Source organism: Micromonospora sp. NPDC049275 (genome assembly GCF_043197115.1).
Classification (GTDB): Bacteria; Actinomycetota; Actinomycetes; order Mycobacteriales; family Micromonosporaceae; genus Micromonospora.
The window spans coordinates 227700-285171 of sequence record NZ_JBICSN010000007.1; the positions used below are offsets into that span (position 1 = coordinate 227700).

Sequence of the window (57472 nt, forward strand, 5' to 3'; positions counted from 1 at the left end):
GTGTGCCCGAAGGCCAGGCCCTCGCCGCCGTCGCCGACCACCCGCACGCTCACCGGCGCGCCCACCACGACGTCGCTCGCCACCGAGAGCAGCAGCGCCTGCCCGGCGCCGCCGTACGCGAGCGCGCTGACCCGGTCGACGGGGGTGAGCACGCTGCCCACCCGCGGGTCGTCGGTGCCGATGCGCTCGATGGCCACGCCCTCGGGCAGATCGCCGTACTCGTGCCGGACCGTGCCGGTGCCGGCCTGCGGCTCGCCCGCGAGACCGCGCAGCCGCTTGAGCGGGGTGAAACGCCACTCCTCCTCCAGGCCGGTGAGGGCCGGGAAGTTGGCGACGTCGTACGAGCGCAGCGCCTGCGACTTGGTGCTGGGCGGCGCGGAAGCCTGGGTAGTCATGTCTTCCTTGGTCTGTCTGTTCCGTGACGACGGGGTTGGGGCGGGGTGCGGGCGGGCCGAGGTTCCGGCCCGCCCCGCGGGAGCGGCGGCGTCAGCCGACCGCGCCCTCCATCTGAAGCTCGATCAGGCGGTTCAGCTCCAGGGCGTACTCCATCGGGAGCTCCTTGGCGATCGGCTCGATGAAGCCACGCACGATCATGGCCATCGCCTCGTCCTCGCTCAGGCCCCGGCTCATCAGGTAGAAGAGCTGGTCGTCGCTGATCTTGGAGACGGTCGCCTCGTGCCCCATCGACACGTCGTCCTCACGGATGTCGACGTACGGGTAGGTGTCCGAGCGGGAGATGGTGTCGACAAGCAGCGCGTCGCACTTGACGGTGCTCCGGCTGTGGTGCGAACCCTCCAGCACCTGCACCAGACCCCGGTACGAGGTGCGGCCGCCGCCACGGGCGATCGACTTGGAGATGATGGTCGAGGAGGTGTGCGGCGCGGCGTGCACCATCTTGGCGCCCGCGTCCTGGTGCTGGCCCTCGCCGGCCATCGCCACCGAGAGCACCTCGCCCTTGGCGTGCTCGCCGGTCATGTAGACCGCCGGGTACTTCATGGTCACCTTGGAGCCGATGTTGCCGTCGACCCACTCCATGGTCGCGCCCTCGTGGCAGACGGCGCGCTTGGTGACCAGGTTGTAGACGTTGTTCGACCAGTTCTGGATGGTCGTGTACCGGCAGCGCGCGTTCTTCTTGACGATGATCTCCACGACCGCGCTGTGCAGCGAGTCGGAGGAGTACATCGGCGCGGTGCAGCCCTCGACGTAGTGCACGTACGCGCCCTCGTCGACGATGATCAGCGTCCGCTCGAACTGGCCCATGTTCTCCGTGTTGATCCGGAAGTAGGCCTGCAGCGGGATGTCCACGTGCACGCCCTTCGGCACGTAGATGAACGAGCCGCCGGACCACACGGAGGTGTTCAGAGCGGCGAACTTGTTGTCGCCGACCGGGATCACCGTGCCGAAGTACTCCTTGAAGACGTCCTCGTGCTCGCGCAGCGCGGTGTCGGTGTCCAGGAAGAGAACACCCTGCTCCTCAAGGTCCTCACGGATCTTGTGGTAGACGACCTCGGACTCGTACTGCGCCGCGACACCGGCGACCAGCCGCTGCTTCTCCGCCTCCGGGATGCCCAGCCGGTCGTAGGTGTTCTTGATGTCCTCGGGCAGGTCCTCCCAGCTGGTGGCCTGCTTCTCGGTGGACCGCACGAAGTACTTGATGTTGTCGAAGTCGATCCCGGTGAGGTCCGCGCCCCAGGCCGGCATCGGCTTGCGGCCGAACAGCCGCAGACCCTTCAGGCGCAGGTCGAGCATCCAGGCCGGCTCGTTCTTCTTGGCCGAGATGTCCCGCACCACCGCCTCGTTGATGCCGCGCTGGGCGACCGCCCCGGCGGCGTCCGGGTCGGACCAGCCGTACTCGTAGCGACCCAGGGCGGCGAGCTGCTCTTCCTGGGTCAGGGGCTGGACGATCTGCTCGGTCATCTATCTGTCCTCACAGTGGTGACGGGATTACCGGATTGGGCGCGGCCCGGCTGGGTCGGGATGTGCGTGGTGCACACCCCGTCGCCGTGCGCGATGGTGGCCAGGCGCTGCACGTGGGTGCCGACCAGACGGGAGATCACCGCGGTCTCGGCCTCGCACAGCTGGGGAAACTCGGCGGCCACGTGCGCCACCGGGCAGTGGTGCTGGCAGAGCTGGCCGCCGGAGGCGATCGTGGTCGCGTTGGCAGCGTAACCCTCGGCGGTGAGCGCTCCGGCGAGTGCCTCAGCCCGCGCCAGGGGCTCGTCGCCGGCGTCCTCCATGGCGGCACGGCAGCGCGACTCCAGCGCGGACACCTGCTCGGCGGCGAACGCCTCGACAGCGTCCGGACCGCCGCTTCGGGCGATCCAGCGCAGTGCGGCGGTGGCCATGTTGTCGTAGTGGTGCGTGCCACAGCGGACACGGGCCGCCTCGGTCAGCACGAACACCTTGGCCGGACGCCCCCGGCCGCGGCTGCCCTGCACCGTCTGCTCGCGGGCGACGACGTCACCGTCGGCGAGCATCGCGTCCAGGTGCCGGCGGATCGCCGCCGGGCTCAGGCCGAGCGCCAGGCCGAGCTGCGCGGCGGTGGTCGCGCCCCGCTCCAGCAGCAGCTGGGTGACGCGGTCCCGGGTCGAGGTCTCGGTGACGGTGCCGCCGAGGGTCGGCGCCGGGGCCCCGACGAGGGCGGACGCGGACGCGCCGACGGCCGGGACAGCCGTCGACTGGTGCCCGGAGAGCGCCGCCGCGTTTTTCACAACGCCAACGTTACGTAATTACCTCAACGGTCGCAAACCCGGGCCCCGGTGATCCGAACCACCGACCCGGCGGAGTCGGACGAACCTCGATCACTACGGTGCGTAGGATTTGCGCCGTGAACCGCATCGTCCGCCCGGTCTCCGGCACCCTGCTGCGCCGCCTCGCGCTCGCCTCGATCATCGCGAACGTCGGCATCGTCGTCACCGGCGGGGCGGTCCGGCTGACCGCGTCGGGCCTCGGCTGCCCCACCTGGCCCCGGTGCACCGACGACTCGTACGTCACCACCCCCGAGATGGGTGTGTACGGGGTGATCGAGTTCAGCAACCGGCTGCTGACCTTCGCGGTGGGCCTGATCGCGCTGGCCACCGTGCTGGCCGTGCTGGCACACCGGCCGCGCCGCCGCGGGCTGCTGACCCTCGCCGTCGCCGTCTTCCTGGGCATCCCCGCCCAGGCGGTGATCGGTGGCATCACGGTGCTCACCAACCTCAACCCGTGGGTGGTCGGGCTGCACTTCCTCGCCTCGATGGCGGTGATCGCGGCCGCGTACGCCCTCTGGCGGCGGGCCGCCGAACCGGACGGCCCGACGGTCGCGGCGGTGCCCACTCCCCTGCGCACGCTGGCCCGGGTCACCACAGGCGTCGCCGTGGCGGTGCTGGTGATCGGCACCTGGGTCACCGGCAGCGGCCCGCACGCCGGGGACCACGGCGCGGCCCGCAACGGGCTCGACCCGGAGTCGATCTCCCAGGTCCACGCCGACGTCGTCTTCCTGCTGATCGGCCTGTCGGTGGCGTTGATCTTCGCGTTCCGCGCGGTGGGAGCGGCCCGGGCCACCCGGGCCGCAGTCGTCCTGCTCGCGGTGGAGCTGGGTCAGGGGCTCATCGGCTTCGTGCAGTACTTCACCCACGTGCCGGCGATCCTGGTCGGCACGCACATGCTCGGCTCGTGCCTGGTGCTGCTGGCCGCGCTGTCGGTGCAGTGGTCGACAGGCGAACGCCGCCCGGTCACCCCGGCGCCCCGGACCACCGCGGCCGACGTCGAAGCCGTCCCCGTCACCGCCTGACGTCCCGCGCTGCGCGGGCCACCGGTGTGACGTGATCGACTCGGATTCCCGGAAGTCGGTCCATCGGGCGGGTCCGGACACCGCGACTTCACCGAAACCGAGTCGATCACGCCGCCCCGGGGTCAGGCGCGGCGGGCCAGGTGGGTGGCGATCGCGGCGGCGAGGCGGTCGGGTGCGCCGTCGGCGTACCCGATGAAGAGCGACGGCTCGGTCAGCTCCAGTTCGACAAGGACCGGGTCGCCGTCCGGGCCGGGGATCAGGTCGACCCGGGCGTAGAGCAGTTGACGCGTGCCGCCGGGGACCGCGCCGAGGGTCTTCTCGGCGACCGCGAGCTGTTCGGGTCGGGCGGTGCGGGCGCTGATCTCCTCGGCCTTGTAGAGCCCGTCCGGGCCGAGGTCCGGGCCGGTCAACATCGGGCCCTTGCGGATGGCGTGGCTGTACGCGAGCCCGTCCGGGCCGGCCAGGAAGAGCAGCGCGGTCTCGCCCTCGCTGTCGACGGCGCTCAGGTACGGCTGGAGCATCGTCGTCCGGCCGGCGGCGGAGAGCCGGCGAACGTGGGCGGCGGCCAGCTCGCGGTGCTCGGGGTCGGACAGGTCGTACCGGCCGGTGTCCTGACTGCCGGCGCTGACCGAGGGCTTGAGCACGTACTCGCCGGTGTCGGCGGGCGGCGACCAGGTCTGCCCGGGCTCGACCCAGGACGTCGGCACGGTCGGCACCCCGGCGGCGCTCAGCTCGGCCAGGTAGCGCTTGTCGGTGTTCCACCGGACCACGTCGGCCGGGTTCACAAGCGTCGGCACGGTTGCCGCCCAGGCGACGAACTCGTCGCGGCGCAGGGCGTAGTCCCACGGTGAGCGGAGCACGACGAGGTCGTACGAGGACCAGTCGGCGCCCGGGTCGTCCCAGACGACCGCCTCGGCGGCGATCCCCCGGGCGGTGAGCGGGTCGAGGACGAGGCGGTCGTCTGGGTCGAGGTCGACCAGCTCGGCGCAGGTGACGAGAGCGACCCGGGGTTCCCCCCGGGTCGACTGGTGGTGGTTGGTCAATTCAACTGTCTATCTCAACGGGCCATCGTGCGCCGGGCCATCGACCGCCAGAGGTCGTTGCTCGGTCGCATCTGGTCCATCAGTTCACGCTCCCAGGCGTTCTCGACGGTGACTCCCGCCTTGGCGCACGCCTCCCGGGCGGTGACGGTGTCCTCGGCGAACTGGTCGCCCCACTCACCGTCGGCGCCCACGAGGACGATCCGTGCGCCGCGCTTACCGACGTACTCGATGACGGCCTTCGCGCCGCCGTGCTCGGCGGCGAACGACTTGAGGCCCGCGACCAGGCCGTGCGGGGCCTGCTCGCCGGCGGTCTGCTCGGCCGTCAGCGTCGTATCGGAACCTTCTGCCATGACGCGAAGCCTAAGCAGAGTTGCACTCGCGCGGGCGAGAACCATGAACCTTTTGTGATGCCAATTACCTACAGGTTTACCGAAGCCGACAGCCAACCTGCCCGGTTATATCCGGACTTTCCCGTACGAACAACTTGCCCAAATGCCGTAGGACACTGGCAGATTGAGTCGATCCGACTCATGTCGAAAGTTACTCTGATGTGACGTTAAACCCGGACAACTCATCCATGACCATGATTAGTCGGTCGAATTCCATCGGGAGCGCGCGGGAATCCCGCGACGCGCGTCAGATCAGCGCGTCGAGCGCGACGGCCACGAAGACGATCGTCAGGTACGTCGTCGACCAGTGGAACAGCCGCATCGGCTTGACCGCCTCGCCACGCGTCGCCCGACGGCAGAGCCGGTGCGCCTCGACCAGGAAGATGGCGCCCACCACAAGCGTCGGCACCCCGTAGATCGCGCTGAGGCCCAGCGGCCAGACCGCGAGGGAGGTGAGCACGGTGAGCCAGGCGAAGATCAGGATTTCGGCGTTCACCCGGCGGACGGAGGCCACCACGGGCAGCATCGGGATGCCGGCTCGGGCGTAGTCGTCCTTGTACTTCATCGCGAGGGGGTAGAAGTGCGGCATCTGCCAGAAGAAGACCACCGCGAACAGCCCCCAGGCCGCCGGGGCCAGCCCGCCGGTGACCGCCGCCCATCCGATGAGCACCGGAGCGGCCCCGCAGGCGCCTCCCCAGAACGTGTTCGTCGGGGTGGAGCGCTTGAGCCACAGCGTGTAGACGACGTCGTAGTAGACGATCGCGGCCAGGGTCAGCCCGGCGGCGAGCAGGTTGGTGAACGCCGCCATCAGGACGATCGAGATGGCCGCCAGCACCAGACCGAAGACGAGCGCGCTACGCGGCGAAACCGTGTGCGCCGGCAACGGGCGTCGCTTGGTCCGCCGCATCAACTGGTCGATGTCCCGGTCGATGTAGCAGTTGAGCACGCTTGCCGCACCCGCGGCGAGCGAGCCACCGATGAGCACCACGGCCATCAGCCACAGCGACGGCAGGCCCCCGTCGGCGAGCATCATCGCCGGGATGGTGGTGACCAGCAGCAACTCGACGATGCGTGGCTTGGTGAGCGCCACGTACGCCGAGAGGATCGCGCGTACGTCCCGCCGCGCCACCGGACCCTCGGCCGCCCGCGCCGGAGGCTGCCCGGCGGGGTTGCTCGCGGGGCGCTCGGTGATCATGCTCACGGATTGCCACCTTCCGGCATCGGCACGGGGAGATCGAGTCGGCGGGGCCCGCTCGGGGACCGCACACCGACCCACACACTACGCGTTGTCGTTTTGGCTGCCCGGCCGACCCGACAACGGTGCGGGCCGTCACACCACCGGGTTGAACGTCTGGGCGCAGAGTCACGTACCGCACACCATGCGGAGATCCCCGGGCGGACGTTTAGTCGCGCTCGATAGGGTCATCAGTGAGGGTTCCGCCCATCTGCCGAGGAGCACAACCATCGTGGCTGCCAACCGACCCGAGCACTCCGAACTCAACTGGTCCGACCTCGATCGCCGGGCTGTCGACACCGTCCGCGTCCTGGCCATGGATGCCGTCGAGAAATCCGGCAACGGCCACCCGGGCACCGCGATGAGCCTGGCGCCCGCGGCCTATCTTCTCTTCAACCGGGTCATGCGGCACAACCCGGCCGACCCGAACTGGCCCGGCCGGGACAGGTTCGTGCTCTCCGCCGGCCACTCCAGCCTGACCCTCTACATCCAGCTCTTCCTGTCCGGCTACCCGCTGAGCCTGGACGACCTGAAGTCGCTGCGGCAGTGGGGCTCGATGACCCCGGGTCACCCGGAGCACGGCCACACGCCGGGCGTGGAGACCACCACCGGCCCGCTCGGGCAGGGCCTGGGCAACGCGGTCGGCATGGCGATGGCGGCTCGCCGCGAGCGCGGCCTGTTCGACCCGGAGGCCGAGCCGGGCACGTCGGTCTTCGACCACAACATCTGGTGCATCGTCTCCGACGGTGACATCGAGGAGGGCATCAGCCACGAGGCCAGCGCCCTCGCCGGGCACCAGCAGCTGGGCAACCTCACGGTGGTCTACGACGACAACGAGATCTCGATCGAGGACGACACCCGCATCGCCAAGAGCGAGGACGTCGCGGCCCGCTACGAGGCGTACGGCTGGCACGTGCAGACCGTCGACTGGCGCAGCGGGGACGCCGACCAGGGTGACTACCACGAGGACGCCGAGGCGCTGTACCGCGCGCTGGTGGCCGCCAAGGCGGAGACCGGTCGCCCCTCCTTCATCGCCCTGCGCACCATCATCGGCTGGCCCGCCCCCAACAAGCAGAACACCGGCAAGATCCACGGCTCGGCGCTCGGCGCCGACGAGGTGAAGGCCACCAAGCGGATCCTCGACTTCGACCCGGAGCAGACCTTCGAGGTCGACGAGGAGGTGCTCGCGCACGCCCGCAACGTGATGGGCCGCGGCTCCGACGCCGAGCAGCAGTGGACGAGCGCGTTCGACGCCTGGAAGAAGGCCAACCCGGAGCGCACCGCGCTCTACGAGCGGATGGCCGACCGGGTGCTGCCGGACGGCTGGACCGACGCGCTGCCGGTCTTCCCCGCCGACGCCAAGGGTGTCGCCACCCGGGCCGCCTCGGGCAAGGTGCTGGAGGCGCTCGCGCCGGTGCTCCCGGAGCTGTGGGGCGGTTCGGCCGACCTGGCCGAGAGCAACAACACCACGATGAAGGGCGAGCCGTCGTTCATCCCGGCCTCCCACGCCACCAAGGACTTCCCCGGCCACGAGTACGGCCGCACCCTGCACTTCGGCATCCGTGAGCACGCCATGGGCGCGGTCCTCAACGGCATCGCGCTGCACGGCGGCACCCGCCCGTACGGCGGCACGTTCCTGGTCTTCAGTGACTACATGCGCCCGTCCGTGCGGCTGGCCGCGTTGATGAAGCTGCCGGTGACGTACGTCTGGACGCACGACTCGATCGGCCTGGGCGAGGACGGCCCGACCCACCAGCCGGTGGAGCACCTGACCGCGCTGCGCGCCATCCCCGGCCTGGACGTGGTCCGTCCGGCGGACGCCAACGAGACGGCGTGGGCCTGGCGGCAGGCCCTGGTGCACACCGACCGGCCCACCGCGCTGGCGCTGAGCCGCCAGCCGCTGCCGACCCTGGACCGGGACGTCCTGGGCGGCGCGGACGGCGTGGCCAAGGGCGGCTACGTGCTGGCCGAGGCGTCCAACGGCAAGCCCCAGGTGATCATCGTGGGCACCGGCTCCGAGGTGCAGCTCTGCCTGACCGCCCGGGAGCGGCTGGAGGCCGACGGCACCCCGACCCGGGTCGTCTCGATGCCCTGCCAGGAGTGGTTCTACGAGCAGGATGAGGCATACCGGGAGTCGGTGCTCCCGCGCGGGGTAAAGGCACGGGTGAGCGTGGAGGCCGGGATCGCCATGTCCTGGCGCGGCATCGTCGGTGACCTCGGCGAGAGCGTCAGCCTGGAGCACTACGGGGCGAGCGCCCCGCACACCGTGCTCTTCGAGCAGTTCGGGTTCACTCCCGACCGGATCGTGGCGGCGGCACACGCCTCGCTGGCCCGGGTGGGCGACATCACCGGTTTCACGACCGGCAACTGAGGGAGCGTGGACGGCATGACGGACAAGCTGAATGAGCTCACCGCCGCGGGTGTGGCGGTCTGGCTCGATGATCTTTCCCGCGTACGTTTGAGCTCCGGTGGGCTGGACCAGCTCCGCCGTGAGAAGCACGTCGCGGGCGTCACCACCAACCCGACGATCTTCGCGAAGGCGTTGAGCGACGCGGACGAGTACAACTGGCAGCTGCACGACCTCGCCACCCGTGGCGTGGACGTGGAGGAGGCCGTGCGGATGCTCACCACGTACGACGTGCGGTGGGCCTGTGACGTGATGCGCCCGTCGTACGACGGCAGCGAGGGCGTCGACGGCCGGGTCTCCATCGAGGTGGACCCGCGCAGCGCACACGACGCGGACAAGACGCTGGCCGAGGCCAAGGCCCTGTGGTGGCTCGTCGACCGGCCCAACCTCTTCATCAAGATCCCGGCCACCGAGGAGGGCCTGTCGGCGATCACCGACACCCTCGCCGAGGGGATCAGCGTCAACGTGACGCTGATCTTCGGTCTGGACCGCTACTCGGCCGTGATGGAGGCGTTCCTCGCCGGCCTGGAGAAGGCCAAGGCCAACGGTCACGACCTGTCGAAGATCGGCTCGGTGGCGTCCTTCTTCGTCTCCCGCGTCGACTCCGAGGTCGACAAGCGGCTGGAGAAGATCGGCTCCGACGAGGCCAAGGCCCTGAAGGGCAAGGCCGCCGTCGCCAACGCCCAGCTGGCGTACGAGCGCTACACCAAGGTCTTCTCCTCCGACCGCTGGAAGGCGCTCGCCGCCGCCGGCGCGCACCCGCAGCGGCCGCTGTGGGCCTCCACCTCGACGAAGAACCCGGACTACCGGGACGTGATCTACGTGGAGGAGCTGATCGCGCCCGGCACTGTCAACACCATGCCGGAGTCGGTCATCCACGCGTACGCCGATCATGGCGAGACCCGCGGCGACACCGTCACCGGCGCCTACGACGCGGCCCGCAAGGTCTTCGCGGACCTGGAGTCGGTCGGGGTGGACATGGACGACGTGATCGCCACCCTGGAGCGCGAGGGCGTGGAGAAGTTCGAGGCGAGCTGGCAGGAGCTGCTCGACGGCGTCCGCAAGTCGCTGGAGGCGGCGGCGAAGGGCAATGGCGCGCCGAACAAGGCCGCCACGAGCAACGCCAAGGGTGCCGAGAAGGCCGGTGGCGCGTGAGCGAGCCAATCAGCGAGCGAAGTGGAGTGGCCGCATGAGTGACCTTCTCGCAGGACCGGTGGAGGCCGCCGCCGGCCTCGCCGTGTACGGCGCGGACGCGGTCGACAAGTCCGCGCCCGCCTCGACCCGGGAGGCGCTGGTCAAGGCCGGCGTCCCGAGCAAGCTGGCCGCCAAGGACGCGGGCCTGTGGGGTCCGGACGCCGAAGCCGAGGCGAAGGTCCGGCTCGGCTGGGTGGACACCCACCGGCGCAGCCGGGAGTTGCTGGCGCAGTTGGCCGAGCTGAAGGCCGAGCTGGCCGACCTGGACCACGTGGTGCTCGCCGGGATGGGCGGCTCGTCGCTCGCCCCCGAGGTGATCACGCGGACCCTGGGCCGGCCGCTGACCGTGCTGGACACCACCGACCCGGGTCAGGTCCGGGCGGCCCTCGGTGACCGGCTGGAGCGCACCGTGGTGGTGGTCGCCAGCAAGTCCGGCTCGACGGTGGAGACCGACAGCCACCGGCGTGCCTACTGGCAGGCGTTCCTGGACGCCGGGATGACCGAGGCGGAGGCCGGCCGGCACTTCGTCATCGTCACCGACCCGGGTTCGCCGCTGGAGACGACAGCGGCCGAGATGGGCGCGTTCACAGTGCTCGCCGACCCGAACGTGGGCGGCAGGTACTCGGCGCTCACCGCGTTCGGCCTGGTGCCCTCGGCGCTGGCCGGCGTCGAGGTCGCCGAGCTGCTCGACCAGGCCGACGCGCTGGCCGAGTCGCTCGCCGGAGACAGCGACAACCCGGCGCTGGCGTTGGGCGCCGCGCTGGGCGCCGCGGCCACGCTGGCCCGCGACAAGGTCGCCCTGGTGTCCGACGGCACCGGCATCGACGGTCTGGGCGACTGGGCCGAGCAGTTGATCGCCGAGTCGACAGGCAAGGCCGGGGTCGGCATCCTGCCCGTCGTGGTCGAGTCTCCGCAGAGCCCCGGCGCCACCGGCCCGGACGTGTTGACAGTCAGCTACGGCGGCGCGTTGACCGCCGGTGACGTGCCGGGCGGCGGCGCCGACCCGGACGTGGCAGTCAACGGCCCGCTCGGCGCGCAGTTCCTGGCCTGGGAGTACGCCACGGCGGTGGCCGGCGTGGTGCTCGGCATCGACCCGTTCAACCAGCCGAACGTCACCGAGTCCAAGGAGAACACCAACAAGATCCTGGCCTCGGGCCTGCCGGCGGAGACGCCGTCGTTCACCGAGGGCGCGATCGAGGTGTACGCGCCGCAGGGCGCACCCGGTGACCTGGCCGGCGTGCTGCGCTGGCTGCTCGACGGTCTCGGCGACGACGGTTACCTCGCGGTGATGGCGTACCTGGACCGCTTCGCCGACGCCGACGCGGCCCGGCTGCGGCCGCTGCTGGCCGGCGCGTCCGGCCGTCCGGTCACCTTCGGCTGGGGGCCGCGGTTCCTGCACTCCACCGGCCAGTACCACAAGGGCGGCCCGCAGGTGGGCAGCTACCTTCAGGTGACCGGCGCGGTCACCGAGGACCTGGCGGTGCCGGGCAAGCCGTACACCTTCGGTGAGCTGCAGGCGGCACAGGCCGCCGGCGACCGGCAGGCCCTCGCGGGTCGGGAGCGGCCGCTGCTGCGGTTGCACCTGACCGACCGGGCAGCCGGGGTCGCCCAACTACTCGACGCGGCCGGTGAGCTGCGGGCGTGAGGATGGACGACGTGACCCAAGGCGTGAACCCACTGCGTGACCCGCAGGACCGCCGGTTGCCCCGAATCCCCGAGCCGTGCGCTCTGGTGATCTTCGGGGTGACCGGCGACCTGGCCCGCAAGAAGCTGCTGCCCGCGGTCTACGACCTGGCGAACCGAGGGCTGCTGCCGCCCGGTTTCGTGGTGCTCGGCTTCGCCCGCCGCGACTGGGGTGACGGCGACTTCGAGACCCTCGCGTGCGAGGCGGCCCGCAAGCACGCCCGCACCCCGTGGCGGGACGAGGTCTGGGCACGGTTGGCCGGCAACATCAAGTTCGTCGGCGGGTCGTTCGACGACGACGCGGCGTTCGACCAGCTCGCCTCGACGCTTGACGACCTGCGGCAGACCCACGGCATCGCCGGTAACGCGGCGTTCTACTTCTCCATCCCCCCGGCCGCGTTCCCCGTCGTGCTCAAGCAACTGGCGCGCACCGGGATGGCCGACAACGAGAAGTCCGGCGGCTGGCGCCGGGTGGTGGTGGAGAAGCCGTTCGGCAACGACCTGCCGTCGGCGAAGGCGCTCAACGACCTCGTCGACGACGTGTTCACCCGCGAGGACGTCTTCCGGATCGACCACTACCTGGGCAAGGAGACCGTTCAGAACATCCTGGCGCTGCGGTTCGCCAACAACCTGTTCGAGCCGCTGTGGAACTCCAAGTACGTCGACTCGGTGCAGATCACCATGGCCGAGGACGTCGGCATCGGCAGTCGCGCCGGCTTCTACGACACCGTCGGCACCGCCCGCGACGTGTTGCAGAACCACCTGCTGCAACTCCTGGCCCTGGTGGCGATGGAGGAGCCGACCAGCTTCGACGCCGACGAGATCCGCGCCGAGAAGCTGAAGGTGCTCAAGGCGATCACCCTGCCGAAGGACGTGGCCCGGGACACCGTCCGCGGCCAGTACCTGCCCGGCTGGGTGGGCGGCGAACGCGCGGTCGGCTACCGGGAGGAGCAGGACGTTCCCGCCGACTCCACGACGGAGACGTACGTGGCGGTGCGGCTGGGCATCCAGAACCGGCGCTGGGCCGAGGTGCCGTTCTACATCCGGGCCGGCAAGCGGCTGCCCCGGCGGGTCACCGAGGTCGCCATCATGTTCAAGAAGGCGCCGCACCTGCCGTTCAACGACGCCGACATGGAGTCGCTGGGCAACAACCAGCTCGTCATCCGGGTGCAGCCGGACGAGGGCGTGGTGCTCAAGTTCGGCTCGAAGGTGCCCGGCACCACCATGGAGGTCCGCGACATCGCGATGGACTTCCAGTACGGCGAGGCGTTCACGGAGTCCAGCCCCGAGGCGTACGAGCGGCTGGTGCTGGACGTGCTGATCGGGGACCGGACCCTGTTCCCGGACGCGGCAGAGGTCGAGCAGAGCTGGCAGGTGATCGACCCGCTGGAGCACGCCTGGGAGGGCACCACGCCGGAGCCGTACCGCGCCGGTGAGTGGGGGCCGCGGGCGGCCGACGAGATGCTGGCCCGCGAGGGCCGCGCTTGGAGAAGAGCATGATCGGGCTGTGGGACACCACCGGCAACGAGGTGGTCAAGGCGCTGGCCGCCGAGCGGCGCAGCGCCGGTGGTGTGGCCAGCGGCATGGCGCTCACCCTCATCGTGGTGGTGGACGAGAAGCGGGTCCGGGAGGCCGAGGCGGCGGCGACCATCGCCGCCGCCGCCCACCCGTGCCGGCTGGTGGTGGTGGTCCGCTCCGACATCGAGCGGGAACGCAACCGGCTGGACGCGGAGATCGTTGTCGGTGGCCGGCTCGGCCCCTGCGAGGCGGTGGTCACCCGGATGTACGGGCGCCTCGCCCTGCACGCCGAGTCGGTTGTGATGCCGCTGCTGGTGCCGGACGTGCCGGTGGTCACCTGGTGGCACGGCGAGCCGCCGGCGGAGATCGCCACCGACTTCCTCGGGGTGGTCGCCGACCGCAGGATCACCGACTCGGCGCAGGCCGCCGATCCGGTGGAGGCGCTGCGGCAGCGTGCCCGGGACTACGCCCCGGGCGACACGGACCTCGCGTGGACCCGGATCACCCCGTGGCGGACCCTTGTCGCGGGGGCGTTCGACACCGCCAGTGAGCAGGTTGTCGAGGCGACGGTCGTCGCGCCACCGAGCGACCCGACGGCGGCGCTGATGGTCGGTTGGCTGTCCAGCCGGCTCGGCATCACCCCGCACAAGGTGGACACCGACGAGTTCCCCCGGATGCGGGAGGTGCGGTTGAGCTGCGCCAACGGCGACCAGCTGACGCTGACCCGGGAGGACAGCATGGCGGTGTTCCGCCGTACCGGCCAGGACGACAGGGCCCTGCCGCTGGTCCGTCGGCCGCTCGGCGACGAGCTGGCCGAGGAGCTGCGTCGGCTGGACGCCGACCAGGTGTACGCGGAGGCGCTCGGCGCGACCGCCGGCCTGCGGGGTCTGGAACAGCGCCCCCCGCAGCGGGTGCACGTCTGGAAGGATCCGGCCACGGCCCAGCGCGCCGAGGCCGGGGTCACCGCGCACACCGGCACGAGCGGCGAAAGCTGAGCAGCACCACCCGAGGGCCGGGACGCCACGTCCCGGCCCTCACCGCCACCCCGGACGTCGCGTCCGGGCACGACGCGACAGCGACCGCCCAGCGGTCGGGAAGGCACAACCCATGAGTGAGGCGAGTGTCGCCGTCCACGCCGACGCCGACCTGCTGGCGCAGGCCGTGGCGGTCCGGTTGCTGGTGAAGTTGCTCGACGCCCAGGCCGACCGGGGCGAGGCCGCCATGGTGCTCACCGGCGGGCGCATCGCCGCGGCCGTCTACCGGGCGGTGGCGCAGTTGCCGGCCCGCGACGCGGTGGACTGGTCCCGCGTCGACGTGTGGTGGGGTGACGAGCGGTTCCTCCCCGCCGGCGACCCGGAGCGCAACGAGACCCAGGCCCGCGCCGCCCTGCTGGACGTGGTGCCGCTGGACCCGGCCCGGGTGCATCCCATGCCGGCCTCCGACGGCCCGGCCGGCAACGACCCCGAGGCGGCCGCAGCCGCGTACGCCGACGAGTTGGCCCGCGCCGCCCGGCCGGGGCACGCCGCGCTGCCGCACTTCGACGTGCTGATGCTGGGCGTCGGCGAGGACGGGCACGTCGCCTCGGTCTTCCCCGAGCACCCGGTGAACTACGAGACGCGGCCGGTCAGCGCGGTGCGGGGCAGCCCGAAGCCGCCGCCGGTACGGACGACGCTCACCCTGTCGGCCATCAACACGGCCGAGGAGGTCTGGCTGGTGGCCGGCGGCGCGGACAAGGCCCGTGCCGTGGGCATGGCGCTGGCCGGCGCCGGCCCGGTGCAGCTGCCGGCCGCCGGGGTGCACGGTGTGGACCGTACCCGCTGGCTGCTGGACCGCGCGGCGGCCGCCGACGTACCCGCCCGGCTGCGTAGCCTGCGCTGAGCGACGGGGAGGGCCCCGCGTGGGGTCCTCCCCCTAACTTTCGCCCCGGCGACGGCGCAGCGCGGCGAGCGCCTCCGCCAGCAGCGCCTCGCCCTCCTCGGCGGTACGCCGCTCCTTCACGTACGCCAGGTGGCTCTTGTACGGCTCCGCGCGGACCCGCCCGGGCGGGTTCTGCGCGTCCGGTCCGGCGGGCAGCCCGCAGCGGGGGCAGTCCCACAGCGGCGGCGCCGTGGCGTCGGCCGCGATCCTGATGTCGGTCCGGTGGTCGTTGCGACACCAGTAGGTGACGTCCTGTCGGGGTGCGGGTTGGTGCCGCTCGTCCGGGCGCATGGGTGCGGACCCGACGCGGGCGCCGCGGATGACGTTGCCACTGGGCACGGCTGCTCGCTCCTGTCGTCGGAGGGGACCCGCCACCGTCGGGGATGGGTGGCGGGCGACGCGGTGCAGCGGAGAAAGGACTGCGCGCGGCCCGTCGAGTGACGGACCGCGCGCAGATTGTACGACTTAGCGGGCCTGCTCAGGTGCCGCTGTTCATCTGGAGACGGAGCCAGAGCCCCAGCCCGACGATCGCCGCGAACCAGACGACACCCACCAGAACGGTGTAACGGTCCAGGTTCTTCTCGGCCACCGAGGAGCCGGCGAGGCTGGAGCTGACGCCACCGCCGAACATGCTCGACAACCCGCCGCCCTTACCGCGGTGCAGCAGGATGAGCATGGTGAGCAGGATGCTCGTGATGACCAGCAACACGATCAACGTGTATGCGAACCAGATCGGCATGGCTGGGGGCAGTCCTCTCGTAGCGATCCTCGCCCGGACAGGTCGGGCACGGCGGCACCGGCCGGTGGACGGGCGGTGTCCAGGATAGCGAGCGATCAGCGAGCGATGTGCTCGGGGAACCGGCAGATCTGCGCGAATTCTTCCGCGTCCAGGCTGGCGCCGCCCACCAGGCCCCCGTCCACGTCCGGCTGGGCCATGATCGAGGCGACGTTCGACGCCTTGACCGAGCCGCCGTAGAGGACCCGGACGGCGTCGGCGGTCTCCTGGTCGAGGCGCTGCGCCAACCGCTGGCGGACCGCCCCGCAGACCTCCTGGGCGTCCTCCGGCGTCGCGGTCTTGCCGGTGCCGATCGCCCAGACCGGCTCGTACGCGATGACGACCTGGCGCACCTGCTCGGGGGTGAGCCCGGCGAGGCCTCCGTCGAGCTGGTCGGAGCAGTGCGCCACGTGGGTGCCCTGCTCGCGGATGTCCAGCCCCTCCCCCACGCAGAGGATCGGGGTCAGGCCGTGCGTGAGCGCCGCCTTCACCTTCGCGTTGACCACGCCGTCGTCCTCGTGGTGATAGGCCCGCCGCTCGGAGTGGCCGACCACCACGTACGTGCAGCCGAGCTTGGCGAGCATCGCGCCGGAGATGTCCCCGGTGTACGCGCCCGCGGCGTGCGGGGAGAGGTCCTGCCCGCCGTAGCCGATCAGCAGCTTGTCGCCGTCCACAGCCGTCTGCACGGTGCGCAGGTCGGTGAACGGCGGCAGCACTACCGTCTCGACCTCGGTGAGCTGCTTCTCGGTGAGGCTCGCGGCCAGCTTCTGCACGAGCAGGTTGGCCTCGAGGTGGTTGAGGTTCATCTTCCAGTTGCCGGCCATCAGCGGCCGACGGGTCGTGCTCGCCATGCTCAGTTCTCCAGGGCCGCGATGCCGGGGAGGGTCTTGCCCTCCAGGTACTCCAGGGAGGCGCCGCCGCCGGTGGAGATGTGACCGAAGCTCGACTCGTCAAGCCCCAACGCCCGCACCGCAGCGGCGGAGTCGCCGCCACCGACGACGCTGAACGCGTCGGCCTTGGTGATCGCCTCGGCGATACCCCGGGTGCCGGCCGCGAACGCCGCCATCTCGAACACACCCATCGGGCCGTTCCAGAAGATCGTCTTGGCCGGCGACAGGGCGGCGGCGAAGCCGGCGACCGTCTCCGGGCCGACGTCCAGGCCGAGCCGGTGGCTCGGGATGCCGTCGACGCGGACCGTGTCGTGCGCGGCGTCCGGGGCGAACGCGTCCGCGACCACCACGTCGACCGGGAGCATGATCTTGCCCTCGGACCGCTCCAGCAGGTTGCGGCAGGTCTCGACCATGTCCTTCTCCAGCAGCGAGGTGCCCACCTCCAGGCCCTGGGCCTTGAGGAAGGTGAAGCACATCCCGCCGCCGATGAGCAGCCGGTCGACGGTGGGCAGCAGGGCCTCGATCACCGCGAGCTTGTCGGAGACCTTGGACCCGCCGAGCACCACCACGTACGGCCGCTCGGGCTCGCTGGTCAGCTTGGAGAGCACCTCGACCTCGCGCAGCACCAGCCGGCCCGCCACGTGCGGCAGCCGCGCCGGCACGTCGTACACGCTTGCGTGCTTGCGGTGCACGGCGCCGAACGCGTCGTCGACGTACGCGTCGCCGAACGCGGCGAGCTGGTCGGCGAACGCGCCCCGCTCGGCCTCGTCCTTGCTGGTCTCACCGGCGTTGAAACGCAGGTTCTCCAGCAGGGCGACCTGGCCGTCGGCCAGGTCGGCGACAGTGGAGCGGGCCGAGTCGCCGACCGTGTCGGTGGCGAAGTGCACCGGAGCGCCGAGCAGCTCACCGAGCCGGTCGGCGACCGGGCTCAGGCTGAACTGCGGGTCCGGAGCGCCCTTCGGGCGGCCCAGGTGCGAGCAGACGACCACCTTCGCGCCGGCCTCGACCAGCGCGCCGAGCGTCGGCAGCACCGCGCGGATCCGGCCGTCGTCGGTGATGTCACCGGTCTGCTTGTCGAGCGGGACGTTCAGGTCGGCGCGCACCAGCACGCGCCGACCCGACACCCCCTCGGCGAGCAGGTCGTCGAGGGTCCGGATGCTCACAGCGACGAACCGACCAGCTTGACGAGGTCGACGAGCCGGTTGGAGTAGCCCCACTCGTTGTCGTACCAGCCGACGACCTTGACCTGGTTGCCGACCACCTTGGTCAGCGGCGCGTCGAAGATGCACGACGCCGGGTCGGTGACGATGTCGCTGGAGACGATCGGGTCCTCGTTGTAGACCAGGATGCCCTTGAGCGGGCCGTCCGCGGCGGCCTTCAGCGCGGCGTTGACCTCGTCCACGGTGGTCTCGCGACCCACGTTGACGGTGAGGTCGGTGACCGAGCCGGTCGGGATCGGCACCCGCAGCGCGTACCCGTCGAGCTTGCCCTTCAGGTCCGGCAGGACCAGGCCGATGGCCTTCGCCGCGCCGGTCGAGGTCGGGACGATGTTCAGCGCGGCGGCCCGGGCACGACGCAGATCCGAGTGCGGCGCGTCCTGCAGGTTCTGGTCCTGGGTGTACGCGTGGATCGTCGTCATCAGACCGTGCTGGATGCCGAACGTGTCGTGCAGGACCTTCGCCATCGGGGCGAGGCAGTTGGTGGTGCACGAGGCGTTGGAGATGATGGTGTGCTTCGCCGGGTCGTAGGTGTCGTGGTTGACACCCATGACGACGGTGACGTCCTCGTTCTTCGCCGGGGCGGAGATGATGACCTTCTTGGCCCCGCCGTCGACGTGCGCCTTCGCCTTGGTGGCGTCGGTGAAGAAGCCAGTCGACTCGATGACGACGTCGGCGCCGACCTCGCCCCACGGCAGCGCCGACGGGTCCCTCTCGGCGTACGCCTTGATGGTCTTGCCACCGACGGTGATCTCGTCGGCGGTGGCCTTGACCTCGTACGGCAGGCGGCCGAGGATGCTGTCGTACTTGAGCAGGTGGGCGAGCGTGGCGTTGTCGGTCAGGTCGTTCACCGCCACGACCTCGATGTCGGCGTCGGACGCCAGCACTGCCCGGAAGAAGTTACGGCCGATTCGGCCGAAGCCGTTGATGCCAACCCGGATGGTCACAGGTCCCATCTCCTCGCGTTCTGGTCCGCCGGCTGCAGACAACGCGCCGGCGGGAATGGTGTGCGCCGACCGTTGGAGCCGGCCGCTGACGGTTCATCTCGGCCACCCCGCCGCGCGGTCTGAGGACCTGACCGCCCGAGGCGGTGGGCACGGCGAGGAGTGCCGGTGTCGGCCCCCTTGCCGTACGCAGCGACCCTATCCGAGCGCGTGAGACCACGCTGCGCCGGGGCGTGCTCCCGCCGCACCGTACGACCCCACCGTCCTATCAGACCACGAGCATGTCGGGCGTGACGGCCGCTTCGGTATCCGGGATGCCGAGGTCCCGGGCCCGCTTGTCGGCCAGCGCGAGCAGACGCCGGATTCGGCCGGCGATGGCGTCCTTGGTCAGCGGAGGCTCGGCCAACGCCCCCAACTCCTCCAGCGACGCCTGCCGGTGCTCCAGGCGCAGCCTCCCGGCGTCGGTGAGGTGGTTGGGCGCCTCGTCGGCCAGGATCTCCAGCGCCCGGGTCACCCGGGCTGCGGCGGCGACTGCCGCGCGCGCCGAGCGGCGCAGGTTGGCGTCGTCGAAGTTGGCCAGCCGGTTGGCGGTGGCCCGCACCTCGCGGCGGACCCGACGCTCCTCCCAGGCCAGCACGCTGGAGTGCGCGCCGATGCGGGTGAGCAGCGCGGCGATCGCGTCGCCGTCCTTGACCACCACCCGGTCCACCCCGCGCACCTCGCGGTTCTTCGCGGTGATGCCGATCCGTCGGGCCGCGCCGACGAGCGCCAGCGCCGACTCCGGACCGGGGCAGGTGATCTCCAGCGCGCTGGAGCGGCCGGGCTCGGTGAGCGAGCCGTGCGCCATGAACGCGCCCCGCCACGCCGACACCGCGCAGCAGACGTTTGCCGCCACCACGTGCGGGGGCAGCCCGCGCACCGGCCGGCCGCGCACGTCCAGCAGACCGGTCTGCCGCGCGAGCGCCTCACCGTCCTTGACCACGCGGACGATGAAGTGGCTGCCCTTGCGCAGCCCACCGGACGCCAGCACGTGGATCTCGCTGGGGTAGCCGTAGACCTCGGCGATCTCCCGCCGCAACCGGCGCGCGACCGCCCCGGTGTCCAGCTCAGCCTCCACCACCACACGGCCGGAGACGATGTGCAGCCCGCCGGCGAAGCGCAGCAGCGCAGCCATCTCCGCCCGCCGACAGCAGGGCTTGGGCACGTCGACCCGACTCAGCTCGTCCTTGACCGCAGCCGTCATCGCCATTGTGCGTCCCCTCACGGACCTGTTCCGGCGTGTCGCCGGAGATTACGTACGTGTCTAACGATCGGCGCCCAGGACAGGCACCAGCGCGGCGCCCAGGGCAGCCGGATCATGGCGGGGAGTGCCGTCGGTGACGGCGACGGGGGCGAGGACCAGGCGGGCACCAAGCGATTCTGCCGCACGTTCGACCGGTTCAGGGTCACCCACCGCCTTGGCGTCCGCGAGCACGAGATCAACCTTGAGCTCGGGCAGGTACCAGCGCAGCGCCGCCAGGTGATCGGCGACCGAGAGGCCGAGGGTCTCCTTCTCCGCGGCCAGGTTCAGCGTGACCAGCCGCCGGGCCGAGCTGGACACGATCGCGTCGGCCAACTGCGGCACCAGCAGGTGCGGCAGCACGCTCGTGTACCAACTGCCCGGGCCGAAGATCAACCAATCCGCCGCACGGATCGCCGCCAGGGCCTCGGCGCAGGCAGCCGGGGCGGCCGGGGTGAGGCGCAGCGACTCGACCCGCCCGGTGGTGACCGCCACCTGGTGTTGACCGCGCACGGTGCACACCTCGTCCGGGGCGGCCGGGTCGACGCCGCGCACCCGCGCCTCGATGCCGACCGGCTGCCGCGACATCGGCAGGACCCGACCGACCGTACCGAGCATCGCCCCGGCGTGCTCAAGCGCGGCCACCGGGTCGCCGAGCAGCTCCATGAGGCCGCAGAGCACCAGGTTGCCCACCGCGTGCCCGGCCAGCCCGTCGGCGCGGGCTGCGGCCCGCTGCGGGTCGCTTTCCTCTGGTACGCCGCCGGTCGGCACGGCGGCGAAGCGGTGCTGGAACAGCCCGGCGCTGCGTCGGGTGGCCGGATGGTCACCGGCCAGCGCCACGAGGGCCTGCCGGAGGTCGCCGGGGGGCAGGCCGCCCCGCTCGGCGCGCAGCCGGCCGCTGGACCCGCCGTCGTCGCCGACCGTGACCACCGCCGTGATGTCCAGGTCGAGTTCGGGGGCGCAGTGGCGCAGCGCGCGCAGCGACGCGGACAACCCGTGCCCGCCGCCGAACGCCACCACCCGGCGCGCCGTCATTCCCGCCCCAGGTCGCGGTGCTGCGCGTTGGCGGCCAGCCCCGACTGGCGCAGCCGACCAGCCAGCTCCTCGGCGATCGCCACGCTGCGGTGCTTGCCTCCGGTGCAGCCCACGGCGACCGTCAGGTACCGCTTGCCCTCCCGCTCGAACCCGGCGGTGGTGGCGTTGACCAGGTCGGCGTACGAGGCGACGAAGGCGTCCGCGCCCTCCTGACCCAGCACGTACGCGCTGACCGCCTCCTCCCGGCCGGTGTGCTCGCGCAGCTCCGGCACCCAGTACGGGTTGGGCAGGAACCGGGCGTCCAGCACGAAGTCGGCGTCCGGCGGCAGGCCGTACTTGAAGCCGAACGACAGCACGGTGACCCGCAGCCGACGGGCGTCCTCGCCGCCGAACAGCTCCTCGATGCGCCGGCGGAGCTGGTTGACGTTCAGGTGGCTGGTGTCGATGATCACGTCGGCCTGGTCGCGGGCCTCCTCCAGCAGCCCGCGCTCCACGGCGATGCCGTCGGCGAGCCGGCCGTCGCCCTGCAACGGGTGCGACCGCCGGACGCTCTCGAACCGGCGGATCAGCACCTCGTCGTCGGCGTCGACGAACACGACCCGGGGCGAGAAGCCCCGCTCCTTCAGCTCGCGGATCGCCCCGGCCAGGTCGGTGGAGAAGGCCCGCGAGCGCACGTCCAGGACCATCGCCGTACGCCGGGCCGCGCCGCCGGCCTTGAACGCCAGCTCGGCCATGTCGAGCATGAGCGCCTGCGGCAGGTTGTCCACGACGTAGTAGCCGACGTTCTCCAACGCCCGGGCGACGGTGCTGCGACCGCCACCGGACAGCCCTGTCACCACCACGAGGGTGGTCTCCGACTCGGCCGTCGGCTGCCCGTCCGTGGCCACCGGAGGATCGGTCCGGTCCCCGTGTGTGCGCGCCTCGCTCACCCGTACCCCCAAGCCGTGGCGCCGCGGCCGCCATCGGCCGCGATTGGTCAATCAGCGACTCTATCCCGCCGCCCGGCGTCGGATCGGGCGCGTCGGCGCCCGGTGAGCGCGGGTCGCCCTCCCGACAGCTCCACCCCCTTGATGACGATCAGTAGTCATCTATATGCTCCACGTGATCGCCGCAGGTCAAGGCCGACATCTGGGAGGGTGCGATGCACGATCTGGCGGACAAGAACAAGTACGTCGGTTTCCTCTTCATGCGGATCAGTCCGGAATACTTCGCCCTCGGCCGGGAGGGCATCCACGAGGTCTCCGCCGAGCACGCCCGGGATCTGGGCCGCTTCGCCAAGCAGCTCACCCACGTGGTGTGCACCGGGGTCAACGGCAAGTACGACCAGGTCACCATGGTCGAGGCCGACACCCTGGAGGAGATCAACGCCGCGGCCACCGCGTTCCGGATGGGCGCCAAGGCCCGCTACATCGAGATCGTCGACATCGTGGTCGGGATGAAGGCCCCGCCCCGCGGCCTGGCCAACCGGTCCAGCCAACCGAGCTGACCGGGCGGTCGGCCCTCAGGCGTGCCCGACCCTCGGGCACGCCTGAGGGCGTGCGACACGGCCTTCTGCTCCGGCTCGGCGGTGATCGACTCGGGTTCCTGCAAACCGGGGTGTCGGAGCGGAAGGACACCGCGGATTCCATGAACGCGAGTTGACCGTGGGACCGACGTCCTTGCCCGTCGCGCGCCGTCGAACCGCGACGGGCCGCCGGCACTCGCGGATGCGATGGGCGCGTCCGGCAGGTGTGCGGCCGTTGGTGTCGGGGGCGGCTCGTAGACTCCGCGCATGGCTTCCCCCACCGAGCTGCGCGTCGAGGGCGCGCTGGACGTGCTGCGCCGGGTGTTCGGCTACGACGCCTTCCGTGGCTTCCAGCAGCAGGTCATCGACCATGTGGTCGCCGGTGGCGACGCGCTGGTGCTGATGCCCACCGGTGGCGGCAAGTCGCTGTGTTACCAGGTTCCGGCCCTGGTCCGCGACGGTGTGGCTGTCGTCGTCTCCCCGCTGATCGCGCTCATGCAGGACCAGGTGGACGCGCTCACCGCGGTCGGCGTCCGCGCCGGCTTCCTCAACTCGACCCAGACCCTCGACGCCCGGCGGCGGGTGGAGGCCGCGTTCGTCGCCGGCGAACTGGACCTGCTCTACCTCGCCCCGGAGGCGCTCGGCGTCCGAACCACCCTCGCCCTGCTGGACCGGGGACGCATCTCCCTGTTCGCGATCGACGAGGCGCACTGCGTGTCCCAGTGGGGGCACGACTTCCGGCCCGACTACCTGGCGCTGTCGATGCTGCACGAGCGCTGGCCGCAGGTCCCCCGGATCGCGCTGACCGCCACCGCGACGAGCGCCACCCGCACCGAGATCGCCGCCCGGCTGGGGCTCGACGACGCGCGGCACTTCGTGGCCAGCTTCGACCGGCCCAACATCCAGTACCGGATCGTGCCCAAGCGGGAACCCCGCAAGCAACTGCTGGCCCTGCTGCGTGACGAGCACCCCGGCGACGCCGGCATCGTCTACTGCCTGTCCCGCGCCTCGGTCGACAAGACCGCCGAGTTCCTCGTCGCCAACGGCATTGCCGCCCTGCCGTACCACGCCGGTCTGGACGCGACCACCCGCGCCACCAACCAGCAGCGGTTCCTCCGCGAGGACGGCCTGGTCATGGTGGCCACCATCGCCTTCGGAATGGGCATCGACAAGCCGGACGTCCGCTTCGTCGCCCACCTCGACCTACCCAAGTCCGTCGAGGGCTACTACCAGGAAACCGGCCGCGCCGGCCGCGACGGCCTGCCGTCCACAGCCTGGCTGGCGTACGGCCTCCAGGACGTGGTCCAGCAGCGCAAAATGATCGAGACGTCCGACGGCGACCTCGCGCACCGGCGCAACCTCGCCGCACACCTGGACGCGATGCTCGCGCTCTGCGAGACGGTCCGCTGCCGACGGGTGCAACTGCTCGAATACTTCGGCGAGACGACCCCGACGGCCTGCGGCAACTGCGACACCTGCCTCAACCCACCGGAGTCGTGGGACGGCACCGTCGCCGCCCAGAAGCTACTCTCGGCCGTCTTCCGCCTCGACCGCGAGCGCAACCAACGGTTCGGCGCCGGGCACTGCATCGACATCCTGCTCGGCAAGCAGACCGACAAGATCAGCCAGTACGGGCACGACTCCCTCACCGTCTTCGGCATCGGCTCCGAGCTGAGCGAGGCCGAGTGGCGGGGAGTGGTCCGGCAACTCCTCGCCGAGGGGCTGCTCGCCGTGGAGGGCGACTACGGCACCCTGGCGCTGACCGAGGCGAGCACCGAGGTGCTCGGCCGCCGCCGCACCGTCACGATGCGCCGCGAGCCGGAGCGGCAGGCGTCGAGCCGCTCGTCGAAGCCGCGCGGCGCGGCCACCGTCGTCGCCGAGCTGACCCCGGCGGCCGCGTCGGTCTTCGAGCGGCTGCGGGCCTGGCGCGCGGCCACCGCCAAGGAGCAGGGCGTCCCGGCGTACGTCATCTTCCACGACGCCACCCTCCGGCAGATCGCGGGTGACGCGCCCACCTCCCTGGCCGAGCTGTCGCGGGTCAACGGGGTCGGCGAGAACAAGCTCGCCAAGTACGGCGAGCAGATCCTGGCCGTCCTCGCCAGCGACTGAGGTCATGCCGAAAGGGCCGGACCCCGGTGGTGGGGTCCGGCCCTTTCGGTGTGCTGTCGGGTCAGCTGGTGGCGTAGCCGCGGGTGGCGATCCAGTCGGCGAGGTGCTCGACGGTGATCTGGTAGGCGGCCTGGTTGGGGTCGGCGGAGTCGGCGATGGTGACGGTGTTGCCGTTGTCGCGGTAGCCGACGACGCTGATGTAGTGCCCGCCCTCGTAGGAGTGGCTGGTGCCGTCGGTGTCGGTGCTGGTGCCGGCGATGTTGGCGACCACGGCGCGGCCGTTGTCGACGGTCTTGACGATGTCGGCGCGCAGTTGGTTGGTCTGCGTGGCGTCGGCGTCGGGCTTGCTGATCTCCACGCTGTGGTAGGCGTCGGCCTTGCCGGTCTCCTTGTTCAGCACCGGGGTGATGTCGTTGATGCTGTTGGTGCCGGCCTCGGTGGTGCCCATCTCCTTGGCCATGTCGTCGACGTTGATGTTCTTGCCCTGCACGGACAGGGCGTTGCGGGTGGCGGCGGGGCCGCAGTAGTAGAAGTTCGGCTGGGCCTCGTAGCGCACGCCCAGTTCCCGCTCGCCGTGACCCTTGCGGTCGGTCTGGGTCTGCGACACGGGCTTGTCGGTGCTCGGCGCGGCGAACGCGGTCGTCACCGGACCGGCGATGGCGCCACCGGTGAAAGCAAGGCCAGCAGCGGTCAGAGCGGTCTTACGAATCAGATCGGTACGCATGATGGCGTGCTCCTCTGCATCGGGGGATACGCGCCGGCACACGAATCTCGCGGGGGGTGTGTGCCGGGCGGGAAGTCTCAGGGGGATCTACCCGGCGGCTCGGGGGGGCCTGCTCGGGTGTCCGGGGGTGTAACCGTGGCGGCCGGCCGGGTGTTCCCGGCGACCGCCACACAGGGCAGGCCAGTGGTGACTCGGCCGTGCGGGGGATGTAACCGTGGCGGCCGGTCGGGTGTTCCCGGCGACCGCCGTGCGGGCCGGCCAGTGGTGCTCGGCCGTGCCGGGGGGTGTAACCGTGGCGGCCGGTCGGGTGTTCCCGGCGACCGCCGTGCGGGCCGGCCAGTGGTGCTCGGCCGTGCCGGGGATGTAACCATGGCCGCCGGTCGGGTGTTCCCGGCGGCTGCCGTGCGCCGCGGCCCGGGAGTCGCGGCGTCTGCCAGGTATAACGACCCCGTCGGGCCCACGATTCCGCCGCCCGGGTGCCGGCGGCCACGGGACGGCGACGCCCAAACCACCCAAACCGCCCAGCCGAAAACGGGCATCCGGCCCCGGACCGGGGTGATCGACTCGGGTTCCTTGATATCGGGGTGTCCGGGCGCGTTGGACACCGCGACTTCATGAAACCCGAGTGGATCATCGACTTGAGGGTGCGCAACGACGCCGGGCGGCCACGATTTCGGACCACGAACGCAGCCGGTCACACTCTGCCGGCATCCCAGACCGGACATTACGCCCGCCCAGACCAGCCCCGCAGCGGCCCTCTGGGACGGACGAGCGTGAGGCAGTGATCAACACGGGATCGGCGATATCGCGGTGTCCGGGATGCCGGGAGACCCCGACATCGGTGATGTCGTGTTGATCAAGCCTCGCCCGGATCACTCGGGCAGGCAAGGCGGGCAGGCGGGCAGGCGGGCAGGCGGGCAGGCGGGCAGGCGGGCAGGCGGGCAGGCGGGCAGGCGGGCAGGCGGGCAGTGTGACCTGACCGGCCGTCCCAGCCGGGCGAGAGGGCGGCAGGCGCTCGCCGACCGCGGCGGGATGGTTCGCACCGCGCAACTCAGGTGCTGGGGCTCGCCGCCGTGCTGTCGTCGGTTTTGGTGCCCTTGTCGAGGGCGGCCAGGATCGCCTCGGCGGTGCGTCGACCCACCCCGGGCACCTCGATGATCTCTTCGACGGTCGCCGTGGAGAGTCGCTTCAGCGAGCCGAAGTGTCGTAGCAGCGCCTTGCGGCGGACCTCGCCCAGGCCGGGGACGTCGTCCAGCGCGGACTCGGTCATCCGCTTCGAGCGACGCTGGCGGTGGAACGTGATGGCGAAGCGGTGCGCCTCGTCGCGGACGCGTTGCAGCAGGTAGAGACCCTCCGAGGTACGCGGCAGGATGACCGGGAACTCGTCGTCGGGGAGCCAGACCTCCTCCAGACGTTTGGCGAGGCCGCACAGCGCGACGTCGTCGATGCCCAGGTCGGCGAGGGCCTGGGCGGCCGCCGCGACCTGCGGGGCGCCGCCGTCGACGACCACCAGTTGGGGCGGGTACGCGAATTTGCGCGGCCGGCCGGTGGTGGGGTCGACCAGGATGCCTACCTGCGGATCCGTGGCGCCTCCGGGCGCAGTCGGGTCGTCGGCCGACTCCACGCCCACCTCGCCCGTCTCGGCCCGCGCGTCGAGGTAGCGGGCGAAGCGGCGGCGCAGCACCTCGGACATGGCGGACAGGTCGTCGGTGGCGCCCCGGACGATGAACCGCCGGTACTCGCTCTTGCGGGGCAGCCCGTCCTCGAAGACCACCATGCTGGCGACCACGTCGGTGCCCTGGATCTGGGAGATGTCGAAGCACTCGATGCGCAGCGGTGAGGTACGCATGTCGAGCGCCTCGCTGATCTCGTCCAGCGCCTTGCCGCGGGTGGTCAGGTCACCGGACCGCTTGAGTTTGTGCCGGGCCAACGCGTCCTTGGCGTTGCGCTCCACCGTCTCCATCAGCGAGCGCTTGTCGCCGCGCTGCGGCACGCGCAGCGACACCCGACTGCCCCGGTGGTTACTGAGCCACTCGGCCAGCGCGTCGGCGTCGGCGGGCAACTCGGGCACCAGCAGTTCGCGGGGCACGTCGGCCTCGCCGTGCTCGCCGCCGTACACCTGGGTGCAGAAGTGGTGCACGAGGTCCCCGGTGCTCAGGTCCTCGGTCTTCTCCACGACCCAGCCGCGCTGGCCGCGGACCCGGCCGTCGCGGACGTGGAAGACCTGCACGGCCGCCTCGAGCGGGTCGTCGGCGAACGCGACCACGTCGGCGTCGGTGCCGTCGCCGAGCACCACGGTCTGCTTCTCCATGGCCCGGCGCAGGGCGGCCACGTCGTCACGCAGGCGGGCGGCGCGCTCGAACTCCAGCTGCTCGCTCGCCTCGGTCATCTCGCGCTCGATCTTGCGGACCATCGTGTCGGTGCGTCCGGCCATGAAGTCGCAGAAGCCGTCGACGATGGCACGGTGCTCGTCGGCGGAGACGGTGCCGACGCACGGCGCCGAGCACTTGCCGATGTAGCCCAGCAGGCACGGACGGCCGACCTGGCCGGCGCGCTTGAACACGCCGGCCGAGCAGGTGCGCGCGGGAAACACCCGCAGCAGCAGGTCCAGGGTCTCCCGGATGGCCCAGGCGTGCGAGTACGGACCGAAGTAGCGCACACCCTTGCGCTTCGCGCCGCGCATCACTTGCAACCGCGGATATTCCTCGTCGAGGGTGACGGCGAGATAGGGGTACGACTTGTCGTCGCGGTAGCGGACGTTGAACCGGGGGTCGTACTGCTTGATCCAGGTGAACTCCTGCTGGAGCGCCTCGACCTCGGTGCCGACGGTGATCCAGTCCACCGACTCGGCGGTGGTGACCATCTGTCGGGTGCGCTCGTGCAGGTTCCAGACGTCGCCGAAGTAGGAGTTGAGCCGGCTGCGCAGGTTCTTCGCCTTGCCGACGTAGATCACCCGGCCGGTGCCATCACGGAAGCGGTAGACCCCCGGTGACTCCGGGATGGTGCCGGGTGCGGGTCGGTAGGTCGAGGGGTCAGCCACGCCGACAAGCCTAGTCCGCACCCCCGACACCCCACCGCAAGCGCTTGATCCACTCGGCTTCCGGGAAGACGGGGTGTCGGCGGGCTGCGGACACCCCGACTTCCCGGAACACGAGTCGATCAAGCCGTCGAGCGCATCAAGCCGTCGAGAGCCGTCGAGCCGTTCGCGTCAGGCCAGGGAGATCTGGTCGCCCGTCACCTTGATCTCCTTGGGCGGCAGCGGCTTGGTGGCCGGCCCGGCCTTCACCGAGCCGTCCTCGATCGAGAACTTGCTGCCGTGGCAGGTGCAGTTGATGGTGCCGCCGTCGACGTTCGTCACGGGGCAGTTCTGATGCGTACAGATGGGGCTGAAGCCCTTGAACTGGCCGGCCGCGGGCTGGGTGATCACCACGCCCTCGGCGGCGAGGACCTTGCCGCCGCCGACCGGGATGTCGGCGGTGGTGGCCAGCGACTGGGCGTTCTGCCGGTCGCCGCCGCCAGCGTCGCCGGTGCTGGGCACGGCGGGGCCACCACTCGTGGGACCGCCGCTGCCGCCGCCGTCGTCACTGCCGCAGGCAGCCAGGACGACAGCCGCGCCGACTGCCCCGACACCGGTGAGCAGGGTACGACGTGTCTGCGTACCCGGACCGGTCAGCGCCTGATCGTCACTCATGCCTCGCCTCTCTCTCGCCCGCTGCGCCGGTCAACGGCCGGCACACTTTTCCACACGGGCAACTGTGCCGGATGGTTCATCGCGGCATCCGTCCGACCCGGGAAATGGGGCGGGGCGGGGCAGCAATCGCCCCGCCCCGCCCCGCGGAGATCGTGGTCAGCGTGCGCCGGCCGGCACCTTGCGGCTGGCCCGCGTCTTGGTGACGCCGTTGGCCTTGGCGGCGCGGGTGGTGGCCGCCGCCGCGCCCTTGGCCTCGCCGTCGAGCTTGAGCACCTGGCGCAGGAACTCACCGGTGTGGCTCTCGGCCACCTCGGCGACCTCCTCAGGGGTGCCGGTGGCGAGCACCATGCCGCCCCGGTGGCCGCCCTCCGGGCCCATGTCGATCAGCCAGTCGGCCGTCTTGATCACGTCGAGGTTGTGCTCGATGGTGATCACCGTGTTGCCCTTGTCGACCAGGCCCTCCAGCACCATCAGCAGCTTGCGGATGTCCTCGAAGTGCAGGCCGGTGGTCGGCTCGTCGAGCACGTAGACAGTCCGCCCGGTGGACCGCTTCTGCAGCTCGGACGCGAGCTTGACCCGCTGCGCCTCACCACCGGAGAGGGTCGGCGCGGGCTGCCCGAGGCGGACGTAGCCCAGACCGACGTCGACGAGCGTCTTGAGGTGCCGGTGGATGGCCGGGATGGCGGAGAAGAACTCGGCGGCCTCCTCGATCGGCATCTCCAGCACGTCCGAGACGGTCTTGCCCTTGTAGTGCACCTCCAGGGTCTCCCTGTTGTACCGGGCGCCCTTGCAGACCTCGCAGGGGACGTACACGTCGGGCAGGAAGTTCATCTCGATCTTGATGGTGCCGTCGCCGGAGCACGCCTCGCAGCGGCCGCCCTTGACGTTGAACGAGAACCGGCCCGGCCCGTACCCCCGGACCTTGGCCTCGGTGGTCTCGGCGAAGAGCTTGCGGACGTGGTCCCAGACACCGGTGTAGGTGGCCGGGTTGGAGCGCGGCGTACGGCCGATCGGCGACTGGTCCACACCGACGACCTTGTCCACGTGCTCCAGACCGGAGACCCGGGTGTGCCGGCCGGGCACCAGCCGAGCGCCGTTGATCTGGTTGGCCAGCACCGCGTAGAGGATGTCGTTGACAAGCGTCGACTTGCCCGAGCCGCTGACCCCGGTGACCGCGATGAGCTGACCCAGCGGGAACGAGACGGTCAGGTTGCGCAGGTTGTGCTCACGCGCGCCGTGCACCACCAGCTCGCGGGCCGGATCCTGCGGCCGGCGGCCGGCCGGCGTCGGGATCGACCGCTTCCCGGACAGGTACGCCCCGGTGATCGACTCCTTGTTCTTCAGCAGCGCCGGCACCGAGCCGCTGTGCACGATCTTGCCGCCGTGCTCGCCGGCGCCGGGCCCGATGTCGACGATCCAGTCGGCGACGCGGATGGTGTCCTCGTCGTGCTCGACCACGATCAGCGTGTTGCCCAGCCCGCGCAGCCGGATCAGAGTCTCGATCAGCCGGTGGTTGTCGCGCTGGTGCAGGCCGATCGACGGCTCGTCGAGCACGTAGAGCACGCCCACCAGACCGGAGCCGATCTGGGTGGCCAGCCGGATGCGCTGCGCCTCGCCGCCGGACAGCGTGCCGGCCGGCCGGTCCAGCGAGAGGTAGTCCAGGCCCACGTCGAGAAGGAACCGCAGCCGGGCGTTGATCTCCTTGAGGACGCGCTCGGCGATCATCTTCTGCCGGTCGGTCAGCTCGATGCCCGCGAGCAGGTCGGCGCACTCCCCCACGGACAGGTTGCAGACCTCGGCGATGCTCTTGCCGGCGAGGGTGACCGCGAGCACCTCGGGCTTGAGCCGGGCGCCGCCGCACGCCGCGCACGGCACGTCGCGCATGTAGCCCTCGTACTTGTCGCGGGACCACTCGGACTCGGTGTCGGAGTGCCGGCGCTCGATCCACTGCACCACACCCTCGAAGCCGGTGTAGTAGGAGCGCTCGCGACCGTACTTGTTGCGGTAGCGCACGTGCACCTGGTCGTCGGAGCCGTGCAGGATCGTCTTCTGCGCCCGGGCCGGCAGCGCCCGCCACGGGGTGTCGACGTCGAAGTGCTGGGCCTCGCCGAGCGCCTCCAGCAGGCGCAGGAAGTATTCCAGGTTGTGCCCGGTGGACCAGGGCTGGATGGCGCCCTCGCGCAGGCTGCGCTCCGGGTCCGGGACCAGCAGCTCCGGGTCGACCTCCTTCTTGGTGCCCAGGCCTGTGCACTCCGGGCAGGCGCCGTAGGGCGCGTTGAAGGAGAAGACCCGCGGCTCGAGATCCTCGATGGCGAGCGGGTGGTCGTTGGGGCACGCCAGGTGCTCGGAGTAGCGGCGCTCCCGGTCCGGGTCGTCCTCCGGCAGGTCGACGAAGTCGAGAAGCACCAGCCCACTGGACAGGCCCAGCGCCGCCTCGACCGAGTCGGTCAGCCGCTGCTTGGCGCTCGGCTTGACGGTGAGCCGGTCGATCACCACCTCGATGGTGTGCTTCTCCTGCTTCTTGAGCTTCGGCGGCTCGGTCAGCGGGTGCACCACGCCGTCGACGCGGGCCCGGGCGTAGCCCTTGGCCTGCAGCTCGGCGAAGAGGTCGACGTACTCGCCCTTACGGCCGCGGATCACCGGCGCGAGCACCATGAACTTGGTGCCCTCGGCCATCGCGAGGACCCGGTCGACGATCTGCTGCGGGCTCTGCCGGGAGATCCGCTCGCCGCAGACCGGGCAGTGCGGCTCGCCGATGCGGGCGTAGAGCAGCCGCAGGTAGTCGTAGACCTCGGTGATGGTGCCGACGGTCGAGCGCGGGTTGCGCGAGGTCGACTTCTGGTCGATCGAGACGGCCGGGCTCAGCCCCTCGATGAAGTCGACGTCGGGCTTGTCCATCTGGCCGAGGAACTGCCGGGCATACGACGAGAGCGACTCCACGTACCGTCGCTGACCCTCGGCGAAGATCGTGTCGAAGGCCAGGCTCGACTTGCCCGACCCGGACAGCCCGGTGAACACGATGAGAGCGTCCCGGGGCAGGTCGAGACTGACGTCACGCAGGTTGTGCTCGCGCGCGCCACGGATGATCAGTCGGTCGGCCACAGTGCGTGTACTCCCGGGAGAAGACGAAGCGAAGGATCTGTCCCGCTCTGGGTGACTTCGAGCGGTCGTGCGGGCGCGGAAAACACGCCTCGGCAACTCTAGCCCCGAGGTATGACAGTTTCCCCCGCCCGCACATTCCCCCAGCTCAGCCCGGTCGGCCGAGCCGCCGCCAGCCCGCGTACGACGGCCGTCAGTAACCTCCGGGCGACGGTGGCCGCGCCGCCCGACGCCGGGCCGAGCGCCAGCCGCCACGCCGCTCCGCGGCCAGCCGCGCCTCGCGCCGCCGGCTCTCGTGGGTGACCTCCGACTGCAGACGCCGCCAGCTCTCCCACCGGCGGGTGGACAGCTCACCGGTCCGCAGCGCGTCGCCTACCGCGCAGGCCGGCTCGCCGTCGTGGCCGCAGTCGGCGTACCGACAGCCCTCGGCCAGCCCGGCGATGTCGGCGAACGCCCGGTCCAGGCCGGTCACGCCGTCGAGCAGGCCGACCGCCCGTACGCCTGGTGTGTCGATCACCGCGCCGCCGCCCGGGATCGGCACCAGGGCCCGCCAGGTGGTGGTGTGCCGGCCCTTGCCGTCGACCCGCCGGATCGCCTGGGTCGGCATCATCACCGCGCCGGCGAGCGCGTTGACCAGGCTCGACTTGCCCGCGCCGGACGGCCCGAGCAGCCCCAGCGTGCGACCCGGCGTGACCTCGGCGCGCAGCGGGTCCAGACCGGTGCCGCGCTCGGCGCTGACCGGCAGCACCGGCACGCCGGGGGCGATCGCGGCGAGCTGGCGGGCCAGCGCGCCCGGGTCGGCCGCGAGGTCGGCCTTCGTGAGCACCACGATGGGCCGGGCCCCGGACTCGTGGACCAGGGAGAGCAGCCGCTCGATGCGGCCGACGTCCGGTTCCGGGTGCACCGGCTCCACCACGGCGGCGGCGTCGAGGTTGGCGGCCAGCACCTGGCCGCTGGCGTCCTTGCCGGCGGTACGGCGGATCAGCGCGGCCCGCCGGGGCAGCACGACCGCCACGGTGATCCGGCGGTCCGGCCAGTGCGTGAGCAGCACCCAGTCCCCCGCGCAGGGCAGCGCCGAGGGGTCCCGGACGGCGGAGGCCAGCACGGACGGGCCGAGGCTGGCCCGGACCGGGCCGTCGGCGGTGAGCACCGTGCAGACCCCCCGGTCCACGCGGGCCACCCGGCCGGGGTGGTGCTCGCCGCGTCGGGCGGCGTACGTCGCCCGGTCGGCGTCCCAGCCGAGGGCGGTCAGATCGATCGTCATGGCATCCTCATCGGTGTCGAGCTGGTGATGGCGGAACACGCGTGCCACGTCCGGCATGAACACCACCTCCGTCCGACGTCCCGGTGCCGCTTGTGAGGCCGACGGTAGGGCGCGGGGCGACGCGCCGAAAGCGATTTCCGCGACGACGGCGCGGCGCAAGCCGGCTAGGGTCGACTGGGCCACGCTCGCCGTCGACCCCGGCAGTCCCCTGCCCACTCCACCGGAACGGATACGGACACGTCATGACCTACAGCGGAGATGTCACCCACGGCGGCCCGCCGGCGGTACGGGAGTTGGACGGGCTCACGATCAGCAAGCTGTCGGTGGGCCCGATGGACAACAACGCCTACCTGCTGCGCTGCACCGGCACCGGGGACCAGGTGTTGATCGACGCCGCCAACGAGGCGCCCCGGCTGCTGGAGCTGGTCGGCGACGGCGGTCTGGCCGCAGTGGTCACCACCCACCAGCACATGGACCACTGGGTGGCGCTGGAGGAGGTGGTCGCCAAGACCGGCGCGCGGGCGCTCGTGCACGCCGACGACGCGGCCGGGCTGCCGATCGAGGCGGAGCGGCTGGCCGACGGCGACACCGTCGCGGTCGGTGACTGCGCGCTGGAGGTCATCCACATCAAGGGCCACACGCCGGGTTCGATCGCGCTGCTTTACCGCGACCCCAACGGCACCGGGCACCTTTTCACCGGCGACAGCCTCTTCCCGGGTGGCGTGGGTAACACCGACAAGGACCCGCAGCGTTTCGCCGCGCTGATCGACGACGTCGAGCACAAGCTGTTCGACAAGCTGCCGGACGACACCTGGTTCTACCCGGGCCACGGCAAGGACAGCACCCTGGGAGCGGAGCGCCCAGCCCTCCCCCAGTGGAAAGCAAGAGGCTGGTAACCCCACCCCCAACGCGGTTCACCCGAGGTTGACCGAGAACCACAAAAGATCCACAACCAGTCCGCGGCGGCAACCCGGTCGACGAACCGCCCCCACGACGGGGGCGGGGGCCTGCCGTGCCCGGCGCAGGGATCAAGCCTGACCGCCCGGAGCCAGGCACGGCAGGCCCCCGCCCCCCACCGCAACCACGGCAGCTCACCCAGCAAGAGCAGCGAACCGCCGCCGCGCCCCCACCAGCACGACAAACGCCAGCACCAGCCCCACCCCCATGGTGACCAGCAGCGGGCTGGGTGCCCCCGGCAGCAGCCCGGCCAGCGCCCGCGAGGCGGTGCCCAGCGCCAGGTAGAGACCGGCCCAGGCGGCCGCGCCGAGGGCCGCGCTTCCGAGGAACCGGCGGTACGACATCCGCAGGCCACCGGCGGCCAGCGGCAGCAGCGCGTTGAACACCGGCAGGAACGGCGCGACCATCATCATCCGGCCGCCGCCGTGGCTGAGGATTCCCTCCGCCGCGCTCCAGCGCGACTCGCCGATCCAGCCCCCGATCCGGCTGCGACGCAGGGGTTCGGCGTAGCGGCGACCGACCAGGAAGCTCAGCGACCAGCCGGCCAGGCACCCGACCAGCACCGCGGCGAAGGTGGCCAGGCCGGTGGACGGGCGGCCCACCCCGACCGCGGCCAGGATCGCCACGTCGCCGGGGATCAGCACGCCCAGCAGCGGTACGGCGTCGAAGAGCATGACCAGCCCGAGCACGCCCATCAGCACCAGGATGGGCAGTTCTCCGACCTGGGCCAGCCATTGCGTCATGCCTCGTACGCTATGGCCGCCGCACTGCCGGGGACATCCGGTCGCAGCCCCCAGGGTCCCCTGGTATCCGTCTCGGGGTCGCCCCTGAGAGCGCTGGCGCGTCAGGTGGGTCGCAGCACCTGTACCCGACGCAGCGACGAGTCCACCGACGGCTCGGTGGTGGGCACCGGGTAGTCGGCCAGCACCCGCAGCCCGTCGGCCGGCAGGTGCCCGCGGCCGGGGTCTCCGACCAGCACCTCCGCGCCGGAGGCGACGGCCCGTCGCAGGAACGGCAGCATCCGCTCGGCCATCGGGCGGCTGTAGAAGACGTCTCCGGCGACCACCAGGTCCGCGTCGACGCCGACATTGTCGAGCAGGTCGTCGCCGCTGACGTCGACGGCGACCCGGTTGGCGCGCGCGTTGAGCGTGATGGCCGCCACGGCGTACGAGTCGATGTCGTTGGCCACGACGTGCGTGGCGCCGGCCAGCGCGGCGGCGATGGCCACCAGCCCCGATCCGGCGGCGAGGTCGATGACGCGGCGTCCGGCGGCCAGCTCCGGGTGGTCCAGCAGGTGCCGGGCCAGGGCCTGGCCACCGGCCCAGGCGGAGGCCCAGTACGGCGGCGGCAGGGCGTGCCCCGCGAGCGCCTCCATCCGCGCCCACCAGACGATCGCGTCCTCGGCGAGGTGCAGCCACACCTCCGGCACGAACGGGGTGGGCACCAGGTGGAGCCGGTCCAGGCCGGAACCGGGCGCGTCGATCTCGCGCTCCAGCTCGGTCAGCGCGGTGGCTGCGGCACCCCTCATCGGCGCAAGCATGCCGCAGCGGAGGGTGGTCGGGGCGGCTTTCGCATGCCGGCGCGCACAGATTTCATCTGAGTTCAAGTAAACACCTACGGCACTTCGGCCGGCAGATCGGGCGTTTGCCCGTTACTGTCGAACAGGTACGGGCGACCATCGGCCACGGGCCGATGGTCCGCCGCTTTGAACAGGGAGAGATGCATGGCAACCGGCACGGTTAAGTGGTTCAACTCGGAAAAGGGCTTCGGCTTCATCGAGCAGGATGGTGGAGGGCCGGACGTGTTCGTCCACTACTCCGCCATCGCTTCGAGCGGCTACCGGGAGCTCAACGAGGGCCAGAAGGTCGAGTTCGAGGTGACCCAGGGGCAGAAGGGTCCGCAGGCGGACAACGTCCGCCCGATGTAGCTCCGTGCCGGTGACGGCGGTCGGTTCCCGGCCGCCGTCGCAGTGCACTCAACACGCTGCCGGGGCGGCGGGCAGGTCCCGCCGCCGCCGGAGCGGACCAATCAGCAGGATCAGCGGGGTGATCGCCAACCAGGCGGTCATCACGCCTATCGCTGTGCCGGCGCCGTAGCGGGCGCCGAGGGCTCCGGCCAGAACGGCCGCGAGCGGGATGGCGCCGAAGTTGAGCAGGTGCATGCTCACCGTCACGCGGCCGAGCAGGTGGTGTGGCGTGTACGCCTGCCGGAAGGCGCCCTTGATCACGTTGCCGATGGCCACTCCGAGGCCGATCAGCACGCCGCCGAGGGCCGGCCAGACCAGCCCGACGCCCGGCGCGGCCAACGGAATGAGCAGGGCGGGTGGGCCGGTGAGCGCTGCCCCGATCAGCATGGCGCGCGCGGTGCCGCATCGGCGGGCCAGGGCGGTGGCCAGCAGCGCGCCGATGATTCCCCCGACGCTCATCACGCCAACCAGCACGCCCACCAGGCCCGGCGCGAGCCGCAGCTCCCGCACCAGGAACACCACCAGGACGGCCTGGTAGCCGGTCAGCCCGATGTTGCTGGCCGCGCCGAAGACCGTCAGCACCCGCAGGTACGGGTCGCGGGCGACGAAGCGCAGCCCCTCGGCGATGTCGCGACGCAGCGACCGGGACCGGTCCGGCCGGGTGGGGCGCGGCTCGGCGGTGCGAATGCGCAACAGGAAGATCGCCGAGAGCAGGAACGTCAGGGCGTCCAGCAGCAACGCGGCGACCGCGCCGGTGAGCTGGGCGATGAGACCGGCGATGCCGGGCCCGACGACGTAACTCGCGGTCTGCGTGGCCTGTAGTTTCGCGTTCCCCTCGGGCAGTTGCTCGGGCCGCAGCAGCACCGGCAGGTAGACCTGGTCGGCGGTCTCGAAGAAGACCCGCGCGGTGCCCGTGCCGAGCGCCACCACCAGCAACTGCGCGACGGTGAGGCGGCCCAGGGCGGCGGCCACCGGCACACTCAGGAAGGCCAGGCCGCAGATCAGGTCGCAGACCACCATCAGGGGTCGGCGTGGCAGCCGGTCCACCCACGCGCCGGCCGGGAGGCCGATCAGCAGCCAGGGCAGCCAGGCGGCGGCGGTGAGGACCGCCACCTGGAAGGTGCTGGCGTCGAGCACGGCGACCGCCACCAGCGGCAGCGCGACAGTGGTGACGTTGCTGCCGATGCTGCTGACCGTCTGCCCGGCCCAGAGCAGGCGGAAGTCGCGGTGCCGCAGCAGCCCGCCGGCCGGTCGGACCGGGCCCGGGTCGGTGCGGGTGGCCGCCGTCACGGCCGGGCCGGTACGCCGTGGACGAACACGAAGACGGGCCGTCGTTCGCCCCCGTCGTCGGGCACGCCGCGCTCACCCCAGCGGGCCAGCAGGTCGGTCACCTCGCGGCCCAGCTCGGCCAGCTCGTCCGGCGTGAGGTGCAGCCACCGGTCGTTGGAGAACGCCGCGTCGGCCCAGGTGGCCTGCGCCGACTCGTCGGCGGCGTGCCAGGCCCGGGCCAGGGCGACGTGCCGGTCCAGGTTGAGCGAGGTGGCGGCGTCGGCGACGGCCCGGGCGGCCGGGTCGGCGTCGAAGTCGCGGCTGGACCAGGCAACTCCCCGCGTGACCAGCCGCCACCACCGTTCGCGGCGGTCCCGGGCCAGCTCGGGGGCCTCGCTGACGAGGTCGGCGACGGCGAGCACCTTGAGGTGGTGGCTGACGTTCGCGGGCGCCTGGTCGGTGCGCTCGGCGAGCAGACCGACTGTCGACGGGCCGTGCACCTTGAGCACGTCCATCAGGCGGCGGCGCAGCGGGTGGGCCATGGCGGCCAGCACCCGCGAGTCGGTGACCTGGCGTACGTCGGGGGTGTTCATGTCCCCACCATGGCATCCGCAACAGTAGTTGCGCAATGGGTATTGCCCAACAGTTGTTGCGGATGGTCGATGAAGAGAGGCGGCCCGGTGGGGACGGGCCGCCTCTCGCTCAGGCGACGAGCCGGCGGGCGAGCTCGTCGGCGACCTCTTTGGCCATGCTCGACGGGATCGCGGCGGCGATGCGCTCCGGCGACAGCTCGGCGAGGACACCCGCGACGATGGCCTGGGCGTTGGTGGGGTCCTGGCCGGTCGCCGCCGCGAGCTTGGCGACCTGCACGTAGGTGGTTTGCACGGCGTTTCCCAGCGACGGCCCGGACCGGCCCAACTGCGCGTTGAGCACTCCGGCGGCGATGTCCTGGATGAGCGCTTGTCGCTCCTCTGCGGTCATGTCCATGTCGTCGTCTCCCTCGATGAGACCAATGCTGGTCAGATAGCGGCGGAACAACGGCCGCTGGTCGCGGCCGGCCTTGATGGCGTCACGAAAGAAGCTGACGTGGGTGTGCCAGCGGTGCGAGCTGTCGCCGCTGGTGCGCTTGCCGAGCCGGTCCCACCGCTTCACGGTCGTACCGTCGGGGCTGTAGATGATCTCGCGGATGTCGCGGGTGTCCGTCGCGTCAGCGGCGCACTGCCCCACACACCAGATCGAGAAGCTGGGCAGCGTGTGCGTACGTCCGCCGGAGCGGACCTCGAAGCCGCCGACATCCAACGCCGCCGCGTCGAGGGTCAGGCCGTTGCGATCCCGCGACGACTCCACCACCGAGTAGTCATTGGTCACCACCCGGTCCGATCCACAGTGGTAGCCGCCCCGGTGGGCCGGATCGCCGATGATCCCCACCTCCGCCGGCTCCAGGTCGGCCGGGCGGTCGGTGTTCGGGTCGACGTCGAGGTGCGCGAGAAGGAGACTTCGGACGGCCAACAGGTTCGTCGGAGCCCGGGTCATGGGGCCCCCCTTTCGATGGGCGGGGGCCGAGCGCACGACGTCACACCGCGTACGCGGTGTCTGTTTTTCGGGCGAGCCCGGCCTACTGGTGCACGGCGCCGGGCGTTGGCCCAACCATAGCCCGCGAAAAACATGAATGCCCAGCTCAGATGGTGTCTATTCGAATTGGACGATCGGCAGCCAGAGGACCGAGGGATGCGCGGGGTCATGCAGAACCTGCCGCCGGCCGGCACGCAGCGTCACCGCAGTGCCGAGGGGCTCACCGCTGCCCGGGTTGCGCGCCCAGCGCGGGTGTGCGCCGCCGGCGACCTGGACGCGCAGTCGGTGGCCGGCCGCGAACCGGTACGCGGTCGGCCAGAGCCGCACCGGAACCCGCAGCGCCCCGGAACTGTCGGCGGTGAACCGGCCGGGCGTGACCCGGACCAGCCCGTCGCACACGTTGCGGGACCGTCCCCGCCGGTCCACGTCGCACAGCCGGACGAATACGTCCAGGTACGCGAGCTCGGTGCGGACGTGGATCTCCGCGCGTACGTCGCCGATCACCTCGACCGGCCCGGTGAGCGGGGCACTGGTGTACGTGAGCACGTCGGACCGGGCCTCGACGAGTCGGTTGTCCACCGGGCCGGCTCGCTTGGCGACAAGCAGCGGGCCACCGAGGGACGGGGTGGGGTCGGTCGGGTCGTACCGGAACTCGTCCGGCGTCGAGGGTTGCGGCGAACGGGTCGCCAGCTCGCCGCCCGCGTGCAGGTGCCACGCGGTGCCGGTGGCAGGCGGTGGCCAGTCCGGTAGATCCCGCCAACCGCCGCCGGCACCGCCCACGTGCAGCCGGACCGGGCCCCCGCGAGACCGCCCGGTGGGCAGTCGCTCATCGGCCGCGGACCCGTTCAGGTGCTCGTCCAGCCAGGTCAGCCCCTCGCGTAGCGCCGCCACGAAGAGGCCGGGGCTGCCGTGTGTCCACGGGCCGATCACCAGTCGCGGCCGGGCGCCCGCGGCACGCAGGGTGGCGTGGTCGTCGAGCTGGGCGGGCAGGAAGATGTCGTGCCAGCCGGTGACCATGACCACGGGCGCGCGTACCCGGGCCACCCGGTCGGCGAAGACACGGCTGCGCCAGTACGCGGCGTCGGGGTCGTGGTGGCGCAGCCACTCCTGGAAGAACGGGATCGTGACGCCGGTGGCCACCCGGTCCGCCTGGGCCAGCGGCAGGTGGTCCAGGGCGGCCGCCAGGCGGGGCTGCCCACGCTTGAGTTCCCACTGCCGGGCCAGCCTCGGCACGGTCTGGGCGTGCAGCAGCTCGGCCCAGGTCAGCACGGTGTCCAGGGCGAACGACTCCCCCGCGTACGTCGAGTCCCGGGTGGACGACGCGGTCACCACCGCGACCATCGCGCGCAGCTCCTCGCCGGCGTCGGCGGCCAGCGCCCACTGGGCGAAGCCCTGGTAGCTGACCCCGAACATGCCGAGCGCTCCGGACCACCAGGGCTGGCGGCGCAGCCAGTCCAGGGTGTCCACCCCGTCGTCGCGCTCGTGCACCAGCGGGGCGAACGTGCCGCCGGAGCCGCCGGTGCCCCGGCAGGACTGGATCACCGCGTGTCGGCCGCGCGCGGCGAGCAATCGGCCGAGCAGCCGCAACGGCCCGCCCCGCCCGTACGGGGTGCGGATCAGCACGGTCGGGGCGGCCCTGTCGCGGGGGGCGTAGTGGTCGGTCCGCAGCACGACGCCGTCCCGCACCCGGACCGGGATGTCACGGGTGATCCGCACCGGGCCGGGACGCACGGCGGGCAGCCGCAGCGCGGCGGCGGCGAGGCGGGCGACGAGCTGACCCGGCACGCTCAGCCCGTCGCCCGGTGGGGCGGCTCGGGCCGGGCGGCGCGGACCGCGTCGCGATGCGCCCGCAGCGACTCGCTCATCTCCGCCAGGAACCGGTGCACCACCTCCAGCTCGTCCTCACCGAAGCGGTCCATCACCGTGTCGGTCCGGGCGCCCAGCGGCCGGAAGAACTCAGTCGCCAACGCGGCGCCCTGGTCCGCGTAGTGCAGCAGCACCTTGCGCCGGTCGACGGTGTCCCGGTCCCGGCGGATGTGCCCGGCCCGTTCCAGCCTGTCGATCAGCGCGGTGACCGAGCCGGACGACAGGTTGAGCTGCGCACCGAGGCGGCCGGGGGTGATCGGATCGCCGAACAGCTCGGCGTCCATGACCGCGATCAGCGCGTTCAGGTCGGTCGGGTTGAGGCCGTGCAGGTTGGCGAAGGCGTGGCCGACCTGCTGGGCGTCCACCGCGTACCGCCGGAGGTTGTTGGTGATCTCCGCGACCAGCTGGTCGCGGCGCGTGTCACGCCGCCGGTACATGCCGTGAGTCGCCACCTCGCGCCGCTTCTTTCCCGTCGTCGGTCCCCGGGTTGCAGCATAGAACAACCGTCGATAATCTCGGCTATCAAGATACTCGACGCTCGAAAGACCTAGGGGTCAAGCGATGTCCGTCTTCACCACTGTCGCGCGCGGCCGGCTGGCCGCCTGGCTCACCGTGGCCGCCGCGCTCGTCGTCGGCGCGGCCGTCTTCGGAAGCCCCCGGCCGGACAACCCGGCGCCGGTGTCCGCGACCGGCCTGTCGGCCCAGTGGCAGTCGACCCAGGTGCAGCGCCTGCAGGACCAACTGCCGTCGCACGATGTCCAGCCGGCCATCGTGGTCGTCAGTCGCGGCGACGGCGGGGCGCTGAGCGAGGCCGACCGGGCCACCCTCGCCGCCCGCTCCGGCGACCTGGGTCGCTTCGCGGTGGGCGGGCAGGTCAGCCCGGCGCAGGTCTCCCCGGACGGCACTGTCGCGCTCGTCGCCGTCCCGCTGGACACCGCCGGCGGTCAGGAGGCGGTCACCGACAGCGTCACCCGGCTGCGCGACGCGCTGGCGGCGCTGCCGGACGGGCTGACCGCCGAGGTCACCGGCGCACCCGCCTTCACCGCGGACCTGTCCTCGGTCTTCGAGGGCGCCGACGTCACCCTGCTCGCGGTGACCGCCGCAGTGGTCGCGTTACTGCTGTTGATCACGTACCGCAGTCCGTTCCTGTGGATCGTGCCGTTGGTCGTGGTCGCGGCGACCGAGCAGCTCACCCTGCGCGCGGTGGACACGATCGTGCCGGCCGTCGGGATCAACCTCCAGCAGGGTCAGGTCACCGGCATCGCAAGCGTGCTGGTCTTCGGCGCCGCCACCGACTACGCCCTGCTGCTCATCGCCCGCTACCGGGAGGAACTGCGACGCGAGGAGAACCGGTACGCGGCGATGCGGTCCGCGCTGCGGCGTACCGCCGAGCCCATCCTGGCCAGTGGCGGCACCGTGGTGCTCGGCGTGCTCACCCTGCTGCTCAGCGAGCAGGAGACGAACCGGGCGTTGGCCGTCGCCTGCGCCACCGGGGTGGTCTTCGCCATGGCCTCGGCCCTGTTCGTGCTCCCCGCCGTCCTGGTGCTCTTCGGTCGCGGGCTGTTCTGGCCGTTCGTGCCCCGCGTCGACGGCCCGGTCCGGGAGGGCCGGCTCTGGGGCCGCCTCGGCGCCGCCGTGCAGCGCCGCCCGGTGGTGGTCGCCGTGCTGGCCACGGTGCTGCTCGCCGGTCTGTCGCTGGGTGGGCTGGGGATCCGCACCGGACTGTCCGAGACCGAGCAGTTCCGGGCCGAGCCGGAAGCGGTCACCGCGGCCCAGACCCTCGCCCGCGCGTTCCCCGCCGGCAGCACCCAGCCGGTGGCCGTGCTCACCAGCCCGGCGGCGGTGCGGGCGGTCACCGACGTCGCCGCCGCCGTACCCGGCGTCGCCTCGGCGCGGCCCGGCGACGCCGGCCGCACCGTCGCCCAGGTCGACGTGGTGCTGGACGCCGAGCCCGGCACGACCGCCTCCGACCGCACGATCGAGGCGCTGCGCGACGCGGTCGCCGCCGTTCCCGACTCCGCTCCCCCGGCCGCCGCCGGAGCCGAGGCGCCCTCGGGGGCGATCGTCGGCGGCACCGTGGCCGCCACGTACGACTCCGAGCGGGCCAACGACCGTGACCTGCGGCTGATCCTGCCGATCATCCTGCTGCTGGTCGGCGCGGTGCTCGTGCTGCTGCTGCGGGGTCTGCTGGCGCCGGTGCTGCTGGTGCTCACCGTGATCGCGTCGTTCTTCGCCAGCCTCGGCGCGGCGTGGCTGCTCTTCGACCACGTGCTGGGTTTCCCGGCGCTCGACAGCGGCGTGCTGCTGCTCGCCTTCGTGTTCCTGGTGGCGCTCGGCGTGGACTACAACATCTTCCTGGTCACCCGCGCCCGGGAGGACGCCCGCAGCGCTGGCACCCGCGCCGGGATGCTGTCCGCGTTGCGGGTCACCGGAGGTGTGATCACGAGCGCCGGTGTGCTGCTCGCCGCGGTGTTCGCCGTGCTCGGCGTGCTGCCGCTGATCACGCTCACGCAGATCGGCGTCATCGTCTGCATCGGCGTCCTGCTGGACACCCTGCTGGTCCGCACGGTGCTGGTGCCCGCGTTGGCGTTCGTGCTCGCGGACCGCTTCTGGTGGCCGGGCCGCGTCGACGCCCACCCGGGCGCCGACGTCGCGGCGACGCGCGAGCCGGTGGCCACGCGGGACTGAGGCGCACGGAAAAGGGGCGGGCTCGACCCCGCCCCTTCTCGTGTGCTCAGTACCCCAGACAGACGCACTCGGTCATCAGCGCCCGCACGTTGCGCACGTACGACGGATTGGGGATGGCGAGCGGCTTGCCCTCCCGCGCCACCGCCCCGTGCCCGTAGTTGTACGCGGAGATGACGGCGTTGAGCAGGCAGGAGTCCAGTTCGGCGGTGCACAGGTCCGCGTCGAGCCGGTAGTCGGCCTCGAAGTACATGTCGCCGATGTACTTGGTCAGCCAGGCCAGGTAGTTGGCCCCCAGGTACGCGTTGTCCTGGTAGTCGGCGATGTCGTAGCTCTGCTCGAACCGCTGGTTCATCCAGGTCGCGGTGGCCGGCATCACCTGCATCAGCCCGACGCCGCCGTCGCAGGCGTAGATGTTGGACTGCCAGCCGCTCTCCTGCCAGGCGGTGGCCTTGACCAGGTTCAGCGGGATCTTGAGCTCCGGCGCCGAGCTGGGCCAGTAGGTGCGGCCGGCGGCGGCGCTCAGTGCCGCCTTCACGTCGGCGCGGCTCGCCTGGGGGCCCTTGTAGCTGGGCTTGCAGGACGAGGGGGCGGGCTTCGGTGGCGGCGGCGGGACCTTCGTCTCGGTGGGCGGCTTGGCGACCGCGCGGGGCTTCGGCGCCGCGCCCGTCGAACGGGTCGGCTTCTTCGACGGCGACGCCGACGGCTTGCGGCTCGGGGCGGTGCCCAGGGCCGCCACCGCGCTCGCCGACGGGCTCGGCTCGTCGGCCGGCTCGTCGGCGGCGGCGTCCTCCACCGGCGTCTCGGTGACGGAGACGGGGGCGGCCTGGTCCTGTGGGCGTTCCCCCTTACCGGCGCAGCCGACCGCGCCACCGGCGAGCAGGAGCCCGGCGAGCACGAGTGCGCCCACCCGACCGGTCCGTACACGCATGGTGTTCCTCCCCCGTCTGACAGTCGCCGCAGACTAGCAAGGTTCGACCGGCCGGCGGGGCCCCTGCGGCGGCGGGACCGGGTCGGCCTGGTGCTCCCGGTCGCCCACCGCGCGGTCCCGGGTGGCCCAGGCGACCATGAACACCACGGTCCACAGCACTCCCAGCAGCACCGCCGCGGCCGTACCGCTCGCGGTGTCCAGGCCGAGGTAGAGCCGCGCCGCGCCGACCCCCAGCACGCCCGCGGCGGCGACCGTCCAGGCGGCCACCGCCACCGGCCAGTGGGTCCTGCGGGACACCAGCCAGGCAAGGGTGCAGAAGCTGGCCGAGACGACGGCGTTCTGAGTGGGGAACAGGACGGCCTCGTCCCCGATCAACTCGGCCACCACTGCCAGCACGACAAGCGGCACGAACGCGCCCACCGTGCCGACCACGCTGAGCAGGTCCGCCCGCCACGGCCGGTTGCGCCACGCCAGCACCGCCGCCACCAGCGCCACCAGCACGATCAGCAACCACCCGCGTACCAGTGACACGACGACCAGGGTGGCGTCGGCGGCGTCCGGGGTCCGGCGGGCGGCGAACCAGGCCGCGATCGCCCCGTCCAGCGCGGCCAGCCCGCTGTTGCGTACCACCACGGCGAGCAGACCGGCGATGGCCAGCCCGGCGGCGAAGAGCAGCAGCAGCCCGGCGGCCAGATTCAGCAGCAGCGTCCAGGCCGGCCCGATCCGCATGGCCACCAGGAAGAACAGCACCCCGTAGCGGGCGCCGAGCCAGCGCACCGGCGGCAGCGCGGCGGCCCGCGACAGCAGGGCGCGCACGGGATCGGGGTTGCGGCCCAGCCACCGCCCGGCCAGCACGACCCCCAGCAGCCCGGCGAGCAACGCCAGCGCCGCGCCGGTGGCCCGGCCGAGCAGCCGGGAGACCGTGTCGTACGACTCACCGGCGAGGTGACCGAGCAGCACCGAGCCGCCGACCCAGGTCACGATGCCGGCCAGGTTCCAGGGCGCGAACCGCCGGTACGACATGCCGGCCCCGCCCGCCAGCCGGGGCACCAGGGTGCGGGCGAAGGCCACCCAGCGCGCCGCGAACACGCCCCTGCCGCCGAGGCGGGCGAGCATCGCGTCGGCCCGGCGCCACCGCTCCGGCCCGACCCGGTGGCCCAGCCCGGCACGCAGCTTCGGCCCGTAACGTCGGCCGGCGCGAAACGCCAGCGCGTCCCCGGCGAACGCCGAGACGATCATCGCGAGCAACGTCGGTCCGAGCCGCAAGGTACCGTTGTAGGTGAGGAAGCCGACGAGCAGCAGGGTAGCCTCACCCGGCACCAGCAGGCCGAAGATCACCGCGGTCTCGCCCGCCACGATCAGCGCGGCGACCAGGTAGATCCACAGAGTGGGCAGACCCTGCACCCAGGTCAGCAGGTCGTGCACTCAGGCCCCCGGGACACGGGAGCCAGCATGCCAGCCGGCGCAACGACCAGGACAGCAGTTTCACCATAGATCAGGGGCACCTGGGGGTGACCCCGACGCAGCCTGCGCGAGCGCAGGCGGAAGGATAGAGGGTATGCAGCTTCGCACCGACCTCCGCAACGTCGCCATCATCGCTCACGTCGACCACGGCAAGACCACCCTGGTCGACGCCATGTTGCGGCAGGCCGGCGCCTACGGTGCCCGCGGCGAGAACACCGAGCGGGTGATGGACTCGGGTGACCTGGAGCGGGAGAAGGGCATCACGATCCTGGCCAAGAACACCGGCGTGCACTACCTGCCGGCGGACGGCTCCGACCCGGTCACCATCAACATCATCGACACCCCCGGCCACGCCGACTTCGGCGGCGAGGTCGAGCGCGGCCTCACCATGGTCGACGGTGTGGTCCTGCTTGTGGACGCCAGCGAGGGCCCGCTGCCGCAGACCCGCTTCGTGCTGCGCAAGGCACTGCGGGCGCGGATGCCGATCATCCTGGTGATCAACAAGGTGGACCGCCCGGACGCCCGGATCAAGGAGGTCGTGGACGACACCTACGAGCTCTTCCTCGACCTGGACGCCGACGAGGAGCAGATCGACTTCCCGATCGTGTACGCCTGCGCCCGCGACGGCATCGCCTCGCTGACCCAGCCCGCCGACGGTTCGGTGCCGGACGACAGCACCTCGCTGGAGCCGCTGTTCCGCACCCTGCTCGACACCATCCCGGCCCCCGCGTACGAGGACGGCGCGCCGCTGCAGGCGCACGTCACCAACCTCGACGCCTCGCCGTTCCTCGGCCGCCTGGCGCTGTGCCGGGTCCGCCAGGGCACGATCAGCAAGGGCCAGACGGTGGCCTGGTGCCGCACCGACGGCAGCACCCAGCGGGTCCGCATCTCCGAGATGCTGATGACCGAGGGCCTGGAGCGCAAGCCGGCCGAGTCGGCCGGCCCGGGCGACATCATCGCCGTCGCCGGCATCCCCGAGATCATGATCGGCGAGACGCTTGCCGACGTGGAGAACCCGGTCGCGCTGCCGCTGATCACCGTCGACGAGCCGGCCATCTCGATGACCATCGGCACCAACACCTCGCCGCTGGTGGGCCGGGTCAAGGGTTCCAAGGTCACCGCGCGCATGGTCAAGGACCGGCTCGACAAGGAGCTGGTCGGCAACGTGTCGCTGCGGGTGCTGCCCACCGAGCGACCGGACGCCTGGGAGGTGCAGGGCCGTGGTGAGCTGGCGCTGGCCATCCTGGTCGAGCAGATGCGCCGGGAGAGCTACGAGCTGACCGTCGGCAAGCCGCAGGTCGTCACCAAGGAGATCGACGGCAAGACCTGCGAGCCGGTCGAGCGGCTGACCATCGACGCCCCCGAGGAATACCTGGGCGCGATCACCCAGCTCCTCGCCACCCGCAAGGGCCGGATGGAGCAGCTGGTCAACCACGGCACCGGCTGGATCCGGATGGAGTGGCTGGTCCCGGCGCGCGGCCTGATCGGCTTCCGCACCGAGTTCCTCACCGACACCCGGGGCACCGGCATCCTGCACCACGTCTTCGAGTCGTACGAGCCGTGGTTCGGCGAGCTGCGCACCCGCAACAACGGGTCGCTTGTCGCCGACCGGTCCGGCGCGGTCACCGCCTTCGCGATGATCAACCTCCAGGAGCGCGGCCAGCTCTTCGTCGACCCGACCACCGAGGTGTACGAGGGCATGATCGTCGGGGAGAACTCCCGCTCCGACGACATGGACGTCAACATCACCAAGGAGAAGAAGCTCACCAACATGCGGGCCTCGACCTCCGACGAGACCGAGAAGCTGATCCCGCCGCGCAAGCTCTCGCTGGAGCAGGCGCTGGAGTTCTGCCGCGAGGACGAGTGCGTCGAGGTCACCCCGACCGCGGTGCGTATCCGCAAGGTGGTGCTCGACCAGCAGCAGCGCGGCCGGGCCGCCGCCCGCCGCAAGCACGCCGGCTGAGGACACCAGCACCCGACACCGGGCGCGTCGGCCGCTTGCGGCCGGCGCGCCCGTCGGTTTTCCGGCGGGGGTACGCGGGCCCGACCGCCCCGTGATCGGCTACGGTCACCGGCATGACCTGGGACGATCTCGACGCCCATCTGGACCGGGTGCCGGGCACCGTCTCGGCGTACGTCTGTCGCCTCGACGCGTCCCCGACGTGGACCCGGCACGCCGACGCCGGCCACTACGCCGCCAGCACCATGAAGGTGGGGGTACTGGCCGCGCTGCACCGCGCCGCCGAGGCCGGCACGCTGGAGTTGGACGCCGACGTCCCGGTGGTCAACGAGTTCGACTCGGCCCAGCCCGGCGCGCCCCGGTTCTCCTGCGCCCCGCACTACGACAACGACGACGCCGTGTGGGACCGGCTCGGCGGCGCCGCGCCCCTGCGCTGGCTGGCCGAACGGATGATCGTGCGGTCCAGCAACCTGGCCACCAACCTGGTCATCGGCCACGTCGGGCTGCCCGCGGTGGCCGAGGTGTGGGCGCTGGCCGGTGCCCGCAACAGCGTCACCGGCCGGGGCATCGAGGACTTCGCCGCCCGCGAGGCAGGCATCACCAACACCGTCACCGCCGCCGACCTGGCCGCCCTGCTGGGCGCGCTGGCCAGCGGCGCCACGACGTCCGGCCGTCTCGCCTCACCGGCCGGCTGCGCGGCCATGCTGGACGTGCTGCTCGCCCAGGAGCACCGCGAGGACCTGGCCGCCGGCCTGCCCGAGGGCACCCGCATCGCGCTCAAGAACGGCTGGGTACGCGGCGTGCGCCACAGCGCCGGCGTGGTGCTGCCCGACGACGCCCCGCCGTACGTGCTCGCCGTGTGCACCACCACCGACCTGGCCGGCGGCGACGACGATGTCGAGGACGACGCCTGCCGGCTGCTCGCGCACATCTCGGCCCAGGTGTGGGCCGCCCGCCACCACCTCTGATCCCGGCTCTCGCCGTCTACTCCAGCAGGTGCGCCCGCAGCGCCTCGACGACCTCGTCGGTCAGCCCCAGCCCGTCGCGCAGGTACGCGTCGAACGAGCCGTGCACCCGGCGCACCTCCTGGTATCCGGCGTCGAGGTACGCGGCGCGAACCTCCAGCACCGGCAACACGGCGGCGGCGTCCAGGCCGGGCTGCCGGCGACGCATCGCCTCGATGATCACCGCGCGGAGGCTGTCGGTGAGCGCGTTGTTGCGCAGGTACTCGGCGCGGATCGCCGCCTCGTCCACGCCGAGCGCGCTGAGCAGGACGACGGTGAGCCAGCCGGTGCGGTCCTTACCGGCGGAGCAGTGGTAGAGCAGCGGCAGGTTCTCCGGCCGGGCGGCCAGCCGCACCGCCGCGCCGAAGTTGACCCGGGCCGACTCGCCGGTGACGAACCACCTGTAGATCTCGGCCATCGCCCCCGCCGTGCCCTGCCGGGCCAGCTCCGCGTACGCGTCGAGGTCGTGGCCGAGCAGCACCGCCGAGACGTACGTGAAGACCGGGTGGTCCGGGTCGTGTACCGGCAGGTGCACGATCCGCGGCTGGCCGGTCAGTCGGTCGGCCGGGGCGACGTCGATCTCCGCGGAGGCGCGCAGGTCGAGCACGCAGGCCGGCCCCAGCTTGGCCAGCACCAGCAGATCCTCGTCGGTGAGCCGACCCAGCGCCGGGGTGCGGATCAGCCGTCCGACGCGCACCCGTCGACCGTCGGCGCCGAGCAGCCCGCCGAGGTCACGGGCGTTCGGTGCGCCCACCAGCTCCCAGTCCCGCGCGACCATCCGGTGTCCCCTCCCGCTGTGTGCCTGCGTATAGGGTGCCCGACATGACGATCTCGGCGGTACGCACCCACCGGGTTTCTGCCCCCTTACACACCCCCTTCGTCACCGCGCTGCGGCGCACCACCACCGTGGACACCCTGATCGTGGAGCTCATCGACGCCGATGGTCGCTCCGGCTTCGGCGAGGCGCCGCAGGTGTGGCAGGTAACGGGCGCCTCGGTCGCCGGCACGGAGGCGTGCGTACGGGAACTGCTCGGCCCGCTGCTCACCGGGCGTGACCCGGACGACCTGGTGGCCCGCTGCGCCGAGGTGCAGCGCGCGGTGGTCGGCAACGAGGCCGCGAAGGCGGCGGTGGACGTGGCCCTGCACGACCTGGCAGCACGACGGCTGGGCGTACCCCTGGTGCGGTTGCTCGGCGGCACCACCCTGCGGGTGCCGACGGACGTCACCCTCGCCGCGGGCGACGCGGTGGATCTGGCGGCGGCCGCCCGCCAGCGGCAGGCCGACGGCTTCGGCGTGCTGAAGCTGAAGGTGGGCACGGACGCGGCCGGCGACCTGGACCGGGTACGCGCGGTACGCGCGGCGGTCGGCGCCGGGATCCGGATCCGGCTCGACGCCAACCAGGGCTGGACGCCGCGCGAGGCGGTCCGGGTGATCCGTGGCATCGAGGACGCCGGGCTGGACGTGGAGTTGGTCGAGCAGCCGGTCGCCCGCTGGGACCTGGACGGGCTGGCGTGGGTCAGCGACCGGGTGTCCGTGCCGATCCTGGCCGACGAGGCGGTCTTCGGGGTCCGCGACCTGGTCGAGGTGATCCGCCGCCGGGCCGCCGACCTGGTCAACGTGAAGCTGGCCAAGTGCGGCGGGCTGCACCCGGCGCGCACCCTGCTGGAGCTGGCTACCGCGCACGGGCTCGGCACTGTGGTCGGGTCGATGATGGAGAGTCAGGTAGGCATCGGGGCGGCGGCGAGCCTGGTCGCCGCGTACGGCACCACGGCGGTCGCCGACCTGGACGCCGCCTGGTGGCTGGCCTGGTCGCCGGTGCAGGGCGGGATCCGCTACGAGGGGCCGACAGTGGTGTTGCCGGACGCGCCTGGCCTGGGCATCTCCGGCCTTACTGAAGTAAAGATGCAGGGCCGTGGTTGATGATCGTTGGTTTCTTTCATAGGGTGCCCCCGGGACAGCCGACACGAGCTGGGGGTTGACGTGGAGCTCCGACCGGGCCGCGAGGCCATCGTCCGAGTCGCGGTGGCGACGCTCTGGTCCTCGCCCGAGGCGGTCCGGCCTGTCGACGGTCCCGCGCTCGGCGCCCGCGTCGACATCCCGACCTGGGTGAGCGGAATGGACACCGACCAGCAGGTCGGCGACTGCGTGCTGAGCCAGCTCCTGCTCGGCGAGCGGGTGCTTGTCGACGAGCTGCGCCCGGACGGCTGGGCGCGGGTCGTCGCCGTCGAGCAGCCGGCCGCCAAGCTCGACCCCCGCGGCTACCCGGGCTGGCTGCCCACCGACCAGTTGACAGCCGTGGATCCCACGGTCAGCGGTGACCCGCTGGTGGTGGACGCCACCGTCACCGCGCTGCGCACCGCCCCGGACGGGCCGTTGGCGCTGCCCGGGGTCGTCGTCGGCACCCGCCTCGTCCCGGCCGGCGCGGCCCGCGACGGCTGGCAGCCGGTCCACGTCCCCGCTCAGGCCACGCCGCTCTGGCTGCCCGACGGGCACCTCGCTCCGGCACCGACCGCGCCACCCAGCGCCGCCGACGCGCTCGCGGTGGCCCGGCGACTGCTGGACGTGGTCTACATCTGGGGCGGGCTCTCCGCGTACGGCATCGACTGCTCCGGCCTCGTCCACCTGGCCTGGCGCCGGTTCGGGGTGCTGCTGCCCCGCGACGCCGACGACCAGGCCGTCGCCACGACCCCGCTGCCCCTGGGCGCGGAGCGCCCCGGGGATCTCTACTTCTTCGCCCGCCCCGGCCGGAAGATCCACCACATCGGCATCGTCACCGCCGTCGCCGACGATCCGACGGACCGGCGGATGCTGCACGCCTGCTACCGGCGGCGGCGGGTGCTGGAGGAGGCGCTACCGGCCGACCGGCTCGCCACCCTCGTCGGCGCGCACCGGGTCTAGCTGCGGGCCGCACACCGGCCGGGCCCGTCTCCGGGCCCGGCCGACGACGGTTCAGCGTCGAACCCCGGCCAGCTCGCGACGCCGGTCCCGGGCGGACTTGGCCAGGCTGGCGATGGTGGCGATGCCCAGCGTGCCGATGATGACAAGCAGGGACAGCCAGATCGGGATGTGCGGCGCCCACCCGACGTGCTTCCCGCCGTTGATGAACGGCAGGTTGTTGTCGGCCAGCGCCTCCAGCACCAGCTTGACGCCGATGAAGCCCAGCACGACGGCCAGCCCGTAGCTGAGGTAGATGAGCCGGTCGAGCAGGCCACCGAGCAGGAAGTAGAGCTGGCGCAGACCCATCAGCGCGAAGACGTTCGCGGTGAAGACCAGGTACGGCTCCTGCGTGATGCCGAAGATCGCCGGGATCGAGTCCAGAGCGAAGATCAGGTCGGTGGTGCCGATCGCGATCATCACGATGAGCATCGGAGTGAACAGCCGCCGCCCGCCCTGGCGGGTCGTCAGCTTCGCGTCGTCGTAGCCCTTGGAGATCGGCAGTGCCCGCCGGCTCCAGCGGATCAGCAGGTTCTCGGAGAACTCGTCCTCGTCCGGCTCACCCTGACGGGCCAGGTTGACAGCCGTGTAGATGAGGAACGCGCCGAAGATGTAGAACACCCAGGAGAACTGCGAGATCAACGCCGCGCCGGCGGCGATGAACCCGCCACGCATCACCAGCGCCAGCACGATGCCGATGAGCAGCACCTTCTGCTGGTACTGCCGGGGCACCCCGAAGCGGGCCATGATGATGACGAAGACGAACAGGTTGTCCACCGAGAGGCTGTACTCGGTGAGCCAGCCGGTGTAGAACTGCCCGGCGGAGCTGGCCCCGGCGGTCAGCCACACCCCGGCGCCGAAGAGCAACGCGAGGCCCACGTAGAAGGCGACCCAGAGGCTCGACTCCCGCACGCTCGGCTCGTGCGGGCGCCGACCGATGATCAACAGGTCGACGAGCAGCACCGCAGTCAGTGCGACGAGGGTCCCCGCCCACACCAATCCGGACACGTCCAACGTTCATTCCTCCGGCAGACACGCGGCGTCGGGCACACCGTACGCCCCCGCGAGGGCTGGCGTGCCGCTGTCGCTCACTCTGGTGACTGTCGGAGGTCTCTTCCGCCCCCGACCCGCGAACGGGACGGCGACCGACGAAGCCGGGTCGAGCGCCGAGATGCCGGCGGACGTCCGTGCTGACGACTTCGTCACGGGGGAATACTCCCCTCCTTGGTGACCATTGTTGCCCACCACTCGCCGTGATCACACCCAGGGGGACGGTGGCGCCACACACTCCGCAGGAATCCTAGGAGGCTAGTTCGTGTGGGGTGCGTCGGCCGCCTGCTGCTCGCGGACCACCCCACCAGCCACACGTTGACCACGCCGGTGGCGAACCCCAGCAGTTCCGCCCACGTGGTGCCGGTGCCGGCCATCCGGAACGCGGTGCCGGTGCTCCTCCCGGGCACCCACCCCAGGGTCTGCGCCGACACGGGAACAGACCCCGCGACACCGGGGCGGTCCGCCGTCGTGGGAGGCTTTCCGGCATGGTGCTTGAGGTCGCGCTCATCGACGTACTGCCCGGACACGAGGACGCGTTCGCCGCCGCGTACGCCCAGGGTCACCCGGTGCTCGCCGGGACGCCCGGCTGCCGGTCGGTGCGGATGACCCGGGGCATCGAGTCCCCGACCCGCTTCGTGCTGCTGGTCGAGTGGGACTCGGTCGAGGCGCACGAGAAGAACTTCCGGGACACCGAGCGGTTCGCCCAGTGGCGGGCGCTGATCGGGCCGCACTTCGCCGGGCCGCCGCTCGTCGAGCACTTCCTCGACGTACCGGCCTGAGTGGAGCTGTCGTACCCCGCGGTTATCGTGCCTTCCGCACGCGCCGGCCGCCGGCCCCGACGGACTCGGGGGCGCCGGGTCCGGGGGCCGCGCGGGCGGCACCGGCCGTCACTCGCCGACCCGGCGGGCCAGCGCGGTGACCGTCTCCTCGGGTGACAGGGCGGCCGCCAGCAGCGCCTCGGTCATCCGCTCGTACCTGTCGACGTCGAGCACCGTCGCGAGCCGGACGTCGGTGGTCAGCGCCTCCAGCATCACCGTCCGCGGGTCGGCCGGGTCGGGAAAGGCATACCAGGAGTACGGGGTGAGCGGGTGCAGCCCGCTGCCGGCCACCCCGCGGGGCACGAGTCGCACCGTCACGTGGGCCAGCCCGGTCACCGTCACCAGGTGTCGCAACTGCTCACGCCAGACGTCGACCGGCAGGTCACCCCTGTCGCACGCGGCCTCGGCGAGCACCGCCGTGTAGCGCGGTGGCTCGGCCCGACGAAGCACCTCCTGCCGCAGCGTCCGAGCGCGCACCTCCGTCTCCACGTCGACCTCCGGCGCGAGCAGAGTGCTGGCGGCGACCCGCGACCGGGCGTACGCCGGCGTCTGGAGCAGCCCCGGCACGACCGCCGGCTGGTACTCGACGATGTCGGCCGCGCCCGCCTCCAACTCGGCGTAGACGCGCTGCCGCTCGCTCATCTCGCCGAGCGTCTTCCACCAACCGCGGCTGGTGGCGGCATCCCGCGCGATCACGATCAGCGCGTCTCGGGCCGCCGCCGGCACCTGGTAGATGTCGAGCAGGTCCAGCACGTCGGCGAGATCCGGACGGCTCTGCCCCAGCTCGATGCGGGACAGTTTCGAGGTCGAGGCCCAGCCCAGCCGGTCGCAGACCTGCTCCAGGGTCAGCGCCTCGCGCCGACGTAACTGACGCAGCTCGGCGCCGAGCCGCGCGCGTCGAATGACAGGACTTGTTGGCAACGGCATCCCCGCCTCCCCATCGAGGGAGCGTACGCAGGACGATCACCCAGTGCAATAGTTCGCTTGCTCACCGCAATCGACTGGGTCGCCTACGGGCCGGGCGACGACTGTCCCGTCCGCGCGAAGTTGCCGCAATCCGGGCTGGGCGGCCCGGGCGGTGGCATGAATCCGGGCCAGGCGGCATACGGTGTCCGTCGCTCTGGGTCGTGGCCGGCCAGGGTGCTGCGATGGCATCGATGGTTGGCCAGCGCCAGCACGAGAGCGCTACATAGGATGGGCTGATGAACCCGCCGGGTGATCTCATAGCGCGGCAGGCAGAGGCCGAGCTGCTGACCCACAACTCACTCAACGGGGCGACCGGCGGTATCTGGCGGGTGAACCGCGATGGCCGGAATACCATCTTGAAGATCGCGGCCCCGCCCGGCCGGAGCGGGGTGCCCGCGCACTGGGCGGCGAGCACCGACCAGGGCCACTGGAACTACTGGCAGCGAGAAGCCCTGGCCTACCGCGATGGGCTGGCGAAGACTGCCTATTCGGCGGCGGGCATCCGCGCTCCGGCCCTACTGGAGTGGACGGACCGGCCCGACGGGTCGGTCGCGCTGTGGCTGGAGCACGTCGACGGCGTGCCCGGCACCGCGGCAACGCCCGCGATGCTTGGCGACTTCGCCGAGCGGCTCGGCGCTGGGCACGCGTCCTGGCTAGGCCGGCGCCGCACCGAGCCATGGTTGTCCCGCGACTGGCTGCGCGACTACACCACGACCCGCCCCGTCACCGAACCGATTCCCTGGGACCATCCCACTGCGGCCTCCGCCTGGCCGCACGACCTCCGGACCAGCCTACGAGAGCTTTGGGTACGCCGGTACGACGTGCTGCGTGCCACGGATGAGCTGCCCCGCACCTTCTGCCACCACGACGTCTGGCCGACGAACCTGATCGTCGACGACTCGGGGCCGGTGCTGCTGGACTGGAGCTTCGTCGGCCCAGGTCCACTCGGCGAGGACGCCGCCAACCTCATCCTCGACACGTTCTTCGACGGCCTGGTCGACCTGGGCCTGATCGACGAGGTCGTCGAACTGGTCACCACCGGCTACCTTCGCGGCCTCGCCGGCGCGGTGGACGCCGCCACCGTCCGCCGCGCCATCCAACTCACCGGCGCCGCGAAGTACTTCTGGTTGGCCCCCATGATGCTCAACCGCCTCATAACCACGCCCACGGACAGCCGCCAGACCTACGACCTCCGTGACATGGTCACCATGTTCACCGGTCGACGCCGCCCGCTGGAGTTGGTCGCCGCCTGGTTCCAGAAAACCCGCTGACCCCAGCACCAGACCGCTCTGCAAGGACGCTTCCCGCCTGCCGTTCGGGCGACCCGGCCCGCCGGCCGGGCCGCCGTCACTTCACGCCGGCGGCGTCCATCCCGCGTAGCTCCTTCTTCAGGTCGGCGACCTCGTCGCGGATCCGCGCCGCCAGCTCGAACTGCAGCTCCCGGGCGGCGGCCAGCATCTGGTCGTTGAGCTCCTGGATGAGCTGGGCGAGGTCGGCGCGGGCCATCCCCTCCCGGGACGTGGTGGTGGTGGCGGACCGACTACGGCTACGGGTCTCCTTGACCGGCGCCTTGCCCCGGGAGAGCTGACGCGCCGCGCCGCCGACCCGGGAGTTTTCGGTGTCCTCCGCCTCGCGGTAGATGTCGTCCAGAATGTCGTGGATCTTTTTGCGCAGCGGCTCCGGACTGATCCCATGTGCCTCGTTGTGCGCGATCTGCTTGGCGCGACGCCTGTCGGTCTCGTCGATCGCCGCCGCCATCGACGGAGTGATCTTGTCGGCGTACATGTGCACCTGGCCCGAGACGTTACGGGCGGCCCGCCCGATGGTCTGGATCAGCGACCGGCCACTGCGCAGGAAGCCCTCCTTGTCGGCGTCCAGGATCGCGACGAGGGACACCTCGGGCAGGTCCAGACCCTCGCGGAGCAGGTTGATGCCGACCAGCACGTCGTACTCGCCCTTGCGCAGCTCGCGCAGCAGCTCCACCCGGCGCAGCGTGTCGACCTCGGAGTGCAGGTAGCGCACCCGGACGCCGTTCTCCAGGAGGTAGTCCGACAGGTCCTCGGCCATCTTCTTGGTGAGTGTGGTGACCAGCACCCGCTCGTCGCGGTCGGTCCGCAGCTTGATCTCGTGCATCAGGTCGTCGATCTGGCCCTTGGTCGGCTTGATCACGACCTGCGGATCGACAAGCCCGGTGGGGCGGATGACCTGCTCGACGAACTCCCCCTGGGCCTGTTCCAGCTCCCACGTGCCCGGGGTCGCCGACAGGTAGACCATCTGGCCGACCCGCTCCAGGAACTCGTCGAACCGCAGCGGCCGGTTGTCGGCGGCGCTGGGCAGCC

General features: G+C 71.7%; 50 protein-coding genes (2 of these 50 only partly in view). 18 read left to right on the top strand and 32 right to left on the bottom strand.

Translation table 11 applies throughout. The features are described from left to right. The 3 genes from sufD to ACGFIE_RS22340 all read right to left on the bottom strand — a co-directional run. A protein-coding gene (gene sufD, locus ACGFIE_RS22330; RefSeq protein WP_393297305.1) for a Fe-S cluster assembly protein SufD crosses the window boundary here: on the bottom strand, window positions 1-395 show its start. The gene continues 748 nt to the left of window position 1, outside the view; 395 of the gene's 1143 nt are visible here — the first part of the coding sequence; its start codon is at window positions 393-395; its stop codon lies off the left edge, out of view. A 91-nt stretch (window positions 396-486) separates the two neighbouring features. Next, window positions 487-1917: a Fe-S cluster assembly protein SufB gene (gene sufB / locus ACGFIE_RS22335; RefSeq protein ID WP_363689641.1), complete on the bottom strand. Its 1431-nt coding sequence runs from the start codon at window positions 1915-1917 to the stop codon at window positions 487-489. After that, window positions 1914-2711 carry a transcriptional regulator gene (locus ACGFIE_RS22340; protein WP_363689643.1) on the bottom strand — a complete coding sequence of 266 codons (798 nt, stop codon included), beginning with the start codon at window positions 2709-2711 and terminating at the stop codon, window positions 1914-1916. The genes sufB and ACGFIE_RS22340 overlap by 4 nt, the downstream gene beginning before the upstream one ends. Window positions 2712-2809: 98 nt before the next feature. Between ACGFIE_RS22340 and ACGFIE_RS22345 the strand changes: the two genes are divergently transcribed. Next, on the top strand, window positions 2810-3772 hold the full coding sequence (locus ACGFIE_RS22345) for a heme A synthase (RefSeq protein ID WP_393297310.1): 963 nt from the start codon (window positions 2810-2812) through the stop codon (window positions 3770-3772). 122 nt (window positions 3773-3894) lie between these two features. Here the strand turns inward: ACGFIE_RS22345 and ACGFIE_RS22350 are convergent, their stop codons facing one another. The 3 genes from ACGFIE_RS22350 to ACGFIE_RS22360 form a co-directional block, all read right to left on the bottom strand. Beyond that, window positions 3895-4815, bottom strand: coding sequence for a RimK family alpha-L-glutamate ligase (locus ACGFIE_RS22350; RefSeq protein WP_393297313.1), 921 nt, complete (start codon window positions 4813-4815; stop codon window positions 3895-3897). Window positions 4816-4829: 14 nt separating this feature from the next. Beyond that, complete coding sequence (locus ACGFIE_RS22355) at window positions 4830-5165, bottom strand: hypothetical protein (RefSeq protein ID WP_363689649.1); 336 nt, start codon at window positions 5163-5165, stop codon at window positions 4830-4832. A gap of 286 nt (window positions 5166-5451) precedes the next feature. Continuing rightward, the gene (locus ACGFIE_RS22360) at window positions 5452-6405 is read right to left on the bottom strand and encodes a heme o synthase (protein WP_393297317.1); all 954 of its coding nucleotides are present in this window, start codon (window positions 6403-6405) and stop codon (window positions 5452-5454) included. Window positions 6406-6670: 265 nt separating this feature from the next. On the opposite strand from ACGFIE_RS22360, the gene tkt reads away from it, so the two are divergent. The 6 genes from tkt (at window position 6671) to pgl (ending at window position 15118) form a co-directional block, all read left to right on the top strand. Then, complete coding sequence (tkt, locus tag ACGFIE_RS22365; RefSeq protein WP_393297320.1) at window positions 6671-8809, top strand: transketolase; 2139 nt, start codon at window positions 6671-6673, stop codon at window positions 8807-8809. Between the two features lie 15 nt (window positions 8810-8824). Beyond that, window positions 8825-10000, top strand: coding sequence for a transaldolase (tal, locus tag ACGFIE_RS22370; RefSeq protein ID WP_393297323.1), 1176 nt, complete (start codon window positions 8825-8827; stop codon window positions 9998-10000). 34 nt (window positions 10001-10034) lie between these two features. Beyond that, window positions 10035-11684, top strand: coding sequence for a glucose-6-phosphate isomerase (locus tag ACGFIE_RS22375; protein WP_393297326.1), 1650 nt, complete (start codon window positions 10035-10037; stop codon window positions 11682-11684). Window positions 11685-11686: 2 nt separating this feature from the next. Then, window positions 11687-13222, top strand: a complete 1536-nt coding sequence (gene zwf, locus ACGFIE_RS22380; RefSeq protein ID WP_393297515.1) for a glucose-6-phosphate dehydrogenase — start codon at window positions 11687-11689, stop codon at window positions 13220-13222. Next, a complete protein-coding gene (locus tag ACGFIE_RS22385; RefSeq protein ID WP_393297329.1) occupies window positions 13219-14235 on the top strand; it encodes a glucose-6-phosphate dehydrogenase assembly protein OpcA in 1017 nt (338 codons plus the stop codon). The genes zwf and ACGFIE_RS22385 overlap by 4 nt, the downstream gene beginning before the upstream one ends. Before the next feature lie 112 nt (window positions 14236-14347). Next, a complete protein-coding gene (gene pgl, locus ACGFIE_RS22390) occupies window positions 14348-15118 on the top strand; it encodes a 6-phosphogluconolactonase (protein WP_393297332.1) in 771 nt (256 codons plus the stop codon). Window positions 15119-15151: 33 nt separating this feature from the next. Here pgl and ACGFIE_RS22395 read toward each other — a convergent pair whose 3' ends face one another. The 8 genes from ACGFIE_RS22395 to rapZ form a co-directional block, all read right to left on the bottom strand. Further along, window positions 15152-15496, bottom strand: a complete 345-nt coding sequence (locus ACGFIE_RS22395; protein WP_007462733.1) for an RNA polymerase-binding protein RbpA — start codon at window positions 15494-15496, stop codon at window positions 15152-15154. A gap of 139 nt (window positions 15497-15635) precedes the next feature. Then, complete coding sequence (gene secG / locus ACGFIE_RS22400) at window positions 15636-15896, bottom strand: preprotein translocase subunit SecG (protein ID WP_007462735.1); 261 nt, start codon at window positions 15894-15896, stop codon at window positions 15636-15638. Between the two features lie 95 nt (window positions 15897-15991). Then, entirely contained in the window at window positions 15992-16783 is a 792-nt protein-coding gene (gene tpiA / locus ACGFIE_RS22405; RefSeq protein WP_393297337.1) for a triose-phosphate isomerase, read from the bottom strand. Window positions 16784-16785: 2 nt separating this feature from the next. Beyond that, window positions 16786-17985 (bottom strand): phosphoglycerate kinase, encoded by a 1200-nt coding sequence (locus ACGFIE_RS22410; RefSeq protein ID WP_393297340.1) that lies wholly within the window; start codon window positions 17983-17985, stop codon window positions 16786-16788. Further along, window positions 17982-18986 (bottom strand): type I glyceraldehyde-3-phosphate dehydrogenase, encoded by a 1005-nt coding sequence (gap, locus tag ACGFIE_RS22415; RefSeq protein ID WP_363689666.1) that lies wholly within the window; start codon window positions 18984-18986, stop codon window positions 17982-17984. Before gap ends, ACGFIE_RS22410 begins: the two co-directional genes overlap by 4 nt. A gap of 265 nt (window positions 18987-19251) precedes the next feature. Beyond that, a complete protein-coding gene (gene whiA / locus ACGFIE_RS22420) occupies window positions 19252-20232 on the bottom strand; it encodes a DNA-binding protein WhiA (protein ID WP_074312802.1) in 981 nt (326 codons plus the stop codon). Window positions 20233-20286: 54 nt separating this feature from the next. After that, window positions 20287-21297: a 2-phospho-L-lactate transferase CofD family protein gene (locus ACGFIE_RS22425; RefSeq protein ID WP_393297344.1), complete on the bottom strand. Its 1011-nt coding sequence runs from the start codon at window positions 21295-21297 to the stop codon at window positions 20287-20289. Next, the gene (rapZ, locus tag ACGFIE_RS22430) at window positions 21294-22184 is read right to left on the bottom strand and encodes an RNase adapter RapZ (protein WP_358111429.1); all 891 of its coding nucleotides are present in this window, start codon (window positions 22182-22184) and stop codon (window positions 21294-21296) included. Before rapZ ends, ACGFIE_RS22425 begins: the two co-directional genes overlap by 4 nt. A 254-nt stretch (window positions 22185-22438) precedes the next feature. Between rapZ and ACGFIE_RS22435 the strand changes: the two genes are divergently transcribed. Together ACGFIE_RS22435 and recQ are read left to right on the top strand one after the other, a co-directional pair. After that, entirely contained in the window at window positions 22439-22783 is a 345-nt protein-coding gene (locus ACGFIE_RS22435) for a hypothetical protein (RefSeq protein ID WP_266244354.1), read from the top strand. 285 nt (window positions 22784-23068) lie between these two features. Beyond that, on the top strand, window positions 23069-24910 hold the full coding sequence (gene recQ / locus ACGFIE_RS22440; RefSeq protein ID WP_393297347.1) for a DNA helicase RecQ: 1842 nt from the start codon (window positions 23069-23071) through the stop codon (window positions 24908-24910). A 61-nt stretch (window positions 24911-24971) separates the two neighbouring features. Here recQ and ACGFIE_RS22445 read toward each other — a convergent pair whose 3' ends face one another. From ACGFIE_RS22445 to rsgA, 5 genes are all read right to left on the bottom strand, one after another. Beyond that, window positions 24972-25634, bottom strand: a complete 663-nt coding sequence (locus ACGFIE_RS22445) for a C39 family peptidase (RefSeq protein ID WP_393297350.1) — start codon at window positions 25632-25634, stop codon at window positions 24972-24974. A gap of 1051 nt (window positions 25635-26685) precedes the next feature. Continuing rightward, a complete protein-coding gene (gene uvrC, locus ACGFIE_RS22450; RefSeq protein ID WP_393297353.1) occupies window positions 26686-28674 on the bottom strand; it encodes an excinuclease ABC subunit UvrC in 1989 nt (662 codons plus the stop codon). A 168-nt stretch (window positions 28675-28842) separates the two neighbouring features. Next, window positions 28843-29325 carry a Rieske (2Fe-2S) protein gene (locus ACGFIE_RS22455; protein WP_363688852.1) on the bottom strand — a complete coding sequence of 161 codons (483 nt, stop codon included), beginning with the start codon at window positions 29323-29325 and terminating at the stop codon, window positions 28843-28845. Window positions 29326-29481: 156 nt separating this feature from the next. Next, a complete protein-coding gene (uvrA, locus tag ACGFIE_RS22460) occupies window positions 29482-32427 on the bottom strand; it encodes an excinuclease ABC subunit UvrA (protein WP_393297357.1) in 2946 nt (981 codons plus the stop codon). A gap of 190 nt (window positions 32428-32617) precedes the next feature. Then, window positions 32618-33688: a ribosome small subunit-dependent GTPase A gene (rsgA, locus tag ACGFIE_RS22465; protein WP_393297518.1), complete on the bottom strand. Its 1071-nt coding sequence runs from the start codon at window positions 33686-33688 to the stop codon at window positions 32618-32620. Window positions 33689-33930: 242 nt separating this feature from the next. Between rsgA and ACGFIE_RS22470 the strand changes: the two genes are divergently transcribed. Then, window positions 33931-34584: an MBL fold metallo-hydrolase gene (locus ACGFIE_RS22470; protein WP_393297360.1), complete on the top strand. Its 654-nt coding sequence runs from the start codon at window positions 33931-33933 to the stop codon at window positions 34582-34584. Window positions 34585-34779: 195 nt separating this feature from the next. Here ACGFIE_RS22470 and ACGFIE_RS22475 read toward each other — a convergent pair whose 3' ends face one another. Continuing rightward, entirely contained in the window at window positions 34780-35388 is a 609-nt protein-coding gene (locus tag ACGFIE_RS22475) for a VTT domain-containing protein (protein ID WP_363688846.1), read from the bottom strand. Window positions 35389-35489: 101 nt separating this feature from the next. Beyond that, complete coding sequence (locus ACGFIE_RS22480; protein ID WP_393297363.1) at window positions 35490-36173, bottom strand: class I SAM-dependent methyltransferase; 684 nt, start codon at window positions 36171-36173, stop codon at window positions 35490-35492. A 195-nt stretch (window positions 36174-36368) separates the two neighbouring features. On the opposite strand from ACGFIE_RS22480, the gene ACGFIE_RS22485 reads away from it, so the two are divergent. After that, window positions 36369-36572, top strand: coding sequence for a cold-shock protein (locus ACGFIE_RS22485; protein WP_007462771.1), 204 nt, complete (start codon window positions 36369-36371; stop codon window positions 36570-36572). 48 nt (window positions 36573-36620) lie between these two features. Here the strand turns inward: ACGFIE_RS22485 and ACGFIE_RS22490 are convergent, their stop codons facing one another. From ACGFIE_RS22490 to ACGFIE_RS22510, 5 genes are all read right to left on the bottom strand, one after another. Next, window positions 36621-37901 carry an MFS transporter gene (locus tag ACGFIE_RS22490; protein ID WP_393297368.1) on the bottom strand — a complete coding sequence of 427 codons (1281 nt, stop codon included), beginning with the start codon at window positions 37899-37901 and terminating at the stop codon, window positions 36621-36623. Then, complete coding sequence (locus ACGFIE_RS22495; RefSeq protein WP_393297371.1) at window positions 37898-38473, bottom strand: ArsR/SmtB family transcription factor; 576 nt, start codon at window positions 38471-38473, stop codon at window positions 37898-37900. The genes ACGFIE_RS22490 and ACGFIE_RS22495 overlap by 4 nt, the downstream gene beginning before the upstream one ends. A 109-nt stretch (window positions 38474-38582) precedes the next feature. Then, window positions 38583-39413 (bottom strand): hypothetical protein, encoded by an 831-nt coding sequence (locus ACGFIE_RS22500; RefSeq protein WP_393297374.1) that lies wholly within the window; start codon window positions 39411-39413, stop codon window positions 38583-38585. Between the two features lie 156 nt (window positions 39414-39569). Continuing rightward, complete coding sequence (locus ACGFIE_RS22505; RefSeq protein ID WP_393297377.1) at window positions 39570-41237, bottom strand: CocE/NonD family hydrolase; 1668 nt, start codon at window positions 41235-41237, stop codon at window positions 39570-39572. A 2-nt stretch (window positions 41238-41239) separates the two neighbouring features. Next, complete coding sequence (locus tag ACGFIE_RS22510; RefSeq protein ID WP_363688866.1) at window positions 41240-41755, bottom strand: MarR family winged helix-turn-helix transcriptional regulator; 516 nt, start codon at window positions 41753-41755, stop codon at window positions 41240-41242. 124 nt (window positions 41756-41879) lie between these two features. Here ACGFIE_RS22510 and ACGFIE_RS22515 point away from each other — a divergent pair, with 124 nt between their 5' ends. Beyond that, a complete protein-coding gene (locus ACGFIE_RS22515) occupies window positions 41880-44006 on the top strand; it encodes an MMPL family transporter (protein ID WP_393297379.1) in 2127 nt (708 codons plus the stop codon). A 46-nt stretch (window positions 44007-44052) separates the two neighbouring features. Here the strand turns inward: ACGFIE_RS22515 and ACGFIE_RS22520 are convergent, their stop codons facing one another. Both ACGFIE_RS22520 and ACGFIE_RS22525 read right to left on the bottom strand, forming a co-directional pair. After that, window positions 44053-44934, bottom strand: a complete 882-nt coding sequence (locus ACGFIE_RS22520) for a transglycosylase SLT domain-containing protein (RefSeq protein ID WP_393297382.1) — start codon at window positions 44932-44934, stop codon at window positions 44053-44055. A gap of 33 nt (window positions 44935-44967) precedes the next feature. Further along, entirely contained in the window at window positions 44968-46359 is a 1392-nt protein-coding gene (locus tag ACGFIE_RS22525; RefSeq protein WP_393297385.1) for a DedA family protein, read from the bottom strand. Between the two features lie 133 nt (window positions 46360-46492). Between ACGFIE_RS22525 and typA the strand changes: the two genes are divergently transcribed. Both typA and ACGFIE_RS22535 read left to right on the top strand, forming a co-directional pair. After that, window positions 46493-48361, top strand: a complete 1869-nt coding sequence (typA, locus tag ACGFIE_RS22530) for a translational GTPase TypA (RefSeq protein WP_393297388.1) — start codon at window positions 46493-46495, stop codon at window positions 48359-48361. A 113-nt stretch (window positions 48362-48474) separates the two neighbouring features. Next, window positions 48475-49326: a serine hydrolase gene (locus tag ACGFIE_RS22535; protein WP_393297391.1), complete on the top strand. Its 852-nt coding sequence runs from the start codon at window positions 48475-48477 to the stop codon at window positions 49324-49326. A gap of 16 nt (window positions 49327-49342) precedes the next feature. Here the strand turns inward: ACGFIE_RS22535 and ACGFIE_RS22540 are convergent, their stop codons facing one another. Continuing rightward, the gene (locus tag ACGFIE_RS22540; RefSeq protein WP_393297394.1) at window positions 49343-50140 is read right to left on the bottom strand and encodes a tyrosine-protein phosphatase; all 798 of its coding nucleotides are present in this window, start codon (window positions 50138-50140) and stop codon (window positions 49343-49345) included. Window positions 50141-50184: 44 nt separating this feature from the next. On the opposite strand from ACGFIE_RS22540, the gene ACGFIE_RS22545 reads away from it, so the two are divergent. After that, a complete protein-coding gene (locus ACGFIE_RS22545) occupies window positions 50185-51282 on the top strand; it encodes a mandelate racemase/muconate lactonizing enzyme family protein (RefSeq protein ID WP_393297397.1) in 1098 nt (365 codons plus the stop codon). 60 nt (window positions 51283-51342) lie between these two features. Beyond that, window positions 51343-52260, top strand: a complete 918-nt coding sequence (locus ACGFIE_RS22550; protein WP_393297400.1) for an NlpC/P60 family protein — start codon at window positions 51343-51345, stop codon at window positions 52258-52260. 51 nt (window positions 52261-52311) lie between these two features. Here ACGFIE_RS22550 and ACGFIE_RS22555 read toward each other — a convergent pair whose 3' ends face one another. Next, the gene (locus ACGFIE_RS22555) at window positions 52312-53310 is read right to left on the bottom strand and encodes a TerC family protein (protein WP_393297403.1); all 999 of its coding nucleotides are present in this window, start codon (window positions 53308-53310) and stop codon (window positions 52312-52314) included. A gap of 524 nt (window positions 53311-53834) precedes the next feature. Between ACGFIE_RS22555 and ACGFIE_RS22560 the strand changes: the two genes are divergently transcribed. Next, the gene (locus ACGFIE_RS22560; protein ID WP_358111217.1) at window positions 53835-54128 is read left to right on the top strand and encodes an antibiotic biosynthesis monooxygenase family protein; all 294 of its coding nucleotides are present in this window, start codon (window positions 53835-53837) and stop codon (window positions 54126-54128) included. Window positions 54129-54236: 108 nt separating this feature from the next. On the opposite strand, the gene ACGFIE_RS22565 is transcribed toward ACGFIE_RS22560, so the two are convergent. Continuing rightward, on the bottom strand, window positions 54237-55094 hold the full coding sequence (locus tag ACGFIE_RS22565; RefSeq protein ID WP_393297406.1) for a helix-turn-helix domain-containing protein: 858 nt from the start codon (window positions 55092-55094) through the stop codon (window positions 54237-54239). A gap of 275 nt (window positions 55095-55369) precedes the next feature. Here ACGFIE_RS22565 and ACGFIE_RS22570 point away from each other — a divergent pair, with 275 nt between their 5' ends. Next, entirely contained in the window at window positions 55370-56404 is a 1035-nt protein-coding gene (locus ACGFIE_RS22570) for a phosphotransferase (RefSeq protein WP_393297409.1), read from the top strand. Window positions 56405-56480: 76 nt separating this feature from the next. Here the strand turns inward: ACGFIE_RS22570 and uvrB are convergent, their stop codons facing one another. Then, a protein-coding gene (gene uvrB / locus ACGFIE_RS22575; RefSeq protein ID WP_393297412.1) for an excinuclease ABC subunit UvrB crosses the window boundary here: on the bottom strand, window positions 56481-57472 show its 3' portion. Its footprint extends 1117 nt past the window's final position; the window shows 992 of its 2109 coding nt (coding positions 1118-2109); its start codon lies off the right edge, out of view; its stop codon occupies window positions 56481-56483.

What these genes read in the sequence shown, in the direction of transcription:
- ACGFIE_RS22535 (WP_393297391.1), top strand. Translation starts at nt 48,475, where the DNA reads ATGACCTGGGACGATCTCGACGCCCATCTGGACCGGGTGCCGGGCACC.
- recQ (WP_393297347.1), top strand. Translation starts at nt 23,069, where the DNA reads ATGGCTTCCCCCACCGAGCTGCGCGTCGAGGGCGCGCTGGACGTGCTG.
- ACGFIE_RS22355 (WP_363689649.1), bottom strand. Translation starts at nt 5,165, where the DNA reads ATGGCAGAAGGTTCCGATACGACGCTGACGGCCGAGCAGACCGCCGGC.
- ACGFIE_RS22510 (WP_363688866.1), bottom strand. Translation starts at nt 41,755, where the DNA reads ATGTACCGGCGGCGTGACACGCGCCGCGACCAGCTGGTCGCGGAGATC.
- ACGFIE_RS22475 (WP_363688846.1), bottom strand. Translation starts at nt 35,388, where the DNA reads ATGACGCAATGGCTGGCCCAGGTCGGAGAACTGCCCATCCTGGTGCTG.
- ACGFIE_RS22435 (WP_266244354.1), top strand. Translation starts at nt 22,439, where the DNA reads ATGCACGATCTGGCGGACAAGAACAAGTACGTCGGTTTCCTCTTCATG.
- ACGFIE_RS22520 (WP_393297382.1), bottom strand. Translation starts at nt 44,934, where the DNA reads ATGCGTGTACGGACCGGTCGGGTGGGCGCACTCGTGCTCGCCGGGCTC.
- ACGFIE_RS22445 (WP_393297350.1), bottom strand. Translation starts at nt 25,634, where the DNA reads ATGCGTACCGATCTGATTCGTAAGACCGCTCTGACCGCTGCTGGCCTT.
- ACGFIE_RS22385 (WP_393297329.1), top strand. Translation starts at nt 13,219, where the DNA reads ATGATCGGGCTGTGGGACACCACCGGCAACGAGGTGGTCAAGGCGCTG.
- ACGFIE_RS22375 (WP_393297326.1), top strand. Translation starts at nt 10,035, where the DNA reads ATGAGTGACCTTCTCGCAGGACCGGTGGAGGCCGCCGCCGGCCTCGCC.
- ACGFIE_RS22515 (WP_393297379.1), top strand. Translation starts at nt 41,880, where the DNA reads ATGTCCGTCTTCACCACTGTCGCGCGCGGCCGGCTGGCCGCCTGGCTC.
- ACGFIE_RS22565 (WP_393297406.1), bottom strand. Translation starts at nt 55,094, where the DNA reads ATGCCGTTGCCAACAAGTCCTGTCATTCGACGCGCGCGGCTCGGCGCC.
- zwf (WP_393297515.1), top strand. Translation starts at nt 11,687, where the DNA reads ATGGACGACGTGACCCAAGGCGTGAACCCACTGCGTGACCCGCAGGAC.
- sufB (WP_363689641.1), bottom strand. Translation starts at nt 1,917, where the DNA reads ATGACCGAGCAGATCGTCCAGCCCCTGACCCAGGAAGAGCAGCTCGCC.
- whiA (WP_074312802.1), bottom strand. Translation starts at nt 20,232, where the DNA reads ATGGCGATGACGGCTGCGGTCAAGGACGAGCTGAGTCGGGTCGACGTG.
- pgl (WP_393297332.1), top strand. Translation starts at nt 14,348, where the DNA reads ATGAGTGAGGCGAGTGTCGCCGTCCACGCCGACGCCGACCTGCTGGCG.
- ACGFIE_RS22500 (WP_393297374.1), bottom strand. Translation starts at nt 39,413, where the DNA reads ATGACCCGGGCTCCGACGAACCTGTTGGCCGTCCGAAGTCTCCTTCTC.
- tal (WP_393297323.1), top strand. Translation starts at nt 8,825, where the DNA reads ATGACGGACAAGCTGAATGAGCTCACCGCCGCGGGTGTGGCGGTCTGG.
- ACGFIE_RS22545 (WP_393297397.1), top strand. Translation starts at nt 50,185, where the DNA reads ATGACGATCTCGGCGGTACGCACCCACCGGGTTTCTGCCCCCTTACAC.
- ACGFIE_RS22455 (WP_363688852.1), bottom strand. Translation starts at nt 29,325, where the DNA reads ATGAGTGACGATCAGGCGCTGACCGGTCCGGGTACGCAGACACGTCGT.
- ACGFIE_RS22425 (WP_393297344.1), bottom strand. Translation starts at nt 21,297, where the DNA reads ATGACGGCGCGCCGGGTGGTGGCGTTCGGCGGCGGGCACGGGTTGTCC.
- typA (WP_393297388.1), top strand. Translation starts at nt 46,493, where the DNA reads ATGCAGCTTCGCACCGACCTCCGCAACGTCGCCATCATCGCTCACGTC.
- ACGFIE_RS22570 (WP_393297409.1), top strand. Translation starts at nt 55,370, where the DNA reads ATGAACCCGCCGGGTGATCTCATAGCGCGGCAGGCAGAGGCCGAGCTG.
- ACGFIE_RS22480 (WP_393297363.1), bottom strand. Translation starts at nt 36,173, where the DNA reads ATGAGGGGTGCCGCAGCCACCGCGCTGACCGAGCTGGAGCGCGAGATC.
- ACGFIE_RS22560 (WP_358111217.1), top strand. Translation starts at nt 53,835, where the DNA reads ATGGTGCTTGAGGTCGCGCTCATCGACGTACTGCCCGGACACGAGGAC.
- ACGFIE_RS22470 (WP_393297360.1), top strand. Translation starts at nt 33,931, where the DNA reads ATGACCTACAGCGGAGATGTCACCCACGGCGGCCCGCCGGCGGTACGG.
- tpiA (WP_393297337.1), bottom strand. Translation starts at nt 16,783, where the DNA reads ATGGCGAGCACGACCCGTCGGCCGCTGATGGCCGGCAACTGGAAGATG.
- rsgA (WP_393297518.1), bottom strand. Translation starts at nt 33,688, where the DNA reads ATGACGATCGATCTGACCGCCCTCGGCTGGGACGCCGACCGGGCGACG.
- secG (WP_007462735.1), bottom strand. Translation starts at nt 15,896, where the DNA reads ATGCCGATCTGGTTCGCATACACGTTGATCGTGTTGCTGGTCATCACG.
- ACGFIE_RS22540 (WP_393297394.1), bottom strand. Translation starts at nt 50,140, where the DNA reads ATGGTCGCGCGGGACTGGGAGCTGGTGGGCGCACCGAACGCCCGTGAC.
- ACGFIE_RS22495 (WP_393297371.1), bottom strand. Translation starts at nt 38,473, where the DNA reads ATGAACACCCCCGACGTACGCCAGGTCACCGACTCGCGGGTGCTGGCC.
- ACGFIE_RS22485 (WP_007462771.1), top strand. Translation starts at nt 36,369, where the DNA reads ATGGCAACCGGCACGGTTAAGTGGTTCAACTCGGAAAAGGGCTTCGGC.